Annotated in this window: 51 protein-coding genes and 2 tRNA genes (2 of these 53 cut by a window edge); 23 read left to right on the forward strand and 30 right to left on the reverse strand. The window is 69.7% G+C overall.

What is annotated here, in order from left to right; all coding sequences use genetic code 11:
- Window positions 1-956 carry the 3' portion of an SGNH/GDSL hydrolase family protein gene (locus tag HMF7854_RS04485; protein WP_126718003.1) on the forward strand. The gene continues 559 nt to the left of window position 1, outside the view, so the window shows 956 of its 1,515 coding nt (coding positions 560-1,515); its start codon lies beyond the left edge, outside the window; the stop codon is at window positions 954-956.
- A gap of 32 nt (window positions 957-988) precedes the next feature.
- Here HMF7854_RS04485 and HMF7854_RS04490 read toward each other — a convergent pair whose 3' ends face one another.
- Genes HMF7854_RS04490 through HMF7854_RS04500 form a run of 3 tightly spaced genes read right to left on the reverse strand, consistent with a single transcriptional unit; the run spans window position 989 to window position 2,985 of the window.
- Window positions 989-1,783 (reverse strand): FkbM family methyltransferase, encoded by a 795-nt coding sequence (locus HMF7854_RS04490; RefSeq protein WP_126718004.1) that lies wholly within the window; start codon window positions 1,781-1,783, stop codon window positions 989-991.
- Window positions 1,780-2,787: an acyltransferase family protein gene (locus HMF7854_RS04495; protein ID WP_126718005.1), complete on the reverse strand. Its 1,008-nt coding sequence runs from the start codon at window positions 2,785-2,787 to the stop codon at window positions 1,780-1,782. Before HMF7854_RS04495 ends, HMF7854_RS04490 begins: the two co-directional genes overlap by 4 nt.
- A gap of 9 nt (window positions 2,788-2,796) precedes the next feature.
- Window positions 2,797-2,985: a hypothetical protein gene (locus tag HMF7854_RS04500; protein WP_126718006.1), complete on the reverse strand. Its 189-nt coding sequence runs from the start codon at window positions 2,983-2,985 to the stop codon at window positions 2,797-2,799.
- A gap of 112 nt (window positions 2,986-3,097) precedes the next feature.
- Here HMF7854_RS04500 and HMF7854_RS04505 point away from each other — a divergent pair, with 112 nt between their 5' ends.
- From HMF7854_RS04505 to HMF7854_RS04530, 7 genes are all read left to right on the forward strand, one after another.
- Entirely contained in the window at window positions 3,098-3,433 is a 336-nt protein-coding gene (locus HMF7854_RS04505; RefSeq protein WP_126718007.1) for a hypothetical protein, read from the forward strand.
- Window positions 3,430-3,654 (forward strand): hypothetical protein, encoded by a 225-nt coding sequence (locus HMF7854_RS04510; RefSeq protein ID WP_126718008.1) that lies wholly within the window; start codon window positions 3,430-3,432, stop codon window positions 3,652-3,654. Before HMF7854_RS04505 ends, HMF7854_RS04510 begins: the two co-directional genes overlap by 4 nt.
- A 33-nt stretch (window positions 3,655-3,687) precedes the next feature.
- Window positions 3,688-3,948, forward strand: a complete 261-nt coding sequence (locus tag HMF7854_RS04515) for a DUF7940 domain-containing protein (protein ID WP_126718009.1) — start codon at window positions 3,688-3,690, stop codon at window positions 3,946-3,948.
- Between the two features lie 74 nt (window positions 3,949-4,022).
- Complete coding sequence (locus tag HMF7854_RS16250; RefSeq protein ID WP_420822359.1) at window positions 4,023-4,511, forward strand: glycoside hydrolase family protein; 489 nt, start codon at window positions 4,023-4,025, stop codon at window positions 4,509-4,511.
- Window positions 4,508-4,930: a hypothetical protein gene (locus HMF7854_RS15680; RefSeq protein ID WP_185829153.1), complete on the forward strand. Its 423-nt coding sequence runs from the start codon at window positions 4,508-4,510 to the stop codon at window positions 4,928-4,930. Before HMF7854_RS16250 ends, HMF7854_RS15680 begins: the two co-directional genes overlap by 4 nt.
- A gap of 301 nt (window positions 4,931-5,231) precedes the next feature.
- On the forward strand, window positions 5,232-6,044 hold the full coding sequence (locus HMF7854_RS04525; RefSeq protein ID WP_126720062.1) for a DNA adenine methylase: 813 nt from the start codon (window positions 5,232-5,234) through the stop codon (window positions 6,042-6,044).
- Between the two features lie 251 nt (window positions 6,045-6,295).
- Window positions 6,296-7,555 (forward strand): tyrosine-type recombinase/integrase, encoded by a 1,260-nt coding sequence (locus HMF7854_RS04530; protein WP_126718011.1) that lies wholly within the window; start codon window positions 6,296-6,298, stop codon window positions 7,553-7,555.
- Window positions 7,556-7,660: 105 nt separating this feature from the next.
- On the opposite strand, the gene HMF7854_RS04535 is transcribed toward HMF7854_RS04530, so the two are convergent.
- Window positions 7,661-8,275 carry a replication protein A gene (locus HMF7854_RS04535; RefSeq protein WP_126718012.1) on the reverse strand — a complete coding sequence of 205 codons (615 nt, stop codon included), beginning with the start codon at window positions 8,273-8,275 and terminating at the stop codon, window positions 7,661-7,663.
- 336 nt (window positions 8,276-8,611) lie between these two features.
- Window positions 8,612-9,820 (reverse strand): glycosyltransferase, encoded by a 1,209-nt coding sequence (locus tag HMF7854_RS04540; protein ID WP_126718013.1) that lies wholly within the window; start codon window positions 9,818-9,820, stop codon window positions 8,612-8,614.
- A 134-nt stretch (window positions 9,821-9,954) separates the two neighbouring features.
- Between HMF7854_RS04540 and HMF7854_RS04545 the strand changes: the two genes are divergently transcribed.
- From HMF7854_RS04545 to HMF7854_RS04565, 5 genes are all read left to right on the forward strand, one after another.
- Complete coding sequence (locus HMF7854_RS04545; RefSeq protein WP_126718014.1) at window positions 9,955-11,085, forward strand: glycosyltransferase family 4 protein; 1,131 nt, start codon at window positions 9,955-9,957, stop codon at window positions 11,083-11,085.
- A 48-nt stretch (window positions 11,086-11,133) separates the two neighbouring features.
- Window positions 11,134-12,132, forward strand: a complete 999-nt coding sequence (locus tag HMF7854_RS04550) for a cation diffusion facilitator family transporter (protein WP_126718015.1) — start codon at window positions 11,134-11,136, stop codon at window positions 12,130-12,132.
- Window positions 12,133-12,142: 10 nt separating this feature from the next.
- Window positions 12,143-12,667, forward strand: coding sequence for a gamma carbonic anhydrase family protein (locus HMF7854_RS04555; RefSeq protein ID WP_126718016.1), 525 nt, complete (start codon window positions 12,143-12,145; stop codon window positions 12,665-12,667).
- Between the two features lie 37 nt (window positions 12,668-12,704).
- A complete protein-coding gene (locus tag HMF7854_RS04560) occupies window positions 12,705-13,397 on the forward strand; it encodes a pirin family protein (RefSeq protein WP_126718017.1) in 693 nt (230 codons plus the stop codon).
- 116 nt (window positions 13,398-13,513) lie between these two features.
- Window positions 13,514-14,803, forward strand: coding sequence for a hypothetical protein (locus HMF7854_RS04565; RefSeq protein WP_126718018.1), 1,290 nt, complete (start codon window positions 13,514-13,516; stop codon window positions 14,801-14,803).
- Here the strand turns inward: HMF7854_RS04565 and HMF7854_RS04570 are convergent.
- Together HMF7854_RS04570 and rlmB are read right to left on the reverse strand one after the other, a co-directional pair.
- Complete coding sequence (locus tag HMF7854_RS04570) at window positions 14,800-15,417, reverse strand: DNA-3-methyladenine glycosylase family protein (protein ID WP_126718019.1); 618 nt, start codon at window positions 15,415-15,417, stop codon at window positions 14,800-14,802. The genes HMF7854_RS04565 and HMF7854_RS04570 overlap by 4 nt on opposite strands.
- On the reverse strand, window positions 15,417-16,163 hold the full coding sequence (rlmB, locus tag HMF7854_RS04575) for a 23S rRNA (guanosine(2251)-2'-O)-methyltransferase RlmB (RefSeq protein WP_126718020.1): 747 nt from the start codon (window positions 16,161-16,163) through the stop codon (window positions 15,417-15,419). The genes HMF7854_RS04570 and rlmB overlap by 1 nt, the downstream gene beginning before the upstream one ends.
- A 138-nt stretch (window positions 16,164-16,301) precedes the next feature.
- Here rlmB and HMF7854_RS04580 point away from each other — a divergent pair, with 138 nt between their 5' ends.
- Complete coding sequence (locus tag HMF7854_RS04580; protein WP_126718021.1) at window positions 16,302-16,805, forward strand: cupin domain-containing protein; 504 nt, start codon at window positions 16,302-16,304, stop codon at window positions 16,803-16,805.
- Here HMF7854_RS04580 and phoB read toward each other — a convergent pair.
- The 14 genes from phoB to HMF7854_RS04650 form a co-directional block, all read right to left on the reverse strand.
- Window positions 16,802-17,485, reverse strand: a complete 684-nt coding sequence (phoB, locus tag HMF7854_RS04585) for a phosphate regulon transcriptional regulator PhoB (protein WP_126718022.1) — start codon at window positions 17,483-17,485, stop codon at window positions 16,802-16,804. The genes HMF7854_RS04580 and phoB overlap by 4 nt on opposite strands.
- 3 nt (window positions 17,486-17,488) lie before the next feature.
- Complete coding sequence (gene phoU / locus HMF7854_RS04590) at window positions 17,489-18,187, reverse strand: phosphate signaling complex protein PhoU (protein ID WP_126718023.1); 699 nt, start codon at window positions 18,185-18,187, stop codon at window positions 17,489-17,491.
- A 13-nt stretch (window positions 18,188-18,200) separates the two neighbouring features.
- Window positions 18,201-18,983, reverse strand: a complete 783-nt coding sequence (gene pstB, locus HMF7854_RS04595; protein WP_126720063.1) for a phosphate ABC transporter ATP-binding protein PstB — start codon at window positions 18,981-18,983, stop codon at window positions 18,201-18,203.
- A gap of 163 nt (window positions 18,984-19,146) precedes the next feature.
- Window positions 19,147-20,040, reverse strand: a complete 894-nt coding sequence (pstA, locus tag HMF7854_RS04600) for a phosphate ABC transporter permease PstA (RefSeq protein ID WP_476712808.1) — start codon at window positions 20,038-20,040, stop codon at window positions 19,147-19,149.
- Complete coding sequence (gene pstC, locus HMF7854_RS04605; RefSeq protein ID WP_126718025.1) at window positions 20,033-21,415, reverse strand: phosphate ABC transporter permease subunit PstC; 1,383 nt, start codon at window positions 21,413-21,415, stop codon at window positions 20,033-20,035. The genes pstA and pstC overlap by 8 nt, the downstream gene beginning before the upstream one ends.
- Window positions 21,416-21,434: 19 nt before the next feature.
- Entirely contained in the window at window positions 21,435-22,472 is a 1,038-nt protein-coding gene (locus tag HMF7854_RS04610; RefSeq protein ID WP_126718026.1) for a substrate-binding domain-containing protein, read from the reverse strand.
- Between the two features lie 69 nt (window positions 22,473-22,541).
- Entirely contained in the window at window positions 22,542-23,561 is a 1,020-nt protein-coding gene (locus tag HMF7854_RS04615) for a sensor histidine kinase (protein WP_126718027.1), read from the reverse strand.
- A 34-nt stretch (window positions 23,562-23,595) separates the two neighbouring features.
- Window positions 23,596-24,018, reverse strand: a complete 423-nt coding sequence (locus tag HMF7854_RS04620) for a hypothetical protein (protein ID WP_126718028.1) — start codon at window positions 24,016-24,018, stop codon at window positions 23,596-23,598.
- 52 nt (window positions 24,019-24,070) lie between these two features.
- Entirely contained in the window at window positions 24,071-24,415 is a 345-nt protein-coding gene (locus tag HMF7854_RS04625) for a hypothetical protein (protein WP_126718029.1), read from the reverse strand.
- Window positions 24,416-24,472: 57 nt separating this feature from the next.
- Window positions 24,473-25,039 (reverse strand): helix-turn-helix domain-containing protein, encoded by a 567-nt coding sequence (locus HMF7854_RS04630; RefSeq protein WP_185829155.1) that lies wholly within the window; start codon window positions 25,037-25,039, stop codon window positions 24,473-24,475.
- 163 nt (window positions 25,040-25,202) lie between these two features.
- Window positions 25,203-25,288, reverse strand: a tRNA-Tyr gene (locus HMF7854_RS04635).
- A gap of 115 nt (window positions 25,289-25,403) precedes the next feature.
- A tRNA-Gly gene (locus HMF7854_RS04640) sits at window positions 25,404-25,477 on the reverse strand.
- Window positions 25,478-25,624: 147 nt separating this feature from the next.
- The gene (locus HMF7854_RS04645) at window positions 25,625-26,101 is read right to left on the reverse strand and encodes a group I truncated hemoglobin (RefSeq protein ID WP_239016838.1); all 477 of its coding nucleotides are present in this window, start codon (window positions 26,099-26,101) and stop codon (window positions 25,625-25,627) included.
- Window positions 26,102-26,114: 13 nt separating this feature from the next.
- The gene (locus HMF7854_RS04650) at window positions 26,115-26,993 is read right to left on the reverse strand and encodes a DUF3034 family protein (RefSeq protein WP_126718032.1); all 879 of its coding nucleotides are present in this window, start codon (window positions 26,991-26,993) and stop codon (window positions 26,115-26,117) included.
- Window positions 26,994-27,104: 111 nt separating this feature from the next.
- On the opposite strand from HMF7854_RS04650, the gene HMF7854_RS04655 reads away from it, so the two are divergent.
- Complete coding sequence (locus HMF7854_RS04655; RefSeq protein ID WP_126718033.1) at window positions 27,105-27,695, forward strand: cupredoxin domain-containing protein; 591 nt, start codon at window positions 27,105-27,107, stop codon at window positions 27,693-27,695.
- A gap of 10 nt (window positions 27,696-27,705) precedes the next feature.
- Window positions 27,706-30,033, forward strand: a complete 2,328-nt coding sequence (locus HMF7854_RS04660; RefSeq protein ID WP_126718034.1) for a putative bifunctional diguanylate cyclase/phosphodiesterase — start codon at window positions 27,706-27,708, stop codon at window positions 30,031-30,033.
- Window positions 30,034-30,060: 27 nt separating this feature from the next.
- On the opposite strand, the gene HMF7854_RS04665 is transcribed toward HMF7854_RS04660, so the two are convergent.
- From HMF7854_RS04665 to HMF7854_RS04690, 6 genes are read right to left on the reverse strand one after another with little or no spacing between them, the layout of a single operon-like run.
- Entirely contained in the window at window positions 30,061-31,734 is a 1,674-nt protein-coding gene (locus tag HMF7854_RS04665; protein WP_126718035.1) for a glycoside hydrolase family 43 protein, read from the reverse strand.
- A gap of 1 nt (window position 31,735) precedes the next feature.
- Window positions 31,736-32,734 (reverse strand): cupin-like domain-containing protein, encoded by a 999-nt coding sequence (locus HMF7854_RS04670; protein WP_126718036.1) that lies wholly within the window; start codon window positions 32,732-32,734, stop codon window positions 31,736-31,738.
- Window positions 32,731-34,197, reverse strand: a complete 1,467-nt coding sequence (locus HMF7854_RS04675) for a tryptophan halogenase family protein (protein WP_420822373.1) — start codon at window positions 34,195-34,197, stop codon at window positions 32,731-32,733. Before HMF7854_RS04675 ends, HMF7854_RS04670 begins: the two co-directional genes overlap by 4 nt.
- A gap of 53 nt (window positions 34,198-34,250) precedes the next feature.
- Entirely contained in the window at window positions 34,251-35,801 is a 1,551-nt protein-coding gene (locus HMF7854_RS04680) for a tryptophan halogenase family protein (RefSeq protein ID WP_126718038.1), read from the reverse strand.
- Window positions 35,798-37,213, reverse strand: a complete 1,416-nt coding sequence (locus HMF7854_RS04685) for a tryptophan 7-halogenase (RefSeq protein ID WP_126718039.1) — start codon at window positions 37,211-37,213, stop codon at window positions 35,798-35,800. The genes HMF7854_RS04680 and HMF7854_RS04685 overlap by 4 nt, the downstream gene beginning before the upstream one ends.
- Window positions 37,210-38,706: a tryptophan halogenase family protein gene (locus HMF7854_RS04690; protein ID WP_275402002.1), complete on the reverse strand. Its 1,497-nt coding sequence runs from the start codon at window positions 38,704-38,706 to the stop codon at window positions 37,210-37,212. The genes HMF7854_RS04685 and HMF7854_RS04690 overlap by 4 nt, the downstream gene beginning before the upstream one ends.
- Before the next feature lie 275 nt (window positions 38,707-38,981).
- Here HMF7854_RS04690 and HMF7854_RS04695 point away from each other — a divergent pair, with 275 nt between their 5' ends.
- The gene (locus HMF7854_RS04695) at window positions 38,982-42,446 is read left to right on the forward strand and encodes a TonB-dependent receptor (RefSeq protein WP_239016839.1); all 3,465 of its coding nucleotides are present in this window, start codon (window positions 38,982-38,984) and stop codon (window positions 42,444-42,446) included.
- Window positions 42,447-42,513: 67 nt separating this feature from the next.
- On the opposite strand, the gene HMF7854_RS04700 is transcribed toward HMF7854_RS04695, so the two are convergent.
- The gene (locus HMF7854_RS04700) at window positions 42,514-44,643 is read right to left on the reverse strand and encodes an alpha-glucuronidase family glycosyl hydrolase (protein WP_126718040.1); all 2,130 of its coding nucleotides are present in this window, start codon (window positions 44,641-44,643) and stop codon (window positions 42,514-42,516) included.
- A 53-nt stretch (window positions 44,644-44,696) separates the two neighbouring features.
- Here HMF7854_RS04700 and HMF7854_RS04705 point away from each other — a divergent pair, with 53 nt between their 5' ends.
- From HMF7854_RS04705 to HMF7854_RS04720, 4 genes are read left to right on the forward strand one after another with little or no spacing between them, the layout of a single operon-like run.
- Window positions 44,697-45,842: an endo-1,4-beta-xylanase gene (locus HMF7854_RS04705; RefSeq protein WP_126718041.1), complete on the forward strand. Its 1,146-nt coding sequence runs from the start codon at window positions 44,697-44,699 to the stop codon at window positions 45,840-45,842.
- 12 nt (window positions 45,843-45,854) lie between these two features.
- The gene (locus tag HMF7854_RS04710; RefSeq protein WP_126718042.1) at window positions 45,855-46,241 is read left to right on the forward strand and encodes a hypothetical protein; all 387 of its coding nucleotides are present in this window, start codon (window positions 45,855-45,857) and stop codon (window positions 46,239-46,241) included.
- Window positions 46,241-48,775, forward strand: a complete 2,535-nt coding sequence (locus HMF7854_RS04715) for a cellulase N-terminal Ig-like domain-containing protein (protein ID WP_126718043.1) — start codon at window positions 46,241-46,243, stop codon at window positions 48,773-48,775. The genes HMF7854_RS04710 and HMF7854_RS04715 overlap by 1 nt, the downstream gene beginning before the upstream one ends.
- Complete coding sequence (locus HMF7854_RS04720) at window positions 48,772-50,736, forward strand: galactose-1-epimerase (RefSeq protein ID WP_185829156.1); 1,965 nt, start codon at window positions 48,772-48,774, stop codon at window positions 50,734-50,736. The genes HMF7854_RS04715 and HMF7854_RS04720 overlap by 4 nt, the downstream gene beginning before the upstream one ends.
- Here the strand turns inward: HMF7854_RS04720 and HMF7854_RS04725 are convergent.
- Window positions 50,733-53,144 (reverse strand): glycoside hydrolase family 3 N-terminal domain-containing protein, encoded by a 2,412-nt coding sequence (locus HMF7854_RS04725; protein WP_126718045.1) that lies wholly within the window; start codon window positions 53,142-53,144, stop codon window positions 50,733-50,735. The genes HMF7854_RS04720 and HMF7854_RS04725 overlap by 4 nt on opposite strands.
- 163 nt (window positions 53,145-53,307) lie before the next feature.
- On the opposite strand from HMF7854_RS04725, the gene HMF7854_RS04730 reads away from it, so the two are divergent.
- Both HMF7854_RS04730 and HMF7854_RS04735 read left to right on the forward strand, forming a co-directional pair.
- On the forward strand, window positions 53,308-54,360 hold the full coding sequence (locus tag HMF7854_RS04730; protein WP_239016840.1) for a LacI family DNA-binding transcriptional regulator: 1,053 nt from the start codon (window positions 53,308-53,310) through the stop codon (window positions 54,358-54,360).
- 80 nt (window positions 54,361-54,440) lie between these two features.
- Window positions 54,441-55,844 (forward strand): sugar porter family MFS transporter, encoded by a 1,404-nt coding sequence (locus HMF7854_RS04735; protein ID WP_126718047.1) that lies wholly within the window; start codon window positions 54,441-54,443, stop codon window positions 55,842-55,844.
- A 51-nt stretch (window positions 55,845-55,895) separates the two neighbouring features.
- Here the strand turns inward: HMF7854_RS04735 and HMF7854_RS04740 are convergent, their stop codons facing one another.
- Window positions 55,896-56,240: the final stretch of a sialate O-acetylesterase gene (locus tag HMF7854_RS04740; RefSeq protein ID WP_126718048.1), read on the reverse strand. The gene runs 1,572 nt beyond the window's last position; the window shows 345 of its 1,917 coding nt (coding positions 1,573-1,917); the start codon falls outside the window, past its right edge; the stop codon is at window positions 55,896-55,898.

Raw genomic sequence — 56,240 nt, forward strand, 5'->3', positions numbered from 1 at the left:
ATGTCGACACGACGCTGGCGAAAACCGACCTCGCAGTTGCGGGCAACACGATCGCCCAGCAGCGCGCGGCGCTGGACGCTTCTTCGGCCGCTGCTGGTGCCGTCTGGCTCGTGATCCAGGTCGGTCACAATGACCTAGATAGCACGCTGAAGTCCACCCTTCAGCTCATCACCGAATACCAGTCTTTGGTCGATGCGGCCCGGGCAAAGATGGCGCCGGGCGCGAAGATCCTCGCCGCGAAACTTACGCCTGCAAAGCTGCGCTACATGGCCGCTTATCCGGATGGCGCGGCCAGCCAGCAAATGGCGATGGATCTCAACGCCTCGATTGCCGGAACGCCGAACCCCGGCTTCCCCGCGATCACCGGTGTCGATGGCCGTATCACCTCGCACTATGACTCGCTGAACGACGGCTCGGGCAACCTTGCGGCTGCCTATGACTCCGGTGACCACATTCACGAGAACGGCGACGGGCGGGCGATCATCGGCGCGGCCTGGACTGCGGCCCTGAACGCGCTTGGCGTGCTCGGCACTGCCCCGCACACCACGCCCTACGGCCCGGAATTGGTCACCAATGGAGACGTCTCGAACGGTACGACCGGGTATACCGCAGGCGGCGGAACCACGATCGCCGCGGTGTCCGGCCAGCTGAAGGTGGTTTCCGGCGGCGACTCCAATGCCGCTACCCAGGACATCTTCACCCTGATGCAGGGCAAGGTCTACAACTTCCGCGCGACCATGACGCCGAGCTCGCTGGATCGCGCCCGAATCGAGCTGCTCGGCGCCACTACGGCCACGTTCTATTACGCGAACACCGCCAATGGCGTCGTGGATGCGCAGTTCACTGCTTCTGGAACCAGCTTGCGCATTGGGTTAGAAGCCGCGTCAGCGACCGCCTGGGCTGCCAACGGCGAGTTCGCGCTGTTCGACAATATCAGCGTGCGGGAGGTCTACTGACGAGCAGGATGAAGTCTCATGCGGGCTCGTTTTTAGTCCTTCGACGCGTAAAGCATGTGCCGGGTCCAGCGGCGTTCGTGGGTCCGCCCTTCGACCTTGAAGCCCTGCGCCTCGAGAGCCGCCCGGACCGCGGCTTTTGTCCTGAAGCCATCGTCTCCGGTAGCATCGGCCACGAAGTCGTGGCAGGAAATCGCTAGGCGCCTGATCGGCACATTCCCGAAGCCCTGCACTGCCAAGCGCTCGGCGCCTTCGATGTTCATCTTGAGGAAGTCCAAGCGCTCGACGCGATGCTCTGCACATAGCGACGCAAGTGAGCGGGTCGGCACCCGGTCACCGGCCTTGCCAATGCTGTTGGCGAGATGGTTCTCGCCGCTCGCGATCGAGGTTTCGCCATCGCGATCGGTGAGAGCGCAGAACAGGGGTGTGACGTTCGGCAGCTTGGACAGCGCGATCGTCTTGGTGAGGCAGCGAAAGGTGCCGGGATGCGCCTCGACCGCGTAGACGCGTCCAACCATGGGGGAGAGGGTCACCACCTCGTCGCCCATGCCGGCCCCCACATCGAATACGACGTCGCCGTATTTCGGGGTGTAGCGCCACAAGAACTCGTCCCGCGTGGCGGCGTCGACCATGCTTAGCCGCTTGGCGTGAACATCGGGGCTGGCGAAGGTGGTGCGGCCCTGCTCGTGGATCCAGTCACCGTCGGCGTCGATGTGGAAGCGCCGCCCACGCCCGATCGCATTGGCAGCGACGACTGCCAAACGACCCTGACCGGCACGCCTGAGCCGCTCGATACTGCCGAACGCCAGTGCCGAGAGGTTCAGCGTCATGCTCTGTCCTGCGCTACCGCCACGATCGCCGGCGGCCTTGATCGGCCATTTGAAGGGGTCAGTCGCAACAACCGGCGGGACGCCTGGGTGAGTGGTCGCTCGACCCACCAGTGGAAAGGAAAGCTGGCCGCCACGCAGACGAGCGGCATCAGGGCGAGCTTCAGATAAGGGTTGGCGGGAGCGAGCAGCAAGATAGTTGGGTGGACCAGGTATAGGGAATAGCTGGCGTCGCCGCCCTCCACGATCCAGTCCCACAAACGGCCTCGAAACGCCCCCTCCCACTGGAGCGCGCCCCACACGATCAGGGCGGCGAACGGACCCCAAAGGAATGCTCGGGAGGTGAAGCCCAGCATGTGGTCAGGCCAGCCAAACTCGGGCCGACCCAGCAACGGGATCGCGATGATGCCCGCAAGCGCTGCGAGCAAGCCGATCGCGCGGAAGCGGGTCAACGGAAGACAGGCGATCAGAACCCCGGCGAGGAACTCAAGCACCATAGGATTGCCGAGGTAGGCGAATAGCGGGTGCGCGCCGGCATAGCCGAAACCAAGGAACAGCAGGTAAGCAAGCCCGAGCAAGGGTATTGTCCGGCGGCTCCATAGGACGAGCCCGGCACCGAGATAGAAGAGCATTTCGAAGCTGAGCGTCCACCCAACGACGAGGAACGGTAGCTTCAGCTCGCCGAACCATGGCCAGAGCGTCAGCGAGGTGAGCAGGCGCTGTAAGCTCCCATCCCACCCCATGACGAGCAGCGGAACCGACGCGAGCCAATAGATCGGGTAGATCCGGGTCAGGCGATCTGCCGCAAACTCCAGGGCTGACCGATCGCTGAGCAGCCGGGTAATGATGAAGCCGGAAATAACGAAGAACAGGTCGACGCCGGCGGTCCCGGGTAGGAAATAGCCGCTTGCGCAATGCGCTAGGACGACCAGCCCGGCAGCGGCGAAGCGAAGAGCCTGGACAGTCTCAAAGCGCCGGGGGGGCAGGGAAGGCTCGTTACGCGTCACCTCGGCTTACTACCAGACGATCATATTTTCGCAGTCCTCGCACCGGCCGAATTCGCCCTGGATCGGCCGTTCGTGGCAGCTGCAACACATCCCGGGCGGCGCCTCAGTGGTGAGGGTGCGCCACAACTTGCGAAGATCGCCCACCATCCAATCGAGCACCTTGCCCGGCAGGAAAAAGACGGTGCGCCACAACAACATGCTGCTGGCCTAACACCGACTCACAAGAAAGATCAATGAACATGGTCAGCGTCGCAACAGGGCGTGAGATGTCTCAGCCCTATGACCGGTCAGCACCGATGGAAGCGGTCGGATGAACAGGTCGGAGGCATTCCTGCTGTGGACGCTCTGCTACTTCGCGGCGCTCACGGCCTTCGCTGCGCGGATCGCGCACCAGCTCTTCAGCCTCGGTAGCGAGCCGCCCGAAGATCCCGTTGAGCTTGCTCATTGGCGGCGGCGCCGGCGTTGGCTCATGACCTCCGAGTTTTCGGCACTGCCGATGTTCGCCACCCTATCGGTCCTCGCGGCTGAGCAAGGCTGGGTCAGCCCAGTGACCGCGGTGATTGCTGCCCTGTGTGCAGGCGCGCTGGGCTTCGCCTTCTTTCTTCATGCCCTGGAGGCTGTCGTAATGCGGAGGATCAACTCATGACCTTCGACCCGCTCGCCGTAGTGGAGATCGCCTCGATGGTGAGCAGCGGACTGTCAGCCGGAGGACTGATGAAGGCCGCGCGCGCGGCCCAACTCCTGCGCAAGCCCGAGCTCGAGCGGCTCGGCGATGCCGTCGCCGCAGCAGTGCCGCTCCCGGACGACGACGCCTTTGCCGAACTGCTCGGCCGCTTGGACGAGGTCACGTCCCCGGCTCGCCACTGATCCCTCCCTCGGAGACCGACAATGCTGCGATTTATGCAAACGCGCCTCGCCGGCGCGGTCGACCATCTGCGCGTCCGCCTGGTGGACGATGTCCACTGCTCATGGCGTTGGGCTACGACCTGGCTCAATCTGGCGGGGACTGCGGTCCTGACCTATGCGCTCGAGCATGAGGCGGTGGTCAACACGCTGCTGCCCTTCCTCCCGGCGTCGCTGAAGCCCTACTCACCAATTCTCGGCCTGCTTTGGGGCGTCTTGGTCCAGGCTGCCCGCAGCATGAAGCAGCAGCGCTCGTGATGAGCTATCGATCTTCCGAGCCCCCGCCCGGCCGTCCGCCGCGGCTCGCGGCCGCGATCGCCGCGGCATGTGCCATGTGCACGCCGCTGACGGTCGCCAGCGAGGGCACGGCCCTCAGGCCTTATTGGGATCCGGCTCACATCCGCACGGTTTGCAATGGCGAAACCGAAGGGGTCGAGGAGCGCGCCTACAGCCGGGGGGAGTGCGGTACCATGCTGCGGCGGCGGCTAGCGCGCGACTACGCGCCGAGGCTCCTGCAGTGCCTGCCCAACCTAGCCGACGATCGTCGGACGCCAGTCTTCGCCGCCCTGCTCGACGCAAGCTACAATGCTGGCTGGCCTGCGGTCTGCAGCTCGCCCATGGCGGCCCGAATTCGGGCCGCGGACTGGCGCGGCGGCTGCCTTGCTTTGACCGCGCGCTACCGCCTACCTGGGCTCGGCAGACCTTCAAACGGTTGGTTCACCACGGCTCGCGATCGCCGGACCGGCGCCAGGACCGAACTCCGAGGGCTAATTGCGCGGCGCCAGAAGGAACAGGCCCTCTGCCTAAAGGGTGCGGCATGAACCCGTGGCTGGCAGGCTCCGCGGCGATCGCTGTGTTGGCAGCCGCGGTGGGCGGGTACCTGGAGGGCAAGTCGGCAGGCGTCCACCAGGAGGAGGCCGCGGAACTGAAGCGCGAGCGAGAGCAGCAACTCTCAGCTGAGCGGATGCAACGATCTATCGACGAATATGAGCGGGCCAGCGCGCAGCGCGAAGCAGGCCGGCAAGCGGAGGTGCGCTATGTCTATCGTGAGGTGCCGCGGGTGGTCGCGGGTTCTCCTGTGTATCGGAACGGCTGCCTCGACGCTGCTGGTATCGAGCTGCTCGACCGTGCGGCCGCCAGCGCCAACAGCGAAGGTGGCGCAGCGACTCCTGGCAGATCCGCCGAAGCTGCCGGCAGTGCAGCGAACGATGGATCCGGTAACCGGCAGAGTGACCGCTAACGGCGGGCAGCTGCTCGCGAGCTTAGCCGAGATCTACGATGTTGCGGGGGCCATCCGATCTCAGCTGGTCAGCCTCATCGCCGAAGTAAAGCTGCGCGATCAGGGCGCCGCATCTAACCCAAAGAAATAGAACACGTCCGCTGCCGCGGCGAACGGGTATTAAACCCTTTTTGCGGCCGAGCGGGGGTGCCCTGGTGGAACAGGGCAACCGACCGGGAAGGCCCCGGTCACGACGCAGCAGGCCGTCGCTGGCCGCCCCGCACCCGTGCACCGGGCGGGGTCATGTGGATCCCTAATCATCATGGAAAGCTCAACAATCGAAGTTAAGCCGGTGGTACCCGTAGCACCTTACATCGGCGGTAAGCGCAACCTCGCGCGCCGCCTTTGCTCAATTATCGATGGAATGCCCCATACTGCCTACGCGGAGCCGTTCGTCGGGATGGGTGGCGTCTTTCTCCGCCGCAGCCGGCGACCGCGCTGCGAAGTCATCAACGACATCAGCGAGGACGTCGCAACCTTCTTCCGAATTCTGCAGCGGCACTACGTTGCCTTCATGGACATGCTACGCTTTCAGCTCACCACCAGGGCTGGCTTCGAGCGCCTGATCAGAACCGACCCCGCAACGCTCACCGACCTCGAGCGAGCGGCCCGCTTCCTCTATCTCCAGCGCGCGGCGTTCGGGGGGAAGGTCGTCGGACGAAACTTCGGCGTCACGCTCGACTCCGGCGCCCGCTTCGACGTCACCAAGCTCGGGCCTATGCTCGAGGACCTGCACGAGAGGCTAGCCGGGGTTGTGGTCGAGCGGCTACCGTTCGGGGACTTCATCAGCCGGTACGACAGACCCGGAACCCTGTTCTACCTCGACCCACCGTACTGGGGCTGCGAGGAAGATTATGGTTCCGCGTTCGAGCGGGCGGACTTCGAACGCTTAGCCGAGCAGCTGGCCCGCATCAGCGGGCACTTCATTCTTTCGATCAACGACACGCCCGGCGCTCGTGAGGTGTTCGGCCGCTTTTCAATCGACGAGGTGGAGACAAGCTACACGATCGGCACCCGGTCCGCAGGCGCTAAGAAGGTCGGCGAGCTGATCGTCCGAGGTGGAAACCGCTGCTGAAGGTCGGGGTACGGGTGGGGGTATTAGCCTCCGCCCATCCCGTCGAGAAATGGCGGATTTCACCCATGTCTTACCCTGAGCGCGGCGGAGGACGTGTCCGCCGCGCTTGGGTGCCGCGCCCTGGTCAACCGCTCGCCACCCACCCCGCTTATTTCGGACCAACCTCGGTTAGTCACGAACCTACGGGCCTAAGCCTCGTCCGTTGCGAGCGCGGCGGAGCAACTCCTAGCACATAACATCACGGGATCTCCATGCTCACCAACGCGACCGTCCAGGCCGCGCGGCCGCGGCCGCGCGCCTACAAGCTGCACGACAGCGGCGGGCTTCACCTTCTTATCCGGCCAACCGGGTCCAAGTCCTTCCGCATGAAGTTCCGGCGTGGAGGGAAGGAGCAGCTGCTTACCTTCGGGCGATGGCCTGAGCTGACCCTCGCAGCGGCGCGCGGTCGACGCGACCAGGTGCGCGAGCAGCTCGACCGCGGCGTTGACATAAACGTCAACGACGCGGCCGGTGGTCAGTCCTTCGAGCAGCTCGGCCGCCGCTGGCATGCCGAGCAGGCCGAGCATTGGTCCGCCGCACACGCGAGTGATGTTCTCGCGAGCCTCGAGCGCGACGTCTTCCCGGCGATCGGCAGCCGGGTGCCGGCGGAGATCCGCGCTCGCGACGTTCGCGATCTCCTCCGGATCGTCGAGGCACGCGGGTGCAAGGAGAGCGCCCGTCGGATCCGCGAGCGCATTTCCAGCATCTTTCGGCTCGGCATTCACGACGAGCTTTGCGAGCAGGATCCTGCCGCGATCGTCGCCGATCGTCTTGGCCCGCGGCCGCTCCAGCGCCCCCAGCCTGCGTTGACCAACCTCCCCGACGTGCAGCGGCTGGCATCCCTCGTCGACCGAACCCCGTGGCCAACTGTACCGCGCCTGGCGTCGGCCTTCCTCGCGCTCACCGCGGTCCGCCTCGGCGCACTCCGCGGCGCCCGCTGGTCAGAGATTGAGGACCTGGACGGCGCCAGCCCAGTCTGGCGCATCCCGGCGGCGCGAATGAAGCTGCGCAAGGCCAAGAAAGCCGATCCATCGGCCGAGCACCTGGTGCCGCTGTCGGCACAGGCCGTGGCGGTGCTCTCGAGCCTCAAGCCGCTGACCGGCGGCGGCGAGCTCATCTTCCCCGGCCGCCGACGCGGTGCGCCGATCGGCGAAGGCGCGCTGCGCGACCTCTACGCCGCCGCGGGGTATTCCGGGCGGCATGTGCCCCACGGCTGGCGGGCGAGCTTCTCGACCATCCTCAACGACCGCTTTCCCGAGGAGCAATCCCTTATCGACCAGGCGCTCGCCCATGCGGGCCACAAGGGCAAGGTCGAGGCGGCTTACAATCGGGCCCAGCACTCTGCGCGGCTGCGCGATCTGTTCCAACGCTGGGCGGACCTTCTGTCGCCCGCCGACCGCGCGACCGACACCCAGTGCGGTGGCACGCACCTTGCCGCTCTCCCCCTGGAGAGCCACCGCGACGGCGATTAGCCGGCGCGCGCAGCATCGCCGCCGAAACCGGCGGTTAGGTTTTCGTGCTGCAGGTTGAGCAGGTTCAGGCCGGAATCGAACTAGCGCCGCGCAAAGCGCGTCCTTTTATTCTCCATCACCCGGATTCTGGCCCTTTCGTGAACTCGCGCTTGTGTCGAGTGCGCGCCCCATCGCGGCAAGAGCGTCTCCGAGCGCGTCGTCGCCGGCGATGAACCGGGCCTGCTGCTCGGCAGAAACGCCGGCGAGCATCGCCTCCGTCTCGGCAAGGTGCGCCTCGCGCCTTGCCGCCTCGCAGTCCGGAGGAGGCGCGTTGCCCAAGACCTTTCGCATCCAGGCCGCCGCTGCTTTAGGCAGGCGGCTGATGTCGAAGCCGTAAGCATTGGTGATCTGCCGAACCTGCGGTCCGGCGGCGCCGGCATTATCGGTAGGCTCGGTACGCCTGACCCAATCCAAGAAACCGTGAGCCTTCAGCCGCGCCAGCGCGCGCACCACGGCAGCCCGGGACCGCCTGAGCTTGTCGCAGATCGTGTCGATCGCCGGATCGAGGCGTCCCGTCTTCCAATCGGCGAAACGGTTCAGCAGGACCTTGAGGACCTCGATCCCGATGGCCCCGATCGGGCCGTTCCACCGCCCAGCCTGCTTGTGCTTCCGGTCGTAGAACTCGGCCGCCTGCAGCAAGGCAGCGCAAAAGCGCCGCGCCTCGCGCCTGGTCGCGCCCAAAGGCCGCCAGATCCTCTCCTCGCGCTCACCCCGGTGCCGGCTGTCTCGCCGAACTGGTTGGAACGTCCGCCTGGCCTTCGATGGCTGGGCGCCAGCGAGGACCTCTCCCAGAGCCCGCGCGGTCAAGACCGCGCCTCCACGCTACGCCCATTGTGGCCGCTGGGAGACGCGCACGTTGCTCCCCCCTTCATTGGCGACATCGCCCATCCCCAAGTCAGCGGCCACGGCTGTCAGACTGTGGCGCGCTTCAGGCGATGTATGTCGGCGTTCGAGTCCCCTCCTGGGCACCAATCTCCGGCGGCCATGTCGCCGGCGGTTGCAGCGATGCTCTTTGTCCTACTTCCTCAGCAGGTCGCGGAAAAGCTCTTCCCATTGCGGCACGATGGCGTCGCGGCTGAAGTCGTGCACCCGCTGGAGGCCACGCGCGGCCAGTGTCTCGCGGCGGCCAGCGTCGGCGAGCAGCTGGCCCAACGTATCGACCCAGGCGTCGAGGGTGGGCTGGCGGTCCTTCGCGGGGATCGGCATGAGGATGCCGTGATCGGACCATTCGGCGGCGCGGATCGGCTGCGTGGGTTCCGCGTTGGTGGGAGCGAGGATCTCGCGGGGACCGGTGGGACAGTCGGACGAGACGACCGCCGTGCCGCAGGCCATCGCCTCGCATAGCGCCAAGGGGAAGCCTTCCCAAGCGGAGGGAAAGGCGAAAAGGTCGCTGGCGGCAATGAGCTTGAACGGGTTCTCGACGAAGCCGAGGCAATGAACGTCGGCAGCCGGATCCAGCCCGGTCCACGGCGAGCTCAGGCTTAGCCCCGATGCGGCTACCTGATCCAGGAAGGCGCCGCGGCGCGGACCATCCCCAAGTATGAGCAGACGGCAGGGCTGGCGCTGCCTGAGGTCGGCTAGGATCGCGAGCAGCGGCGCCTGGTTTTTCTGCTCGGCCATCCGGCCAGACGTGACGATCACCGGAACCGAGCCGAAGATCCCGGCCTCAACCTCGGCAAGCGGCTCCGCGGCCAGCGCGCGGATCCGCTCGAGATCGAAGAAGTTGTTGATGACGCGCGGGTGGCGGACACCCATCGTGCGGAGCTCGCGCGCGATGTCGCGGCTGACGGCGACGACCGCGTCAGCCGAGCGGAGTGCGAGCGGAAGGAGCAGGTGCCGGCGGATCGTTCCAAGCGCTCCGCTGATGTCCTCGTTTCCGAGGATGGAGCCATGCACGACGGCGACCCGCTTCGCCCTGCCTCTGCTCAGCAGGTCGACATATTGGGCGCCTTCGAGATGGCTGACGCTGATGTCGCACCGCCACTCTCTCTTGAACGCGCGATAGCGGGTGGCGCGCTCGAAGAAGCCGGCGACCCTCCGCCGGGGCGAACCGCCGCCGGTCACGTCGAGGCTGGTCACCTGGCCGCCCGCATAGTCGACCCCGTCCGCCCGGTTGAACACGACTTCCCGGACCTCGGCGAAATGGGCGAACGCCTCGGCATGATCGCGCACGACCCGCGCCGCGCCGCCCATCGAGAGTTCGGTGACGAGAAGCGAAATGCGCAAGTCCGGTGCCCGCCTGTAGTGCGTTCCGCGGGCGAGACCCGGGAGAGAGGAAGGCCGTGCTTGTCGCACGGACCGGGATCCCGCAAGAGGCGAGCCGGGCCGGCCCGGCTCGCAGGGGAGTGACGACAGGCAGCATGGATCGCCCGGCCGACCCGAACCAGCCTTCGCACCCGCCTACGGCGCGGCGGCGGGTCGCCATCGTCGACGGCAGCATCGATCGCACCGGCGCGCTGCTCGCGATCGTGCGAGAGGCGAGGCTGGTGCCCGCGCTGGAGTTCGTCCTCATCGTCCCCGAGGCGAACCGGGTGCCAGACCGCGACCTAGCCGATTTCGCGAGGGTGATTCGCTTTCCTGTGCCAACGCTGCGCCGCCAGTGGATGAGCGCGGCGAGCTATCCCTGGCGCCTTATCCGCGACGGGCTTCGTCTCAAGCGCATGCTGGAGCGGGAGGAAATTGCGGCGGTCCAGGTCAACGATTTTTATCTCGCCTCCGCGCACATGGCCAAGGCGCTCGGCTATAGCGGGCGGATCGTTACCTGGCTGCGGATCGATCCCGCCAAGTTCGGTGCGCCCGGCCGCTTGTGGCTGGCGATTGCCCGTCGGTTCAGCGATCAGTTGGTTGCGGTATCCAGGACGGTCGCGGCGCAGGCTCCCGGCTGGCCGGCGCAACTGCTCTACGATCCGACCCCGACGCTCGCGCCGGCGTTCGAACGCGGATCACGCAAGTTCGTCTATCTCGGCAACTATATCAACGGAAAAGGGCAGGGGGTGGCGGTGGCGGCTTTTGAGAGGGTTGCCGTCGCGGACCCACGCTGCGAGCTGCATTTCTTCGGGAGCACGATGGGGCTGCCCAAAAACGAGGCTTACAAGGCGCAGCTCGAGCAGATCGCCCGGCGCTCCCCGGGAGCGTCGCGGATCCATTTCCACGCCGCGGTGGACGGTGCCGAGAAGGCCTTCGCCGGGGCCTATGCGGCGCTGAACTTCTCCGAGAGCGAATCCTTCTCGCTGACCTGCCAGGAAGCCAGCGCCGCCGCGCTGCCCGTCATCGCCACCCGCTGCGGGGGGCCGGAGGAGATCATCAGCGACGGCGAGACCGGCTTCCTGATCCCGGTCGGCGATGCGGCGGCGGCGGCCGACCGCATGCTGGCGCTGCTGAACGACCCGGCGCGGGCCGAGGCGCTCGGCCGGGCGGGGCGCGAGCGGGTCCACCGCTGCTTCTCGGCCGAGGAGTTCCGCGCCCGCCTGCTCGAGCTGTTCAACGGCTGACCCCCGCCGCCGCAGGCAACCAAGGCCGGGATCGGCGGTTCACCGCCAATGGCGGAAAGCAGCAGCCGGACGGCGATCATCGCGGCGCTGGTCGGCAATCTCGCGATCGCCGCCATCAAGGCCGTCGCCGCCGCCATCTCGGGCAGTTCGGCCATGCTGTCGGAGGCGGTGCACAGCTTCGTCGACACCGGCAACGAGGTGCTGCTGCTCTACGGCCAGCATCGGGCCGCCCGGCCGCCCGACCAGACCCACCCCTTCGGCTACGGGCGCGAGATCTACTTCTGGAGCTTCGTCGTCGCGCTGCTGATCTTCGCGCTGGGCGCCGGGGTCTCGATCTACGAGGGCATCGTCCACATCCGCCACCCCGAGCCGATCGCCCGGCCGACGCTGAACTATATCGTTTACGCGCTGTCGATGGTCTTCGAGGGGATCAGCTGGGTGTTCGGCTGGCGCGCCTTCGACCGCGCGCGGCAGGGCCGCGGAATCGTCGAGACGGTGCGCAAGAGCAAGGATCCGACCAGCTTCATGGTCCTGCTCGAGGACAGCGCCGCACTGGTCGGGATCGTCATCGCCGCCGCCGCCACCTTCCTCAGCACGCAATTCGAGCAGCCGTGGATCGACGGCAGCGGGTCGATCCTGATCGGGCTGGTGCTCGGCGCGGTCGCGGTGCTCCTCGCCCGCGAGAGCAAGGAATTGCTGATCGGCGAGCGGGCCGCGCCCGAGCTCAGCCACAGCATCCGCGAGGTCGTCGAGCAGGAGGACTGCGTGGTGGCGGTCGACAGCATCATCACCAGCCAGCTGTCGCCCGAGCAGGTGATCGGCGTGCTCGGGGTCAAGTTCGACGACGGGCTGACCCTTCCGCAGGTCGAGGCGCTGATCGAGCGGATGGAGAAAAGCTTGCGCCGCAAGCATCCGGAGCTGTTCCGGGTGTTCGTCCGCCCGGTTGCCACCACCAGCGGCGACGGACCGACCGATGCGGCGGCGCCGCCGGCGCTCGCCAAGGCGGTCGCGGCCGGCGGGACTGGTCAGGCCGGACCGACGCGCTAGGGTCGCCGCCATGCCGCTCTATGCCCTCGACCACCACCATCCGCTGCTCGCCGCCGACGCCTGGGTGGCGCCGTCCGCCGACCTCATCGGCGAGGTCCGGCTGGGCGAGCGCGCCTCCGTCTGGTTCGGCGCGGTGCTGCGCGGCGACAATACGCCGCTGGTCGTGGGAGCCGACAGCAACGTCCAGGACGGGGCGGTCGGCCACAGCGATCCCGGCTTCCCGCTGACGATCGGCCGCGGGGTCACCGTCGGTCACCAGGCAATTCTCCACGGCTGCACCATCGGCGACGGCGCGCTGGTCGGAATGGGGGCGCGGATCCTCAACGGGGCGGTGATCGGCGCGGGCTGCCTGGTCGGGGCCGGCGCGCTGGTCACCGAGGGCAAGTCGTTCGAGGAAGGCTGGCTGATCGTCGGGGCGCCGGCGCGGGCGGTCCGCCGCCTCAGCGACGAGGAGCGGGATCGGCTCGGCGGATCGGCGCGGCTCTATGTCGCCAAGGCAAAGCGCTTCGCGGCGGAGCTGCGGTTACACCCCTGACACTTGAAGCCGCCGCCGCTCCTGCCACCTTGGCGGCATGATCGACATCCGTCCCTTCGCCTCGCTCGGCCATGCCGACCACGGCTGGCTCGACGCCCGCCATCACTTCAGCTTCGCCAGCTACCATGATCCCGCGCGGATGGGCTGGGGCCGCATCCGCGTCTGGAACGACGACCGGATCGCGGCACGCTCGGGCTTTCCGCCGCACCCGCACCGCGACATGGAAATCGTGACCTACGTCCGCACCGGCGCGATCACCCACCAGGACTCGATGGGGAACAAGGGCCGGACCGCGGCGGGCGACGTGCAGGTGATGAGCGCCGGGACCGGCGTCCAGCACGCCGAATATAATCTGGAGGACGAGGCGACGACCCTGTTCCAGATCTGGATCCAGACCGACCGGCCCGGCGCGCGGCCGAGCTGGGGGGCGATGCCCTTTCCCAAGGACGACCGGCAGGGCCACTTCCAGCTGCTCGCGAGCGGCGACCCCGACGACGGGAGCCTGACCATCAACGCCGATGCGCAGGTGCTCGGCGCGACCCTGCCCGCGGGCGGTCGGATCGAGCTTGCCGCCGACCCCGAGCGGCACCTCTACCTGGTGCCGAGCGGGCGGGTGACGGTGAACGGGGTCGAGGCGTCCGCCCGCGACGGTATCGCGGTCACCGGCGAGACGCGGCTCGAGATCGTCGCTCGGGACGACGCGGAACTGGTGCTGGTGGACGCCGGCTGACCGCCAAGCGGTTGATAAGCGGGCGCGTGAGGGAGTATGGGCGCCGTTCATCGCCGGTTCCGCGAGCGCGGGGCAAGACGCGGTCCTTCGGAGACGATTTCTTGCGTTCACCTCGATTGATCCTGGGTCTTGGGCTCGGTCTCGCGGCCGCTCCCGCGCTGGCGCAGAGCACGACCGTGCTTACCCCGGCCCCGCCCGCGCGCGAGGACACGGTCGGGCCCGAGCAGCTGCGCAACTTCTCGCTGGGCGGGACGAGCGGGCAGAACTCGAGCCAGCCGGCCACCGTGGCGCCGGTACCCGCCGCCCGGGCGCCGGCGCGGACCGGCCCCGACACCTCGGCGGCCACGACACCCCCGCGCGAACAGCGCGAGCGGGTCGCCGCCGCGCCGCCGGCCGCCGAGGCGCAGCCCGAGCGGGTCCGCGCCGCTCCCGCCGAGCCGGCGGTGCGCGAGCGGTCCGCCGAACCGCCCGCCGCCACGGCGAGCGCGCCCAGGCAGGCGGTGCCGACCCTGACCTCGCCGGCGCTGGCGCCCAGCCCGCCCGTCGCGCTTCCGGCGCCCGCGCCGGTCGCCCCCGCCGACCTCGACGAGGGCAGCGGTTCCTCGACCCTCGTCTGGATCCTGCTGTTGATCGCCGCGGCCGGAGCCGGCGGCGCCTGGTGGCTGCTTCGCCAGCGCGGCAGCGGCGGCAGCGGCGGCGCCCGTCCGGCGCTGGCCGGCGGCGGCTTCGATCTCGGTGCCCCCGAGCAGCCGCAGCCGATCCCGCCGCTCAAGCGCGCGCCCGCCACCACGCAGCCGCTGCAGCGCGCGGCGGCGCCCGGGCTCGTTCGTCGTCCGGCCGGCGAGACCGTCCCGCCGGCCGCGCCCGCGCCGCGGCCGGCCGGCGGCGGCATCGTCTCGTCGCGGCTGCGGCCGTGGGTCGAGCTCGACCTGAGGGCCGAGCGGATCGTCGTCGACGAGGGCGGCGTAACCCTCTTCTTCGATCTCAACGTCCTCAACAGCGGCAACGCGCCCGCGCGCGAGGTCAAGATCGAGGCGATCATGATCAACGCCGGCGCGGACCAGGAGACCAATCTCGCCACCTTCCACGAGCGGCCCGCGCCGGGCGCCGGGGGCATCGAGGTGATCGCCCCGCTCGGCCAGCTGGCACTGCAGAGCCAGGTCCGGCTCCAGCGCGACGCGGTCCGCGAATATGAGGTCGAAGGGCGCAAGCTGTTCGTGCCGGTCGTCGCGCTGCAGGCGAGTTATCGCTTCAGCTCGGGCGAGGGGCGGACCTCGGTCAACTACCTCGTCGGCCGCTCCGGCGGCGAGGACGGGGGCAAGATGGGGCCGATCCGCATGGACCTCGGCTCGCGCATCTTCCGCGGGCTCGACCAGCGGCTCAACCCGACCGGAGTGCGGCGCTAGATCACGTCGCTGTTGTAGCTGTGCCAGGCGAGCACCGCGGCGGCGCCGCGGTGGGGCCGCCACTTCTCGGCCAGCTCGCGCACCTGCTTCTCGCTCGGCTTGCCGTCCAGCCCGAGCAGGCGGCCGATCTCGATCTGCACCGCGAGATCGCCGGCGGGAAGCACGTCGGCGCGGCCTTCCGCGAACAGCAGATAGATTTCCGCCGACCAGCGGCCGATCCCCTTGATCCGGGTCAAGAGCTCGATCGCCTCCTCGTCGTCTTCAGGCAGCCGGTCGAGGTCGAGCTCGCCCGACAGGACCAGCCCGGCGAGGCTGCGCGCGTAGCCGGCCTTCTGGCGCGACATGCCGGCGGCGCGCAGATCCTCGTCGCTCGCCGCGAGGATCGCCGCCAGGTCGGGCGGGGAGCCGAACGCGGCTTCCAGCTTGGCCCACAGCGCGCGGGCGGAAGCGACGCTGACCTGCTGGCCGACGATCGTCCGCAGCAGGGTCGCGACGCCGGTCTCGCTGATCCGCGGCTCGGGCCGGCCGAGGCGATCCATGACTCCGGCGAAGGCGGTTTCGCTGGCGGCGAGATGGTCGAGCCCGGCGTCGAGCGACTGGCGGGTGCGGACCATCAGGCGACGGTCGCCGCGTAGAGCGCCACCGCGGCGGCGTTGGAGACGTTGAGGCTCTCGACCGCATCGCTGATCGGCAGTCTGGCGAGCGCGTCGCAATGCTCGCGGCTGTTCTGGCGGAGGCCGGGGCCTTCGGCGCCGAGCACCAGCGCCACCTTGTCGGGGCCGAGCGCCTCCTGAAGGGTCGACCCGGCGTCGCCGGCGAGCCCGATCCGCCAGAAGCCGGCCTCGGCGATTTCCTCCAGCGCGCGCGCGAGGTTGACCACGCGCGCCCAGGGCAGGCGCTCCAGCGCCCCCGACGCGGCCTTGGCGAGCGCCCCGCTCTCGGGCGGCGAGTGACGGTCCTGGGTGACGATCCCGACCGCGCCGAACGCCGCCGCCGAGCGGATGATCGCCCCGACATTGTGCGGGTCGGTGACCTGGTCGAGGACGAGCAGGACGGACTTGTCGCCGGCTTCGTGCAGAAGGTCGGCGAGCCACATGTCCTCGAGCGGCTCGACCTCGATCACCACGCCCTGGTGCGGGGCGTCGCCGGGGACCAGCCGGCCAAGGTCGGCGGCGTCGGCGAGGGTGACCGGCACCTCGGCGGGGAACTGCATGAACCCGGCCGCCTCGCGCGTCGCCCAGGCCTTGAGCACCCGCCGCTCCGGATTGTCGAGCGCGGCGGCGACCGCATGCTTGCCCCAGAAGCGGGGGCGGTTGGCGGTGCCGTGGTGCGACTGGTGCGATTTCTTGCGGCGGGACATGGCGTGGCCGCTTAGCCCAGCAGTACCCGATTGGCGAGCGTCGAGCCCGGCGGCGCGCCGATGGCCTAGGCGCTCGGGCCAGATGGTCCGCCCGCGCCGCCTTGGATAGGCCTGCCGCCCTTAACCCGGAGAACGCCGATGTCGCTCACCCCCATGAAGACGAAGATGCCGCTCCTCGCCGCCGCCGCGATGGCCATCGCCGGGCTCGGCGCGAGCCGCTCGTCGGCCACGCCGCCGGTGAACTGGGGCGGCGAGACGCTGGTCAAGACCAACCTGGACGAGATCGCGAAGGTCAACGACGAGCGGATCAAGTTCCAGACCAAGGACCCCATCGATACCCAGACGGTGCGGCTCGAATGGTCGGCCAATGGCTCGTCAGTCTGGCATCACCATCCGGGGATGGTGCTAGTGCAGGTCGCGTCGGGAACGATCGTGGTCACGCGGGAAGAAAATGGCCGCTGCACCACCCAGAGCTACGGGCCGGGCGAGTCCTTCGTCGAGGGCGACAGTCCGCATGTCGGGACCAGCGTCGACGGGGCGGTCGCCTATGCGGTCGCGCTCGTCGCCGACGGGCAGCCCGGCCGCGTCAACGACGACGCGCCCGCTTGCGCGTCGGGACCCGGGGTGCGCACGCCGGGCTAGGCGAGGTCCTCGTCGTCGAGCGCGTAGCCGGCCGAGCGGACGGTGCGGATGAGATCCGGCTCGCCGATCGCCTGGCGGAGGCGGCGGATGTGGACATCGACGGTGCGCAGCTCGATGTCATCGCTGTGCGGCCAGACCCGCTCGAGCAGCTGCTGGCGCGAGTAGACCCGGCCGGGGTTCTCGAGGAAGTGGCGGAGCAGCCGCCACTCGGTCGGGCCGAGCGCGAGCGACTTGCCGTCGCGCCGCACCTTGTGGGCGACGATGTCCATCTCGAGCCCGGCATAGTCGAGCCGCTCGGCGGCGCGTTCCGGCCGCGCCCGGCGCAGCACCGCGCCGGCCCGGGCGACCAGCTCCTTCGGGCTGAACGGCTTGGTGATATAGTCGTCGGCGCCGGTCTCGAGCCCGCGCACGCGGTCCTCCTCCTCGCCGCGGGCGGTGAGCATGAGGATCGGCAGGCTGGCCGAGCGGCGCCGCAGCCGCCGGCAGACCTCGATCCCGCTGATCCCCTCGATCATCCAGTCGAGCAGGACGAGGTCGGGCTTGACCTCCTCGGCGAGGATCAGCGCCTCCTCCCCGTCGCCGGTGCGGGTCACCGCATAGCCGGCGCGCTCGAAATGGAAGGTGATCAGCTCGGCGAGGGGGCGGTCGTCCTCGACCAGGAGCAGCTGCCGCTCGGCCATGGCTCAGCCCGCCAGCGGGTCGGCGCCGCGGGCGCGCTCGCCCATGCTGCGGCCGGTCGCGGCGTAGTAGACCATCTCGGCGATGTTGGTGGCATGGTCGCCCACCCGCTCGAGGTTCTTGGCGACGAACAGGAGGTGGGTCGACTGGCCGATGTTGTGCGGGTTCTCCATCATGTAGGTGAGGAGCGAGCGGAAGATGCTGTCGTAGAAATCGTCGACCGCCTTGTCGCGCTCGCACACCCTCAGCGCTTCCTCGGGATCGCGGCTGACGAAGGCGTCGACGACGTCGTGGACCATGCCGACGGTGATCCGCGCCATCTCGGGCAGGAGCGAGATCGGCTCGATCTTGCCCGCGTCCTCGAGCAGCGGGACCCGCTTGGCAATGTTCTTGGCATAGTCGCCGATCCGCTCGACCACGCCGGCGATCTTGAGCGCCGCGACGACGTCGCGGAGGTCTCCCGCCATGGGCGCCCGGAGCGCGATGATCTGCACCGCGCGCGCCTCGGTCTCGGCCTCGAGCGCGTCGAGCCGCTTGTCGGCGTCGACCACCGCTTGCGCGCCCTCGCCGTCGCGCTGGACGAGGCAGCGCATCGCCTCGCCGATCGCATGTTCGGCATGGCCCCCCATCTGGCTGATCAGCGCGCGGAGCGCGTCGAGATCGTCGTCGAAGGCCTTGATCGTATGTCCGCTGGTGGCGATCATTCGCGTCTCCAACTCAGCCGTAGCGGCCGGTGATGTAATCCTGGGTGCGCTGCTCGCGCGGATTGGTGAAGATCTCCCGCGTCTCGCCATATTCGACGAGTTCGCCGAGGTGGAAGAAGGCGGTCTGCTGGCTGACCCGGGCGGCCTGCTGCATGTTGTGGGTGACGATCGCGATCGCGTAGCGGCCGCGCAGCTCGTGGATCAGCTCCTCGATCCGCGCGGTGGCGATCGGGTCGAGCGCCGAGCAGGGTTCGTCCATCAGGATGACCTCGGGGTCGACCGCGATGGCGCGGGCGATGCAGAGGCGCTGCTGCTGGCCGCCGGACAGGGCGGTGCCACTGTCGGCGAGCCGGTCCTTGACCTCGTCCCACAGGCCGGCGCGCTTGAGCGAGCGCTCGACGATCTGGTCCATCTCCGCCTTGCCGCTCGCCAGCCCGTGGATGCGCGGCCCGTAGGCGACATTCTCGTAGATCGACTTGGGAAAGGGATTGGGCTTCTGGAACACCATGCCGACGCGGGCGCGGAGCTGGACCACGTCCATGTCGGGCGAGGTGATGTCCTGACCGTCGAGCGTGATCGTCCCCGTCACGCGCGCGCCCGGGATGGTGTCGTTCATCCGATTGAGGGTGCGCAGGAAGGTCGACTTGCCGCAGCCCGACGGACCGATGAAGGCGGTCACCCGGTCCTCGTGGATGTCGACCGACACGCCCTTCAGCGCTTCCTTGGCGCCGTAGAAGACGCGCACGTCGCGGGCGCTCATCTTGGCCTCGGCGTCGGCCGCGGGGGCGGGAGCCATGGTCTCGACCTGCGGCTCGGGCGCGGGGGCGAGCGCCTCCGGCTCGGGCATGCCGGCGAGGGTGGTCGAGGGACCCTCGCGGTTCGCCTCGGCCTCGGCCGCGACGCTCGGGAAGGGCACCGGGCTGTTGATGTTGATGGGGGTGGTCTCTTTCATGGGGATGCTACCAGCGGCGCTCGAAGCGGTTGCGGAGGAAGATGGCGAGGCCGTTCATCGCCAGCATGAAGACGAGGAGGACGATAATCGCCGCGCTGGTCCGCTCGACGAAGGCGCGGTCGACCTCGTCCGACCAGAGGAAGATCTGCACCGGCAGCACAGTCGCCGGGTCGAGCACGCCGCCGGGCGGGGTGACGATGAAGGCGCGCATGCCGATCATCAGCAGCGGCGCCGTCTCGCCCAGCGCGCGGGCCATGCCGATGATCGTGCCGGTGAGGATGCCCGGCAGCGCGAGCGGGAGGACGTGGTGGAACACGACCTGCATCTTGGACGCGCCGACGCCGAGCGCCGCCTCGCGGATCGAGGGCGGGACCGACTTGATCGCGTTGCGCCCGGCGATGACGATCACCGGGAAGGTCATCAGCGCCAGCGTCAGCCCGCCGACCAGCGGCGCCGAGCGCGGCAGCTGCATCGTGTCGAGGAAGACGGCGAGGCCGAGCAGGCCGAAGATGATCGACGGCACCGCGGCGAGATTGTTGATGCTGACCTCGACGAGGTCGGTCCAGCGGTTCCGCGGCGCGAACTCCTCCAGGTAGAGCGCGGCGAGGACGCCGATCGGGAAGGCGAGGGCAATGGTCACGAGGATGGTGTAGAAGCTGCCCTTGAGCGCGCCCCACACGCCCGCCTGCGCCGCGTCGGTCGCGTCGGTGCTGGTGAGGAAGGTGAAGCTGAGCCCGCCCACGCCCTTGGCGCCCATGTTGACCAGCAGGAAGGCGAGGAACAGCACGGACAGGGCGACCGCGCCGATCCCCAGCGCCTTGAAGCGGCGCTCGGCGGCGTAGCGGCGGCGGACGCGCGCTTGCATGCGCGAGTCGTTCCAGCGGGAGGCGGGGCTATTCATAGGCTTCCCGGTAGCGCCGCACGACCGCGAGCGCGATGAGGTTGAGGAGCAGGGTGATCAGGAACAGCGCCAGCCCGAGCGCGAAGGCGGCGAGGGTCTTGGGGCTGTCGAACTCCTGCTCGCCGGTCAGCAGCTGGACGATCTGGACGGTGACCGTGGTCACGCTGGCGAACGGGTTGGCGGTGAGGTTGGCGGAGAGGCCGGCGGCCATGACGACGATCATCGTCTCGCCGATCGCCCGGCTCACCGCGAGCAGCACCCCGCCGACGACCCCGGGGAGCGCGGCCGGGAGCAGCACCTTGCGGATCGTCTCGGACTTGGTGGCGCCGAGCGCGAGGCTGCCGTCGCGCATCGACTGGGGGACCGCGGCGAGGCTGTCGTCGGCCATCGAGCTGACGAACGGGATGATCATGATGCCCATCACCAGCCCGGCGGCAAGCGCGCTCTCGGCGGAGGCGGAGCTGATGCCGATGGCGAGCCCGGCGTCGCGGATCATCGGCGCCAGCGTGATCGCGGCGAAATAGCCGTAGACGACGGTCGGCACGCCGGCGAGCACCTCGAGGATCGGCTTCAGCCACTTGCGCAGCCGCGGGTCGGCATATTGGGTGAGATAGATGGCGCTCATCAGCCCGAGCGGGATGGCCACGAGCATGGCGATGATCGCGCCGATGAAGACGGTACCCCAGATCAGGGGGACCCAGCCGAACGCGCCCGAGGAGCCGGCCTGGTCGGCGCGCAGCGCGACCTGCGGGCTCCAGTGGGTGCCGAACAGGAATTGCAGCGGGCTGACCAGCTGGAAGAAGCGGATGCTCTCGAACAGCAGCGAGACGATGATCCCGACGGTGGTCAGGATGGCGATCAGCGAGGCGGCGACGAGGAGGCCGAGCAGCAACGCCTCGACCCGGGTGCGGGCGCGGAAGCCCGAGCGGACCCGGCTCAGCGCGACTCCGCCGGCGGCCAGCGCGACCAGCAGCGCGAGCCCGGCGCCGAGCAGCGACCAGCGCTGTTCCGCCGCCTTGATGACCGGCGCGACCGCGTTGGACTCGGGATTGAACCCCGCCGCGAGCGTGCCGTGCGCGACCTGCCGCGCCTCGGCGAGGATGGTGCTGCGCTGAAGATCGAAGGCGGGGAGCGCCTGTCCCGCGGGGCTGGCGAGCACGTCGTGTGTGACCAGCCGGTCCTGCAGCGGGATCCAGGCGGCGAGCAGGAGCAGCGCGGGGATGGCTGCGGCGAGCGCGACGAAGCTGCCGTGGTAGAAGGGCAGGCTGTGCAGCCGCGGCCCGGCGACGCGCAGTCGGCGCGCCCGGACGAGGCCGGACCAGCCCGCCACCGCGGCGAACAGGAGGACGGCGGCGAACGCCAGGGACAGGATCATGGCGTCCGCCGCCCTCGACCTACTTGAGACCCGCCGGGTCGAGCGGCTTCATCGCGGCCGCCTGCGCCGACGCGGCCGATGCGTCCGCGCCGCCGAACGGCACGAGGCCCTTCTTCTCGAGCGGGCCGCCCTTGCCCCACTGCGTCGCGTAGAAGGCGACGAACTGCTTGAGCGCCAGCTTGGCCTGCATGTGCTCGCCCTTGACGTAGAGGAAGAGCTTGCGCGCGCCCGGGTAGCTCAGGTTAGCGATCGTCGCCTCGGTCGGGACGACGCCGGCGATCTGCACCGGCTGGATCTTGTCGGCGTTCTGCTCGAGGTAGGAATAGCCCAGCACGCCCAGCGTGCCCGGCTCGCCCGCGACCTTCTGGACGAGAAGATTGTCGTTCTCGCCGGCCTCCACATAGGCGCCGTCCTCGCGGACCTTGGTGCACAGGTCCTTGTGCTTGGCCTCGTCCGACTTCTTGAGCGCGACCATCGCCGGGTCGCTCTCGCAGCCCTTGGTCAGGTAGAGGTCGGCCAGGCTGTCGCGGGTCCCCGAGGTCGGCGGCGGGCCGAGCACGCGGATCTTGATCGCGGGGAGCGCCGGATTGACGTCCTTCCAGGTCTGCGCCTTGTTCGGCCCCTTGCCGTAGGGATTGGCGGCGAGCGCGGCGTAGATGTCCTTCTGGGTGAGATTCTGGAGCTGGCCGCCCTTGCTCTCGATGATGGTCAGGCCGTCGATGCCGATCGGCACCTCAATGACGTTCTTGGCACCGTTCTTGGCGCACTCGTCATACTCGCTCTTCTTCATCGCCCGCGAGGCGTCCTCGATGTCGGGGAAGTTGGCGCCGACGCCCGCGCAGAACAGCTTCATGCCCGCGCCGGTACCGGTCGATTCGACCGTCACGCGCGCGCCGGCGTTGGCGCGCTGAAAGGCTTCCGCCGCGGCGGTGGTGAAGGGGTAGACGGTCGAGGAGCCGACGACCTTGATGTCGCCCCCGGCCTGCGTTCCGCCGCCGTTGCTGCCGCAGGCGGCGACCAGCGCCACGAGCGGAAGGGCCGCGAGCATCTTCTTCATGTATCCAGACTCCATCTGATGACGGGCCGGCATTAGCGTCAGTTCGGAGAGTCTATCGTGACGCTTGTGCTACGCTTTTGTGACAGCCGCCAGAGGCAGGCGGACGCTGAAGCGACTGCCCCGGCCGGGCGCGCTGGCGATCTCGAGCGTTCCGCGGTGGCGCTCGACGATATGCTTGACGATGGCGAGGCCGAGCCCGGTCCCGCCGGCGTCGCGGCTGCGGCTCTCGTCGACCCGGTAGAAGCGCTCGGTGAGCCTCGGCAGGTGCCGGGCGGCCATGCCCTCGCCCTGGTCGGCGACCTCGATCAGCAGCTGGTCGCCCTCGGCGCGAAGCGTCAGCGCGACCTCGCAGCCCGGCCCGGGGCAGCCGTAGCGGAGGGCGTTGGAGAGGAGATTGTCGAGCAGCTGGAGAAGCTGCGCGAAGTCGCCGGTGATCGCCGGGAGGGGCTCGGCCAGCGTCATGTGGACCGTGCAGCCGCGCTGCTCCTCGAGCGGGCGGACATGGTCGGCGGCGAGGCGGGCGAGCTCGGCGGGATCGACCTCCTCCTGGGGCGCGACGAAGCGGTCTGCCTCGATCCGCGACAGGCTCATCAGGTCTGACACGATCCGCAGCATCCGCCGCGCCTCGTCGTGGATCGCCTGGCCGAAGCGGCGGCGAAGCTCGGGCGGCAGTTCGCCATCCTCGGCGAGGGTCTCGGCATAGCCGGTGATGGTGGCGAGCGGGGTACGCAGCTCGTGGCTGGCGTTGGCGACGAAATCGACCCGCATCTGCTCGGCGGCGCGGACCGCCGTCTGGTCGGTCAGGCGGACGAAGGTGAGGGACGGCGACAGCGGGCGGACGGTAAGCCGGAAGCGGCGGCCGGGCGCGCCGATCCCGCCGACCTCGATCTCCTCCGGTCGGCCGCCGAGGATGGCCTGGAGCGCCTGCGGTTGCCGGATCGCCAGCCGCAGGTCGTGGCCGACGATCGCCCGCCCGAGCAGCGCGATCGCGGCGGCGTTGGCGGCCTGGACGCGGCTTCCGGCGACGAGCAGCACGGGCTCGTCGATTGCTTCGAACAGGGCAGCGAGGGCAGGCTCGGGGTCGCTCATCGGCGGGCTGATAGCCCAGGCCGGGGTGCCGGCGCTAGGAAGGCAGGCGGCCGCGGAGCCGGAGCTGGTGGCGGACGATGCCGATCAGGACGATCGCGAAGATGGGATAGACCCACAGCCGCTCGGCCGCCGCATAGGCCTGCGGCATGAGGGTGAAGTGGAGCGCCTTGAAGAGGTGCGCCAGGGTCGAGGTGAGCTGGAGCCCGGCGACCCACAAGGGCCAGAACCGCTGCGACACCAGCGCGATCAGGGTGAAGCCGGCGAGCGTCGCCTGGTCGATGATCAGCAGCCCGGTCTCGATCCGGCTGTAGCGCAGCGCGACGGGGGCGACGGCGAAGTGGGTGGCGACCGATGCCAGGACGCAGATTGCCGTGACCGCCCGCGCGTCGCGGCTGCCGCGCAGCATGGCGACGGCGGTGACCAGGAGCAGCAGCGGCCAGTAGAGATAGACGTTCATTGTCGAAGGAGGGCCGAGCCGTCGTCCTGCGAACGGCCCGGCCCGCTTCCGCTCAGGCGACGACGCGCAGCGGCGCGACCGCGGTCTTGGGCGGGCATTCCTCGCCATCGCCGAAGGCGACGGTGCGGAGCCCGGGAACGAGCTGCTGGGCGTCCTTCAGCGCGGCATGGGCATTGGCCATCCCGCCGCGCGCGGCAACCAGGCCCTGGAGCGCGGCGGCGACCTCGACCAGCGCGGCATGGCCGGTGGCGACCGCGACGCCGGCGGTCGCGCGCAGGCCGATCATCCGCGATTGCAGCTCGGCCAGCTGCCCGAGCGTCTCGTCGATGCAGTCCTCGACGGTGCGTACCTGCTCGGCGACTTCGAAGGCGGCGTTCTCGATCTTCTGTTTACGCATGACGGCTCCTGTTCCAAGGCCCGGCCCGCGGCGCGCCGCGGCGCGCTCAGACCAGCGTCACTGCCCCAGCAGGCGGCTGAGGCTCTCCAGGCCGGCGAGATACATGCCGGCGGAGAAGGCCGAGCCGATGGCGATCAGGACGATCCACATCAGCCGGGCGGCAACGCTCATCTCGTTGCGCGGGTTGGTCCTCGTGGCGATCGGCAGAACCAGGGAGGGTCGGGCATTCCCCGTCCCCTGCTCGGTATCGAGGCCGAAGCTCCCGTCCCTCCCTGCACCGTCAGCGTGCCGAATCTGAAAACCGACGGCCTCATCCGTTTCGGCGGGATCGGCGTCGGCGGGAATGTCCGGCGCTTGATATATCAAGCGCTGATATGCGCCCGTCTCGGCGAGCGCGACCAGGCGCGCCGCCTCGCTGCGGCGGGTGACCCCGAGGATCGGCAGGGCAAGGCGGATCCGCTGGTCCACCGTATGCGGCGAAATCCCGAGCCTGGCGGCGATTTCCTTGGACGACAGATGCTCGGCGACCAGCCGGAGGCAGGCGCGCTGGCCTTCGTTCAGGCGGTCGACCCGCGTTCTAGCCTGTGCCCGTTCCACGTCGCGAAGTATGGCCCGTTCCTGCAAGGCGCCGCCCTCTCTCGACGACCATGACAACTATCTTCAGGCTGTAAGGTTCGCTGATCGGTCAATCCACACCGTTAATATCCGGGGTGTGTCGCCGCGGTTACCGGCGCCGCGAAGCGGCCGGCGAAGCGCCGGCCGGCATGTCGGGACCGCTCGGGAGCGATGGTGGAGAGGGCTGGATTCGAACCAGCGTACGCTTGCGCGGGCAGATTTACAGTCTGCTGCCTTTAACCACTCGGCCACCTCTCCACGGGCAGCGCGCCGCCAATGGCGGGGCGGGGACGCGCTGTCAACCGAGCCCGGCGGGTAAGCCGCGCTTCGCGACGACGGAACCCACCGGCGCGCAGGGGCGGCCGGCTCCGGCTGGAGCGGGTGAAGGGAATCGAACCCTCGTCGTAAGCTTGGAAGGCTTCTGCTCTACCATTGAGCTACACCCGCGAAACAGCAGCCGGCCGCCGTTCCCGATCGCTTGCCGCCGGTCCGATCCGGAGCCGGCGTGCGATGCGGGTTGCCGATGCCACGAGTGCGGCGCACTGGTCAACCGCCGCCCTTCGCGCACGGCGGGCGATCGGGTGAGCAGCAAGGTCAGCGCACGACGACGGCGCGCTCCATCGTCGCCAGCTTGGAGAGGAAGGCGTTCTGCGCGGCGAAGGACACGCGCTCGGCGCGCATCGCCGCCTGGAGGTTCTCGACCAGCGCGTTGAAGTCGGCCTGCTGCAGCCCGAGATCCTTGTGCGCGTCCTTCATCGTCCGCCCGGTGTAGCTGCAGCCGCCGCCGAGGATGTAGCAGAACTGCTCCTTCAGCGTGCGGCGGACGCGGACCATGTCCTGGCCCTTGAAGATGTCGCCGATGCGGGGATCGCGAAGGTTGCGATCGACCAGCGTGTCGACGATGCGGTCGACCCCGGCCTGGCCGTGGAAGGCCGCCCACAGCCGCTGACCGCCGAACGGCGTCGCGCCGGCGTTGCGGTCGTCCTGGACATAGGCGGTGGTCGGCAGCTCGCCGGGGTGGACCGCCGGCGTATCGGTGACCGCCAGAACGGCGATGAGCGGAAGAAGCACGGGCGGTCTCCTCTTAGAAGCTGGCCTGGAGTGACAGGAACGCGCCGGTCTGGCGGCGGAAGGTCGCGATGTCGCCGAGGTCGACATAAGCGGTGGTGACGGTGAGATGGTGCGCCGGCGCCCAGGCCAGGAACAGGTCGTAGCTGTCCTGCTCGCGCGCGAAGCCGAGATTGTCGGGCTTGGTCCTCGCCTCGGCGCCGACCGCGAGGTTGCGGCTGAGGAGAAGCGCGGCGGAGCCTTCCGCCTGCGGGCGGTAGCCGTGGTCGCGATCGCCGCCGAAGCCGAGCAGGCCGAACTGGTTGGCTCGGGTCAGCCGCACCGTCCCGTTCAGCAGCAGGCTGTGGCGGAGCAGCAGCTTGGTCGCCGCGACATAGACGTCGACCCCGCTGGCATGCCGGCCGCCGACCGCGTGGATGATCGCGTCCTTGTCCGCCCGCTTATATTCGAGGCCGACCGCGACCTGCGGCAGCAGCCGGTCCTGATCGTAGACCGCGTGGCCGAACAGGCGGACCTTCACGCCGATATCGTCCTGGTTGAAGCGGAAGCCGCGCCCGAGCCCGAGCGCCGCACCGGCAGCGCGGGTGTCGAAGCTGTTGTGCGCGACGCTGATCTCGATCCGGTCGCGATAGCCGATCGCCGCGCCGACGCCGGTCAGCGCGAAATCACGGAGCGGCACGTAGGTGGCATGGACGGAGCCGCCGATGCCGTCGCTGGTCTCCTCGCCCGCGATCACCGCCCAGGTCGCGAGACCGCCGCCGGCGGGCCCGTCGACGGTGCTGACCCCGTTGGTCAGGAGGAGCTTGCCGCCCGCCCGCCACTCGCTCCGCGCAAGGACTGGCGACGAGCAGCAGACCGCCGCCGCCGCGGCGCAAAGGGTCAACCGGCTGAACATGGGATACTCCTACTCGGCGCGAGGCCAAGGGTAGCTAATGAGGACTTATCCTTGCCGTCCGGTAAATGGCGTCTTCAGCCAATCTCAACACTTCGGGTTCAGGTCGGCAGCATGTACCGCGTCATCCTGCTCCCGCTGTGCCTGGCGTCCGCCGCCGCGCACGCGACCACCGCCACCTTCGTGGCCCGCGATCCCGCGGGGCGCCCCTTGAGCGACGCGGTGGTCACCGTGCGGACCGCGACCCGTCCGGCGGGTCCGATCCGCTTCCCGTGGCCGATGGTGATGGGGCAGCAGGACCTCAGCTACACTCCGCACGTGCTGATCGTGCCGGTCGGCGCCACCGTCTCCTTCCCCAATCGCGACCGGGTCCGGCACCATGTCTACTCCGTGTCCAAGCCGAAGAAGTTCGCGATCAGGCTGTACGGCCACGAGGAACAGCGGACCGAGACGTTCGACCGGCCGGGCGCCGTCGCGCTGGGCTGCAACATCCACGACCAGATGAGCGGCTTCATCTACGTCGTCGACACGCCCTTCGCGGCGACCACCAACGCGCAGGGGATGGTCCGCTTCGCCAACCTGCCGGAGGGCGCGGCCACGGTCACCGTCTGGTCGCCGTCGCTGCGGATGCCCGGCAACAGCTGGTCGGGGCCGCTGCGGATCGCCGGCCCCAACCTGATGACAAGCCTCGTCGCGCGCCGCTGAGCGGTTGGCGATGTTCGCCTTCCATCATCTGCGGACCCGCCTGGTGGTGCTCTATGCCGGGCTGTTCGGCATCACCATGCTGGCGGTGGCATCGGTCGCGCAGCTGGTCATCCGCCATCATGCACGCGACACGGTCCAGGCCGAGCTGACCGCGAGCGGAATCGTCTACGACCGGATCTGGTCGCTCAAGGCCGAGGCGCTGACCGAGTCCGCCAACGTCCTCGCCCGCGACTTCGGGTTCCGAATGGCGATCGCCAGCGGCGACAAGCCGACGATCGATTCCGCGCTGGTCAACCTTCGCCACCGGATCGGGATCGACCACGCCTTCGTCGTCGACCAGGCGCGGGAGGTGGTCGGCGACGGGCCGGGCGACCTCGTCAAGGCGGTCGCGGAGCTGCCGGACCGGCTGGAGCCGGGGCGGAACAACGCCGTCGTCGGCATCGGCAGCGGCACCTATCGGCTGGTCGCCTCGCCGGTGCTCGCGCCGACCCAGATCGGCTGGGTGGTGTTCGCGGTCCCGCTCGACCGCTCGGAACTCCATGCGCTCGACCGCCTCTCCGCCATCCCGGTCGAAGCCAGCATCCTGCGCCGCTCGGCCGACGGGCACTGGGTCGATCCGTCGGGCAAGCTCGCCCCCGCCGCGACCCTCGACGCCCTGGTCGAACGCGACGGCAGCGAGGGGGAGAGGCTCGAGATCCTGAGCGGCGCGCAGGGGCCGTCGTTCATGATGGCGAAGCGGCTCGCCGGACCGGATGGCCGGCCGAGCGCGGCGCTTCTGCTCAGCTACCCGGTCGCGGCCGCCTTCGCTCCCTACCGCAGCCTCCAGTTCGGGCTGGCCATCGCCGGCCTGCTCGGGCTCGGGCTCGTGCTGCTCGGGAGCCGTCGGCTCGCCGGCACGATCGCCCGGCCGATCGTCGAACTGGACGCCGCCGCCAAGGCGCTCGAGGAGGGCTCCCGGACCGAGGTCGCGGTGCGCGGGTCGGACGAGATCGGGCGGCTCGCCGAGAGCTTCAACAAGATGTCCGCCGGGATCGTCGAGCGCGAGCACCGGATCGGCCACATGGCCTTCCACGACGCGCTGACCAACCTGCCCAACCGTGCCTTCTTCCGCGAGCAGCTGGAGGGCGCGCTGGCCCGCGCCGGCGGGCGCGACGTCGCGGTGCTCTACCTCGACCTCGACGGGTTCAAGAGCGTCAACGACACGCTCGGCCACCCGGTCGGCGACGAGCTGCTGAAGCTGGTCGGCGACGTGCTGACCGAGGTCGCGACCGACGCCGCGGTGTCGCGGCTCGGCGGCGACGAGTTCGCCATCATCCTGACCGGCCCCAAGGGCAGCGACCGGCCCCGCACGCTGGCGCAGCAGATCGTCGATCGGATGCGCGAGCCGATGATGGCGGGAGGACACCTGATCGCCACCGGCACCAGCATCGGCATCGCAATCGGGCCGGAGGACGGCACCGACGCCAACACCTTGCTCAAGAACGCCGACCTCGCGCTCTACCGCGCCAAGCAGGACGGGCGGGGCGTGTTCAGCTTCTTCGAGCCGTCGCTCGATCGCGCGGCGCGCGCGCGGCGCCAGCTCGAGCTCGACCTGCGCGGGGCGCTTCGGACCGGGCAGTTCCGGCTCGAGTTCCAGCCGATCTTCGACCTCAAGGCCGAGCGGATCGGCGGGCTCGAGGCGCTGCTGCGGTGGGACCATCCGACCCGCGGCCTGATCACGCCGGGCGAGTTCATCCCGGTCGCGGAGGAGACCGGCCTGATCGTCGCGATGGGCGAGTGGGTGCTGCACGAGGCGTGCCGCCAAGCGCTCGCCTGGCCCGAGGACGTCCGCATCGCGGTCAACGTCTCGCCGCTGCAGTTCCGCAATTCGGGCTTCACCAACGTTGTCTTCCAGGCGCTGACGCGGAGCGGTCTCGCCCCGCAGCGGCTGGAGATCGAGATCACCGAATCGGTGTTCCTCGACGGCGCCGACGCGGTCGTCGCGCTGCTCCACCGCCTCCGCGCGCTCGGCGTCCGGATCGCGCTCGACGATTTCGGCACCGGCTATTCGTCGCTGAGCTACCTGCGCAGCTTCCCGTTCGACAAGCTCAAGATCGACCGCAGCTTCGTCGCCAACGTCGCTTCCGACGAGAGCGCCGGGGCGATCGTCGATGCCATCGTCCACCTCGCCGGGGCGCTCAACATGGACACGACAGCAGAAGGGGTGGAGGACCCGCAGCAGCTCGAGAGCCTGCGGCTGCACGGATGCGGCAGCATCCAGGGCTTCCTGTTCAGCCAGCCGATCCGCGGCGCCGCCGTCGCCTCGCTGCTGGAGCAGCGCGCCAGCCAGGCGGCCTGACGCGCGGGGCGGCGCCGGCGCTCGCGATCAGGGACGGCGCTGCGCGAAGGGGCCGAGGATGGTGCCGACAAAGCCGCCCGCCCGGGCGGTGCTGAGCAGCGTCGCGTCGGCGCCCGCCAGCAGCGGACGCCAGCGCCCTCCCGCGGAGGCCCAGGCGAAGTCGGCCCGGTCGCTGTCGAGCGTGATCCTCAGCCGCACGGCGCCCGGAGGCGCGGCAACGGAGGCAAGCAGCACGCCGTCGACCGGGCTTGCCTTGCCGTTGCGGCGCCGCAGCTCAATCTGGCGCTGCCCGGCAGCACGGCCGATCGCGAGCGCGTACCAGAACTCGTCGTTCTGGAACGCGGCGAGCCCCGCCATCTCGCCGTCGGCACTCGGCTCGAAGCGGAGTTCGGTGACGAGGTCGGCGCGGCGGTTCTGAAGCCGCCGGCCGAGGAAGCTCGGGTTGGCAAAGGAGCCCAGGCCCGCCGTCCGTGGACGAAGGGTCAGGCCGGCGTTCCCGAGGCTGTACCAGCGCTCGCGCGGCGTTCGCAGCATCAGCCATTCCGGCCCAAGCCGGCGCTCGCCGAAGCGGGTCGCCCAGCGGATCGGCCCGCTCTGCGGCGGCGCCGCGCTCCGCTGGCGCGGCAGCGGGGCCGGCGCCACCAGCGGGACCGGCTGGCCGGGACCGGTGATGACCGGCCAGCCGTCCTTCCAGCGCACCGGCATCAGGAAGGTCTCGCGCCCGGTATCGTAGAAGTCGCCGCGGTACGGCCTGGTGCCGAGGAAGACCGCGAACCAGCGCCCGTCCGCCAGCGCCACCAGGTCGGCGTGGCCGGTCGAGGTGACGGGCAGCGGCCGCGCGGGCGGCAGGTCGCGCTGGGTGAGGATCGGATTGTTGGGCCCGGGCGTGTAGGGACCGGCGATCGAGCGGCTGCGGAACACCACCTCGCTGTGGCCTTCCGCCGTGCCGCCCTCGGCCGCGACCAGGTACCACCAGCCGTCCTTGGCGAAGAGGTGCGGCCCCTCGATCCACTGCGGCTTGCGGCGGGGGTTGGTGCCGGCGTTGACCAGAAGGGTTGCCATGCCGGTCCTTCCCGTTTCCGGATCGACCGGGCGGAGCCAGATGGCGCGGTGGCCGGGGTAGGTCGAGCCGCCGGGCGGCGGGCCGTTGTAGACGACATAGGCCTGGCCGCGCTCGTCCCAGGCCAGGGAGGGATCGATCGCGTCGCTGAGCGCGGGCAGGAACACCGGCTGCGACCAAGGGCCGGCCGGGCTGCTCGCCGAGACGATGTAGTTGCCGCCGCACTCGACGCAGGTGTTGACGATCCGGAAGCGGCCGTCGTGATGGCTGATCGACGGCGCGAACAGGCCGAAGCTGGTCGGCACCTGCTTGAAGTCGAGCTGGCCGGGACGGTCGATGGCATTGCCGATCTGCCGCCAGTGGACGAGGTCGCGGCTGTGGAAGATCGGCAGGCCGGGGAAGAAGGCGAAGCTGGAGTTGACTAGGTAGAAGTCGGCACCCACGCGGACGATGCTGGGGTCGGGGTAGAAGCCGGCAAGCACCGGGTTGCGATACTCGCGCGCGCCCGGCGCCGGCGCCCCCGGGTCGCTGCCGCGATACTCGAGCGAGCGGAAGCGGGCGAGCGGCGCGGGTCCGGGTCCGGGTCCGGGTCCCGCCACCGGTCCGGCGAGCGCAGCGGCAAGGAGCAGCAGGCTGCGCATCTCAGTCTCCGAACACGAGTGAGCGGATGTGGCGGATCATCGCCGGGGTCGGCGGCCCGTAGATCCCGCGCACGGCCGCCGGCAGGTGCTCGGCGGGATCGGCGTCGAACACGAAGTGGGCGAACACCGCGCGCCACGCCTCACGCTGGTCGGGCGGCAGCTGGCGGAGCGAGCCGATCGCCAACATCAGCACGTCGCCCGGGCTGGCCGCGAGCCCCACCGCATCGCCCCACCAGTAGTTCACGAACAGGTTGACCGGCGCCAGCGAATCCACCGCGTGCCACCAGTGATAGGGAATGTAGATCGCGTCGCCGGGGCCGAGCTCCGCCGTCGCGGCATGGCGCCACGCCTCCGCGAAGCGGGGATGAAGCTCGAGGTCGGGGGCCGCGGGATCGACCATGCTGACGGGGGTTCCGGCCGGGGTGAGTTCGAGCGGGCCGGGGTAGAGATTGCCGATCTGGTCGGGCGGGAAGAGGGTGAAGCGCCGCCGCCCGGCGACGACGATCCCGATATTCTCCTTGAGGTCGTAATGGGTGGCGACGCGGATCCGGTTCCCGAGCCAGGCGCGCGGCGGCACCCCCGGGAGCAGCGCCTCCAGCCCGTTCTCGCGCTCGAACCCGGGGAGCAGCCCGGCGACGTCCTCCCCCTGCACCGCCATCGCCAGCGGCCGCGGCGCCTCGCGGTCGCGCAGCAGCCGGTCGAGGAAGGGGTCGAGCGGCGAGGTGCCGCGCTCGAAGTTCAGCGCGGTGAGCGCCTCGGTGTAGAAGAAGCGGCCGTCGATCTCGGGCTGGCCGACCAGCGCCACCACCGGCCGAGGGGTCGAAAAGCGCTTGAGATAGGCGATGAAGTCGGCGTCGGAGCGCTGTGCCGCGGTCACCGCCGGCCAGGTCGACGCGAGGCCGCGGATGACGAACGGCTGGGTCGCGCGGCGGCGCTCGGCCAGTTCGTCGCGGTCGAGCCCGGCGACTTCCGGCAGCGGCGCGGCGGGAGACGCCATCATGCCGCGGTCGGGATGCCGGCGCCGAGCTGCCTGATCCACTGCTGCTGGGTCGGCAGCAGGCTGGCCGTATGCTCGACGACGCCGCGGATATGGCCGAGCCGCGCCAGCGTCTCGTCGTCCGCCAGCAGGTCCGCAGCGGGATGGTAGCCGCCCGCCGCGATGCCCTGGCCGACCATCACCGACAGCCAGCTCGTCTCGGTGAACAGCTCGTGCTGCTCGCGGAACACGCGGCCGTTGCTGCGGAACATGGCGAGCTTCTCGGCCAGCGCCGGCGGCGGCTCGAGCGTGCGGCAGTAGTTCCAGAACTCGGAATCGTCGCGCTCGGTCGCTTTGTAGTGGAGGACGAGGAAGTCGCGGATGTCGACATATTCCTGCACCGTCAGCGCATTGTAGCGGGCGATCTCGGCGGGATCGAAGGCGAGCGTCGGGAACAGGGTCAGCAGCCGAGCGATGCCGGTCTGGACGAGGTGGATGCTGGTCGACTCGAGCGGCTCCAGGAACCCCCCGGCCAGGCCCAGCGCCACGACGTTGCGGTTCCACGCCTCGCGCCGGTGGCCCGCCCGGAAGCGCAGCGCGCGCGGATCGCCCAAGGCGGCGCCGTCGAGACTGCCGAGCAGGGTCGCGGCCGCCGCGTCGTCGCTGACGTGCGCGCTCGAATAGACATAGCCGTTGCCGGTGCGGTGCTGGAGCGGGATGCGCCACTGCCACCCTGCCGGCCGCGCGGTCGAGCGAGTCAGCGGCCGCCGGTCCTCGCCGCTCTCGCAGGCGACCGCCAGCGCGCGGTCGCACGGCAGCCAGCGCGACCAGTCCTCGAAGCCGACGCCGAGCGTCTGGCCGATCAGCAGCGCGCGGAAGCCCGAGCAGTCGATGAACAGGTCGCCCTCGACCCGGCGATCGTCGGCCAGGTGGAGCGCGCGGACGAACCCGCTCTCCCCGTCCTGCTCGGCGTCGACGACCCGTCCTTCCGTCCGCCGGACGCCCCCCGCCTCGGCGCGTGAACGAAGGAAGCGGGCGTAAAGCGCGGCGTCGAACTGGAAGGCGTAGGCGATCCTGGCGAGCGGCGACTTGGGCTGGTCCGGCCGCGGGTGCGAGAAGCGCCCCTGCCGAGCGGCGACCGCGGCCAGCGAATAGTCGTCGAGTTCGCTGTCGTCGCCGAGCGACCGGCCCTTGAGCCAGTGATGGTGGAACTCGATCCCGCCCATGTCGACGCCGTAGAAGCCGAACGGGTGGATGTAGCGGTGGCCGAGCCGGGTCCAGTCGCGGAACTCGATCCCCAGCTTGTAGGTCGCCTGGGTGCGGCTGACGAACTCCGCCTCGTCGATCTCGAGCAGCTGGTTGAACAGGTTGATCTGCGGGATGGTGGCCTCGCCCACCCCGACGGTGCCGATCTCGTCGGATTCCACCAGTTCGATCGTCAGGCCGGGCAGGGCGCCGATTACCTTGGCCAAGGCGGCGGCCGCCATCCAGCCGGCGGTGCCGCCGCCGACGATGACGATCCGCCGGACAGGGTCGCCGATCAAAAGGCGAATTCCGGCAGCGCGGAGGGCTGGCTCGGTGCCTGCAGGGTCGAACGGCACTGGGCGATGAACTCGCCGTGCGAGGGCAGCCGCTCGACGGTCTGGTCGATCGCCCGCCGCATCTGCTCCATCGCGTTGGCGACCAGATTCTCGTCGAGCGCGTCGACCACCGGCTCATATTCGTCGGGAACGATGTGCTGCCCGAGCATGACCGCGACCCAGCTCGAGGTCGAGAACAGTTCGGCGCCCTCGGCGAAGATGCGGCCCTTGGCGCGGAACAGCTCGATCCGCTCGGCGAGGCTGTCGGGAATGGCGGTCGCCGCGCACTGCCGCCAGAAGTCGGAATCGCTCCGCTCGGTCGCCTTGTAGTGGAGCAGGACGAAGTCGCGGACGCGCTCGGCGAGCGACTGCATCTGCCGGTTGTACTCGTCGCGCTCGACCGCGAGGAAGCGCTTGTCGGGGAACAGCGCGATCAGCCGGGCGATGCCCGACTGGACGAGATGGATGCTGGTCGATTCGAGCGGCTCGACGAAGCCGCCGGCGAGCCCCAGTGCGACGACGTTGCGGTTCCAGGCGAGCGACCGCCGGCCGGTGGTGAAGCGGAGCAGCCGCGGGTCGCCCCCTGGCTCGCCCTCGAGATGGTCGCGGAGCGTTCGCTCCGCCTCGTCGTCGGAGCAGAAGCCGCTCGAGTAGACGTGGCCGTTGCCGACGCGGTGCTGAAGCGGGATCCGCCATTGCCAGCCCGAGCGCCGCGCCGTCGCGCGGGTGAACGCCTCGGGCTCGGCACCGGCGAGCGCGCAGGGCATGGCGATGGCGCGGTCGCACGGCAGCCAACGGCTCCAGTCCTCGTAGCCGGTGTTCAGCGCCTCCTCGATCAGCAGCCCGCGGAACCCCGAGCAGTCGATGAACAGGTCGCCGTCGATCGATCGCCCGTCGGCAAGCCGAACGCTCTCGACGAAGCCGTCGGCCGGGCGCAGCGCCACATGCTCGATCCGCCCCTCGGTCCGCCGCACCCCATGCCGCTCGGCATAGCGGCGGAGGAAGGCGGCGTAGAGCGCCGCATCGAAGTGGAAGGCGTAGCGGAGCGAGGCGAGCGGCGCCTGCGCGGCCCGCCCCGGGCGGGCGAACCGGCCACGCTGCGCCGCGACCGCGCTGATCGCCCAGTCGCCGATGTCGGGCACCGGGCCGGCCATCTTCTCGCGCAGGTAGAGCTGGTGGAAGTGGATCCCCTGCAGGTCCTGGCCATAGCTGCCGAAGGGGTGGAAGTAGCGGTCCCCGAGGCGGCCCCAGTCGACGAACTCGATCCCCAGCTTGAAGGTCGCCTGGGTCTCGGCGACGAACTCGTTCTCGTTGATCCCGAGCATGGCGTTGAACGAGATCAGCGGCGGGATGGTGGCCTCGCCGACCCCGATGGTGCCGATCTCCTCGCTCTCGATCAGCGTAACCTTGGTGTAGCCGTTGTTGAGGAAGCGGGAGAGGGCGGCGGCGGCCATCCAGCCGGCGGTCCCGCCGCCGACGATGACGACATTCTTTATTCGGTGATCGGTCACTGGGCAGGGCTCATGGCAGAAAGGGGAAGGCGGGCGAGGCGCGCCTGGTGCTGGCGGCGGAGCGCGGCGAGCGCCCGCTCGCGCGGGACGGCGGTGGCGAGCGGATCGATCCGCCGCGGACGCTCGCCGCAGCCGATCAGGATGGCCAGCCAGCTGTCGCGGGCGAAGGTCTCCTCCTCGTAGAAGGGCAGGCGACCGCGGCTGCGGAACTGGTCGAGGCTGTGCTGGAGTGAGGCCGGCAGGGGTCGCTCGCGCGTCTCGCGCCAGAACGGCTCGGGCCGGCGCGACACCGCATAGTGGAGGCCAAGGAAGTCGCGCACCCGTGCCGCCTCCATCGCGCTCTGGCGATTGAACTCGGCGACCTCGACGGGCGCGCAGGCGCTTCCGGGCAGCATCGTGATCAGCCGGTCGATGAGGCTCAGCGCCAGGTGGAGGTTGGTCCATTCGAGCGGCTCGACCGCGACGGCGGCATCGCCGATCGCGAGCAGGTTGCCGGTCCACGGCGAGCGGCGGCGGCCCTGCCGGAGCGGGACCACGGCGGCATCGGGCGCGCCGAGCCACGCCAGCGCCTCGCGGTCGCTCGCATGTCGGGACGACCAGGCGACCCCCCGCGACTGCTCGAACGGCGAGCGCGACGACCAGCCCCAGCCCCACGGCAATCCCTCGACACGGTCGAGCGGCAGCGGGTCGGACGCGGGCGCGCTGGCGATGGCGACGCGGTCGCAGGGGAGCCAGGCGGACCAGTCCTCCCAATCGGCGGCCGACGCGGTGCCGGGAAGGCCTGCGGGACCAGCGGCGTCGATGAACAGGTCGGCCTCGAGGCGGTCGCCCGTCGTCGTGCGGACCGCCTCGAGGCGGCCCTCCGCATCGGTCTCGGTCGCGGCGGCCGCTCCGCTCCGCTCGCGCGCGCCGAGGTGCAGCGCGAAGGCCCGGATCATGGCGCGATAGCGACCCGGGGTCAGGGTCAATCCATGCTCGGAGTCTTCGGGGATGCGGCCCGCCAGCGCGGCGCCGCCATTCTCGGAGAAGGAGTCGAAGGCGGCGGGGGCGGCGTCGGCCGAGCGCAGCCACTGCTGGTGGAAGTTGCTGCCGTCGACCGGCTCGCCGACCGGTCCATACGCATGGACGAACCGCTCGCCGATGCCGGACCAGTCGGTCATCAGATTGCCCGCGCGGCGGCTGCTCCCGGCCGCGCCGAGCGTGTCCCGCTCGCTCAGCCGCAGGTCCTCGTGAAAGCCGACCAGCGACGGCAGGGTCGCGGCGACCCGGTCCGCCAGCGCGTCCGGCGCGACCGGCTGAGCGAGGACATCGACGGCGATCACGGGCAGGTGGCGGCGGATCGCGGCGGCGGCGCACCAGGCGACGATCCCGTCGCCGACGACCAGGATGCGGCGGATGTCGCGGTCGATCATGCCGCCCTCCGCATCGGACAATAGTGATCGAGGAAGCGGCGGTGCTCGGTCGTCGCGGCGACCTCCGCCGCGATCTGCTGACGCAGCGCGGTCATCGCCGCCACCAGCGCCGCCTCGTCCGGCAGGTCGGCGCGCCGGTCGTGGCCCTCCGGCATGATCCCCTGGCCCAGGTAGACGGCGACCCAGCTGGCATCGAGGAAGACGCCCTCACGATACTTGACCACCCGTCCGCGCCGGCGGAACAGCTCGATCTTCTCCGCGAGGCTGTCGGGGATCGCCATCGTCCGGACGTAATCCCAGAAGCTCGAGTCCGAGCGGGTCGTCGCATGATAGTGGAGGATCAGGAAGTCGCGGATGCGGTCATATTCGAGATCGATCAGCCGGTTGAACTCGTCGCGGTCGGACGGGCTCGCGGCGCCGGCCGGGAACAGCTCGACGAGGAAAGTGATGGCCTGCTGGATGAGGTAGATGCTGGTCGATTCCAGCGGCTCCAGGAAGCCGCTCGCCAGGCCGACCCCGACGACATTGTGCGACCAGCTGCGCGCCCGGCGCCCGGCCCTGAAGCGAAGGACGCGCGGCTCGGCCATCGGCTCGCCCTCCACCACCGCAAGCAGGGCCGCGCGCGCGGAGTCGTCGTCGAGGTGCGCGCTCGAATAGACATAGCCGTTGCCGGTGCGGTGCTGGAGCGGGATCCGCCAGCGCCACCCCGCGCCCATCGCGGTCGCGCTGGTGAAGGGGCTCAGCGCCGTTTCCGTCCGGCACGGCACCGCGACCGCGCTGTCGCACGGCAGCCATTGCGACCAGTCCTCGAAGGATTCGCTCAGCGTGCGGCCGAGCAGCAGCGAGCCGAACCCGGAGCAGTCGACGAACAGCTCGCCGCCGACGTTGCGGCCGTTGTCGAGCTGGACGGCGGTGACGTCGCCGCTCTCCGGGCTGCGCTCGACCGCGACGATCCGGCCCTCGATCCTTTTCACTCCCGCCCGCTCGGCGATCCCCCGCAAATAGGGTGCGAACTGCATCGCGTCGAACTGGTAGGCGTAGCCGTAGGTCGAGCGGAGGCTCTCGCCGTCCTGGCTCGGGAAATCGAAGCGGTTGGCGCGGGCGAGGCGAACGCCGAGGCTGTACTCCTGCAGGTCGTCGACCGGCAGGCCGGCCTGCCGCAACCGAGTCCAGTAATGGTGGAAGTCGACCGCGCCGCGGGCGTTGCCGAAGGTGCCGAAGGGATGGACGTAGGAGTCGCCGATCCGGCCCCAGTCGTTGAACTCGATGCCGAGCTTGATGGTCGCGCGGGTGGCGGCCATGAACTCTGCCTCGGGAATGCCGAGCCGCTCGTTGAAGCCGCGGATGTGCGGCAACGTCGCCTCGCCGACGCCGACGATCCCGATCGCCTCCGACTCGACGAGCGTGATCTCGCACTGGTGCGGCAGCAGCCGGGAAAGCGCGGCCGCGGTCATCCATCCGGCCGTTCCCCCGCCGACGATGGTAACGCTCACTTTCTTCGCTGCTTCGTCCAGCTCGTCCTCGCTCGTCTGCCGCGGCCGACATCTTATGTCCCGCCGCGCGAATCCCCGTCAAACCCTAGCGGCAAATTGTTTTTGGCAAGAAGTTTAGCGCGTTAGCTCGCTGTGGCGATTGCATCACAGTTGTCCCGCAACCTCGTCGAAAGCCATGCGCAACGTCCTTGCCAAGCTCCGACTTGGCTGTTTAATCTCACCGTCACAAGAACAAAAACGGTCAGCGCTGTTAGCGCTACCACCTTGGGGAGAAGATGATGGGTTCGGTAGCGACGGGTGAGTACCGTCTGGCGGCGAACGGCCGCGGCGCGCGTCTTTGCGGCGGCGTGTCGGTGGTCGCGCTGTGCGTCATGGCGGCGGCGCAGCCCGCCGCGGCGCAGTCGACGACCACGACCAGCACGACGAATTCGAGCACGAACGGGCCGGGGACCATCAAGGGGTCCGCGGGCGAGACCCAGTCGAGCGCCCAGTCCGAGCAGCCAAACGCGAGCGTTTCGGCCAGCACCGCGCCGCCGACCGAGCCGGCGCCCGCCAATGTGATCACCGTCACCGGTATCCGCCAGTCGCTCGCGAACGCGCAGAGCCGCAAGCGGAATAGCGACACGGTCATCGACTCGATCACGGCGCAGGACATCGGCGCGCTCCCCGACCGCTCCGTCACCGAGGCGCTGCAGCGCGTCCCGGGCGTCGAGATCAGCCGCTTCGCCGGGTCGAACGATCCCGACCACTTCTCGGTCGAGGGCTCGGGCGTCACCGTCCGCGGCCTGACCTTCGTCCGTTCCGAGTTCAACGGCCGCGATACCTTCTCGGCCGGCGTCGGCGGGCAGGCGATCAACTTCGCCGACGTTCCCGCCGAGTTGCTCGGCGCGGTCGACGTGTACAAGAATGCGACGGCCGACCTGATCGAGGGCGGTCTCGCCGGCACCGTCAACCTCAACACCCGCGTGCCATTCGACAAGAACGGGTTGCAGGTCGGCTACGACCTCGAGCTCAACTACGGCGACCTGCGCAAGAAGACGACGCCGACGGGTTCGCTGCTGCTCAGCAACACCTGGAATACCGGCATTGGCCGCTTCGGCCTGCTCGGAAGCGTGTCCTACTCGCGGCTGAAGAGCCGGTCGGACGGTATCCAGGTCACCAACTTCCAGACCCGCGACGGGACGATCGTCCAGGGCGCCAATGGTGGCGGTTCCGTCTGCCGCCAGCCGCTGCCGTCGAACACCGACACGCAGGGCTTCCCGACCGGGTGCGGGGTCAACGGGCCCGCGGGCGCCAACGGGTTCGCCGATAACCTGCCGCTCGCCTATGCGCCGCTCGGCGGCCAGTTCCGTACCCAGGACTACGACCGCATCCGCCGCGGCTTCGCGGCCGCCGCGCAGTGGGAAAGCCTTGACCGCCGCGCGACCCTGACGCTGCAGTTCCTGCGCACCGACAGCAGCAACAAGTGGGGCGAGCACACCTTCGAGAGCGCGCCCGATCTCAGCGAGTACAACACCTACCCGCTGGGCTGCCAGTACAACACCAACGGCTCCAACGGGCAGCCGCGTGCCGAATGCCCCGACGGCAAGTTCACCAACTACAACTACGACAGCAACAACGTCTTCGAGAGCGGGTACATCACCTATCCGGGCGGCGGCTGGCGTGGGCAGCTTGGACCGACCTCGTTCATTCCGGCCGGCGGCATCCAGCAGTCGCTGTCACGGCGCCAGGTCGACGAGCGCAACGTCGTTCAGGACCATGGCATCAACCTCAAGTTCAACCCGACCGACCGCCTGTCGCTGAACTTCGACGGGGACTATACCAAGGCGCGTCACGACGACCTCGACTTCAGCGTCTTCGGCTCGAGCTTCGCCGACGAGGAACTGGATATCTCCGGCAAGCTCCCGGTGGTTGTCCCGCACAAGCCGAACACGCTGTCGTACAGCTGGTCGCAGCCGAATCCGGCCGTGGTCGGCGAGACCGATGCACAGTATTTTTCGGATCCGAACGTTCAGTTCTGGCGCGCGGCGATGGATCACATCGAGCACAGCACGGGCCATGAATATGCGTTCCGTGCCGATGCCAGCTACGACTTCAAGGACGACATCCCGTTCGTCAAGCGCGTGAAGTTTGGTGCGCGCTACGCCGATCGCGAGCAGACGGTCCGCTACAGCGCCTACAACTGGGGCGTGCTGAGCGAGGTTTGGGCGGGAACGCCGGTGAGCATCGCGCAGGGCGGTACCGGCAACACGGACTTCTTCACCTTCCCCAACTTCTTCCGCGGCGCGACCCCGGGTCCGGTCGGCGGCTACTACTATAACGGCGACCTGATCGGCGACTATGCGAACTCTGCGACCTACTTCAAGTCGCTGAACAACATCTGGCGGACGCAGAACGGCGGCGCCGCGCAGGGCTGGGTACCGGCCGCGGAGCGCATCGGCGTCGTTTCCGGCACCGACTATCTCCCGTCGGAGATCCAGCCAGTCTCCCAGAAGGATGGCAACGCGTACGCGATGCTCAGCTTCGGGCAGAATGAGCCGCTGTTCGGACGACTTCGAATTGATGGCAATATCGGCATTCGCTACGTCAACACGCGGGTGACCTCGACGGGCTCGATCGGCGCTCCGACCCAGCAGGCGCTCGGCATCGACCTACCCTTCACCAGCACGGATCCGGCTACCGGCCTTCCCAACGGGCGGTGCGATCCACGCGTTCCGGTTGGTGCTCCTCCGGGAACCCCGGCGCAGGCACCGGGCGGCATCTGCTTGCTCGGACCGGCGGCTTACGCGCAGCTGCAGCAGTTCGCGACCGGCGCGACGACCACCGATGTGGCCCGGAACCGCTATCATTACTGGTTGCCGAGCTTCAACGTGAAGGTCGGTATCTCGCGCGACGTGCTGCTGCGCTTCGCCGCCTCCAAGGTGCTCGCGCGACCGGACTCGTCGAACATCCGAAACTTCCTGACAATCGGATCGGACTCGAGCGCGGGCTTCCAGCTGACGGCGACGGCAGGCAACCCCTACCTGCTGCCGGCCACCGCCTGGCAGTTCGATCTCACCGGCGAATGGTATTTCGCCCGGGTCGGCTCACTGACGGTGGATCTGTTCGCGAAGAACGTGAAGAACTTCTTCTATTCAAGCGTGACCGATCGACCGATTACCAGCAACGGTATAACGCAGGACGTGTTCGTGCGCGGCCCCGCCAACTATGGCGGAACGGGCAAGATCCGCGGGCTCGAAGTCGCCTATCAGCAGACCTTCGACTTCCTGCCGGGTCTGCTCAATGGACTGGGTGCGGGTGTCTCCTACACCTACATCAAGAGCAAGGGCCTGCCGAACAGCTTCCTCAATGGCGGTGTCCCAAGCACCACCTCGCCCAACGGCGTTCCCGGCAACCTGCCGCTGGAACAGCTGTCGAAGCACAACTTCAACCTGACGGCCTTTTACGAAAAGGGTCCGATCTCGCTTCGGGCAGCGTACAACTGGCGTTCGCGCTTCCTGCTGACCTCGGCCGACGTGATCTTCCCGTACGACCCGATCTACAACGAGGCGACCGGCCAGCTCGACGCCTCGGCGTTCCTGACGGTCAACAAATATGTGAAGGTCGGCGTGCAGGGCGTGAACCTGCTCAACGAAGTGACCCGGACCTCGCAGCAGTTCACCCTCGACGGGCTGATCGGGCCACGGTCCTACTTCGTCAACGACCGCCGCTTCAGCTTCATCGTTCGCGGCAGCTTCTAGCCTCAGCGGGTCGCCCTCGACCCCCTCTCGAGCCCGCCCCGGTCAGCCGGGGCGGGCTCTTCTTTGTTCAGGGTCGCGGCTGGCCGGGGGCGTAGGGGAAGCGCAGCGCCTCGTACCAGGCGAGCGGATGCGCCGGCGGGCGGGTCCCGGCGGGAAGCGGCTGGCCGGACACGCTCTGGAAATAGGCGAGGCACGCGTCGCGCCACCAGCGCGCCTCCTGCTCCTGGATCGCGAGGAAGGCGGCGGCCTCGGCGTGGCGGTGCGGATCGACGCGGCCGCGCAGCCCGTCCCAGGTCGCGCGCATCCGGACGACGGTGGCGACGCCGCGGTCGTAGCGGTGCACCAGCTCGGCCCATAGCGTCCGGCCGGTGTCGAGCCGCCAGGTCCACGGGACATGGTGGAACCACAGCAGGGCATCGTCGCCGACCGCGGCGCGGTCCGCGAGGCGCCGCGCCACCTCCGGCGCATATTGCGCGACCGCGTTGCTGCCGGTCGCCGTGCGGTCGAACCCGATCCCGTCGCGGCCGGCCCGGTGATAGTAGACGGGGTTCCAGTCCGGCCGGGCGAGGTCCGCCACCCACGGCGCCGGGCCATAGTGATGGCTGGTGCCCATCAGGTGGGCGAGCCCGAGCGGGGTCATGTAGTCGACCACCGCCTGGCGCGAGCCCATCATCATCGGCACGATCGCGTCGACCAGCCGGGGATCGTTGCCCCACGTCATCCGCACCCATTCCTCGGCGATGGAGCGGGCGGACCCGTCGGGGTTCCACGCCAGCCGCCCGAAGGCGTACCAGTTGGCCTGATCGAACTGCGAGCCCGACCAGTTGCGGTCGGTCCCGGCGTTGGCGACGCCGGCCATGGCGGCGAGCGTGTCGGCGACCCGGGCGCCCGCGACGGGCCGGTCGGTGCGGCTGCGCAGCACCTCCTCCCACATCGTCCCGAGATAGGCGAGGTGGGTGGCGAAACCGAGATATTCCTTGGTGACCTGCACCTCGAGCGCGACCCGGCTGCGCGGCATGGCGCCGAACAGCGGCGAGAAGGGCTCGCGCGGCTGGAAGTCGATCGGCCCGTTCTTGACCTGCACGATGACGTTGCGTGCGAAGCGGCCGTCGAGCGGCTGGAACTCGGCGAAGGCCTGCTTGGCGCGGTCGCCGTTGTCCGGCGCGTAGACGAAGGCGCGCCAGATCACCGTCCCGCCGTGCGGCGCCAGCGCCTCGGCGAGCATGTTGGCGCCGTCCGCATGGGTTCGGTGATAGTCCTGCGGGCCGGGCTGCCCCTCGCTGTTCGCCTTGACGAGGAAGCCGCCGAAGTCGGGCACGGCGGCGTAGATCTCGTCCGCCTTCGCCTTCCACCAGGCGCGCACCCGCGGGTCGAGCGGGTCGGCCGTCGGCAGGCCGCCGATCTCCCTGGGCGCGGAGAAGCGCGCCGACAGGAACACCCGCATGCCCCACGGACGCAGCTGGCCGGCGATCGTCGCGACCTTGGCCAGCCAGGGCGCGGTCAGGATGTCGGCGTTGCCGTTGACGTTGTTGAGGACCGCCGCGTTGATCCCGACCGAGGCATTGGCGCGCGCATAATCGTCGATCCGCGGATCGCGCCACAGCGGCAGGCGCTGCCAGTCCCACAGCGACTGCCCGGCGTAGCCGCGCTCGACCGAGCGATCGAGATTGTCCCAGTGGTCGAGCATCCGCAGCGGCAGCCTGGGGGCGTCGACGATGTCGAGCTTTCCGAGCGGTTGGCGCATCTGCATCCGCCGGAGCAGCGCGAAGCTGCCGTAGAGCAGCCCGCGCCCGTCCCGCGCCGCGATCAGGGTCGCCGCATGGCCGTTGAGCCGGACGCTGCGGATCGCATAGCCCTCGGCGCCGAGGCGGGCGGCGTCGATCGACGTTCGCGCGAGCATCGGCGAGCCGAGCGCCGCGAGCAGGATCGCGCCATCGCGGTCGACCGTGGCGCGGTCGGCGGGCGCGCGCCCCAGCATCTGCCCGATCCCGCGCCGAAGCTCGTCATGCGCCGAGCGGGCGAGCGGCGAGGGGCTCGCCACGACGAGCGCCGCGGCTGTGCGACGATTCTCGGAGCGCACCGCGCCGCTGACCGGCTCGTAGCGGAGCCACAGCCGGTAGCCGTCCTCTGCCTGGGCCGGCGCGGCGGCGGACAGCGCCAGGAGGGCGGCACCAAGCGAGAGGAAAGCCTTTGTCATTGTCGGCGGCAGTCTAGACTGTTAGCGCTATCAGGGAAGAGGAGAGGCGCAGGGTGTTGATCAGTCGCCGGGAGTCGATCTTCCTGGGTGCGGGCCTGGCGCTGGCAAGCCCGCTCGCCGCCGCGCCGGCCGTCCCGTCGCTGGCGCAGCTCGCCCGGCGCAGCGGCCGCCGGTTCGGCTCGGCGGTGTCCTTCGCGCCGCCCGGCGCCGATCGCGGCAGCTTCAACAACCCGCGCTACGCCGCTCTGCTCGAACGCGAGGTCTCGCTGCTCGTCCCCGAGAACGAGCTCAAGTGGCAGTGGTCGCGCCCGACGCCGGACCGCTTCGACTTCCGCGGCGTGGACGCGATCGCCGGCTACGCTTCGGCGCACGGCATGGCGCTGCGCGGACACACGCTCTTCTGGCTGCCCGAGAAATGGTATCCCAAGTGGCTGGTCGGCTACGACTTCGGCGCTCGCCCCGCGGCCGCGGCGGAGCGGCTGCTGGTCGACCATGTGCAGACCGTCTGCCGCCGCTATCGCGACCGCATCTTCAGCTACGACGTCGTCAACGAGGCGATCCAGCCCGAGACCGGCGCCATCCGCGACACGGTAATGACCAAGGCGCTCGGCGGCGAGGCGCTGCTCGACCTCATGTACCACACCGCGCGGGCGGAGGCGCCGCAGGCCCAGCTGGTCTACAACGACTATATGAGCTGGGAGCGGGGGACCGAGGACGAGACCCACATCGCCGGCGTCATCAGGTTGCTGGAAGGCTTCCGCAAGCGCGGCACGCCGGTCGACGCGCTCGGCATCCAGTCGCACATCCGCCTGCTCCAGGACTGGCCGGTGGAGCGGATCGTGCGCGAGAGCACGGGGCCGTGGCGCCGCTTCCTCGATGCGGTGACCGGCATGGGCTACAAGCTGCTGATCACCGAGTTCGACGTGAACGACAGGAAGGCGCCGGCCGACATCCGGCTGCGCGACCGGATGGTGGCGGACTATGCCCGCGCCTACCTCGACGTGATGCTGAGCTACCCGCAGCTCGGCGACCTGCTCGCCTGGGGGCTGGACGACCGGTACAGCTGGCTCGACGGGTTCGACCCGCGCACCGACCACCTGCCCAAGCGCGGGACGCCCTACGATCGGGCGTTCCGGGCCAAGCCGCTGCGCGAGGCGATCGCGCAGTCGCTGCGCCAGGCTACGCACCATACCGCCTGAGGAGGAAAGAGCATGAAAGCCGTCGTCATCGTCGCTGCGCCGTTCCTGCTGATCGGGTGCAATGCGGCCCAGTCGCCGCCCGCCGCACCGGTCGCGCTCGCCGCCGGAGCGAAAAGCTGCATCGAGCTCAGCCAGGTGGTCGGACGCTATCCGCAGGCGCCGGACTCGATCATCTTCCGAATGTCGGGCGGCCAGACCTACCGCAACCGCCCGGTCGGCGGCTGCCCCAGCCTCGAGCGAGCGTCGTCGCTCGAGACGATCGAGGCGGAAGTCCATGGCGGCCAGCTCTGCGCCGACGACCGCGTCCGCATCTACAATGCGCAGGACGTGCGGGCCGTCGGCAACCGGGCCTTCCCGCAATGCCGGCTCGGCGCCTTCGAACCGGTCGCGCCGCGCTGATGCGAAGAGCGTTCCTCGCCGTCGCGCTGCTCGGCGCCACGATGCTGGCCGGCAGCGCCGCGGCCGACCAACTCCGGCTCAACGACCGCGGCTACTTCGCCGAGCCGGGTCTCAACGTGATGGTCTTCAACGACTATTACCCGGAAGGCCACCAGACCGGCGTCACCATCATCCAGCACGGGCAGCGGGTCGCGGCGAACGGCGACCTCAAGCTCGACCCGTCGCCGGGGCAATGGTCGCCGCTGCCCAAGACGGTGACCCGGACGGTCGATCCCAGGACGGGCACCATCAGCCAGACGCTGGTCTACCCCAATCCCGACAGCAATGGCCACGGTTTCAATCCGGTCTTCTACCCGCCGCTCCAGCTCGGCTACCGCGTCAGCGTCACGCCCGCGGGCGGGTCGGCGGTGCGGGTCCATGTGACCCTCGACCGGCCGCTGCCCGCCAAGTGGGCCGGGCGGGCCGGGTTCAACCTCGAGCTGTTCCCGGCGCTGCTGTTCGGCAAGGGCTGGCTGATGGACGGCGCGGCGGGGATCTTCCCGCGCGATCCCATCGGGCCGATGGTCCGAACGGCGTCGACCGGTCTTCCCGTGCCGCGCAACGTCCAGGCGAACGGCCCGATCGTCGATCCCAACGGCGAGCCGCTCGCCGCGCCGCTCGCCACCGGTACCCGCTTCGTCGTCGCGCCCGAGGACGACCGGCAGCGGCTGACGATCGAGAGCCGCAGCGGGCCGATCGAGCTGCGCGACGGCCGGTCCAACCACAACAACGGCTGGTTCATCGTCCGCGCCCCGCTCGCCGCCGGGCAGCGCGAGATCGAGTGGGTGGTCACCCCCAATGTCGTTCCGGGCTGGAAGGCGACGCCGGTGATCCAGGCCAACCAGCTCGGCTATGCGCCCGCCGCGCCCAAGCAGGCGGTGCTCGAGCTCGACCCGGCCGACCGGCCGCAGGTCATGCGCCTGCTCCGGCTCGACGGCACCGGACCGCGTGAGGTGATGACCGGCGCGCCGCAGCGCTGGGGCGACTGGTTGCGCTCCGCCTATTATCGCTTCGACTTCTCGCAGGTGCGCCAGCCCGGGCTCTACCAGCTGAGCTACGGCGACCAGCGCTCCGCGCCGTTCCGCATCGCCGACGACGTGCTGGCGCGCGGCGCGTGGCAGCCGACGCTCGAATATTTCCTGCCGGTCCAGATGTGCCACATGCTGGTGCGCGAGAAGTACCGCGTGTGGCACGGGCTCGACCATGTCGACGACGCGCTGATGGCGCGCACCTCGCTCAACCATTTCGACGGCTACGAGCAGGGCGCCTCGACCCTGACGAAGTACAAGCCGGGGCAGCATGTGCCCGGGCTCGACCGCGGCGGGTGGCACGACGCGGGCGATTATGACCTGCGCATCGAATCGCAGATCGGCACCGTGTGGCTGCTGGCGCGGATGGTCGAGGAGTTCGGCCTCGACGACGACAGCACCAGCATCGACGAGACCCGCCGCGAGGTCGAAATCCACGCGCCCGACGGCAAGAACGACGCGCTCCAGCAGCTCGAGCATGGGCTGCTCAGCGTCCTTGGCGGCTACCGCGCGATGGGCCGCGTCTACCGCGGCATCCAGGACGTCAGCCTGCGCCAGTATGCGATGCTCGGCGAGGCCGCGAACGCGACCGACAACATCGTCGGCAAGCCGGTGCGCGGCATGGGGCTCGACAACAACGGCAAGCCGATCACCGCCGACGACCGCTGGGTGTTCACCGAGGAGGACCCCAAGCGCGAGCTCTACGTGGTCGGCGGCCTCGCCGCGGCGGCGCGCTCGCTCAAGGCCAGCAACCCGGCGATGGCGGCGGAGTCGCTCGCCGCGGCGCGTCACCTGTTCGCCGGCGCGTTCGGCAAGACCGACGACGTGCCGATGCGCGTCTTCGCGCTCGCCGAGCTCATTCACTCGACCGGTGATCCGGCGCTCGTCGGCCAGCTGGTCGCGCTCGAGCCGCAGATCGTGGCGCATGTCGACAGCGCCTGGCCGATCGCCTCGATCCTGCCGCAGATCGGCGACACCGGGTTCAAGACCCGGCTCGCCGCGGCGGTCGCGCGCTACCAGGCGGAGCAGACCGCGGCGGCGCGCACCGACTCCCCCTATGGCGTGCCCTACAAGCCGAACATCTGGGGCGCCGGCTGGGACATCCAGGAGCGGGGCGTCCACCAGTGGTTCTTCCACCAGGGCTGGCCGGACGCGACCCCGACCGACAGCTTCGTCAACGCGCTCAATTTCGTGCTGGGCACGCACCCGGGCCAGAACAATGCCAGCTTCGTGTCGGGCGTCGGCGCGAAATCGGCGACGGTCGCCTACGGCTTCAATCGCGCCGACTGGAGCTATGTGCCGGGCGGGGTGACCTCGGGCACGGCGCTGATCCGCCCCGACCTGCCCGAATATGTCGACTGGCCCTATTTCTGGCAGCAGCGCGAATATGTGCTGGGCGGCGGGGAGACCAACTTCATGTTCCTCGCGCTCGCCACCGACCAGCTCTACCGCAAGGCCGGGAAGTGAGGGCGGTGCTGGCGTTCCTGCTGCTGGCGAGCGCCGCCGGCGCCCCCGCCGCGACTGTCGGCCGCGCCTTCTACGGCACGACCCTTGACGGGCAGCGGGTCGACCAGGTCACGCTGCGCAACGCGCGCGGGATGACGGTCCGGATCATCGATTATGGCGCGATCGTCACCGACGTCGTCGTGCCGGACTCGCGCGGGACCAAGGCCAACGTCGTGCTCGGGTTCGGCAATCTCGCCGACTATCAGAAGCACAACCCCGACTATCAGTTCGGGGCGGTGATCGGCCGCTTCGCCGGGCGGATTGCCGGCGGCCGGTTCAGCATCGACGGCCGGCCGGTGCAGCTCGCGCGGAACGACGGGCCGAACAGCCTCCACGGCGGGCCTGGCGGGATCGAAACCCGGGTCTGGGCGATGCGGACCTTCGCGGGCAAGGGCGGCGCGGGCGCGGAGCTGACGGTTCGCAGCCCGGCCGGCGACCAGGCCTTTCCCGGCGCGGTCGACGTGCGGGTCCGCTACACGCTGACTGACGACGACCAGCTGCGCATCGACTATCGCGCGGCGAGCGATGCGCCGACCGTCGTCAACCTCACCAATCACAGCTACTTCAACCTCGCCGGGGCGGGGAGCGGGAGCGTGCTCGGGCATCGGCTCCAGCTCGGCTCGCCGCAGCTGATCGAGACCGACGAGCATGGCATCCCGAGCGGCCGGCTTCTCGCCGTCGCCGGGACCCCGTTCGACTTCCGCGCGGCGCATTCGCTCGGCTCACGGATCGGCGTGGCGCATCCGCAGCTGGTCGGGCGCCACGGCTATAACCACGGCTGGTGGCTCGGCGCCGGCGGAACGCTGCGGCGGGCGGGCACGCTGACCGACCCGATCAGCGGCCGCGCGGTCGACGTGTCGACCAGCGAGCCGTCGATCACCATCTACACCGCCGGCTACATGGCGGGGAAGGACATCGGCGCGCAGGGCACGCCCTATCGCGCCTTCGACGGGGTCGCGCTGGAGACCCAGCACGTGTCCGATAGCCCCAACCAGCCGCGCTGGCCGTCAACCGCCCTCCGCCCGGGCAAGCCCTTCGAAACGACCACGGTCTATCGCTTCCACGCCGGACCGCCCGCTCCGGCGCGGCTGGCGATGACCATCGACGACCTGCCGCTGCATGGACCGATCCCGGCCAACGAGACGCCGCTCAGCGTCGGACGCCGCACCATCGCCGCGCTCCGGACCGCCGGGCTGACCAGCGTCATGGGCATGATCAACGGCCATTGGACGGCCGACCAGCCCGTGACCCTGCAGGTGCTCAAGGAATGGCGGGCGGCAGGGCTGCCGCTCGGCAATCATACCTGGTCGCACCTCAACCTGAACCAGCTCAGCCCCGAGCAGTTCGCCGCCGAGGTCGCGCGCAACGAGCCGCTGCTGGCGCGCCTCGAGCCCGCCGGCGACTGGCACTGGCTGCGCTATCCCTTCCTCTCCGAAGGGGACGACCCGGCGAAGCGGGCCTCGGCGCGTGCGGTGCTCAAGGCCCACGGCTACAAGATAGCGGCGGTGACGACCGGGTTCGACGACTGGGCCTACACCGCGCCCTACGCGCGCTGCGTCGCCAAGAACGACCAGGCCGGCATCGCCGAGCTGACGCGGCTCTATCTCCAGTCGGCCGAGGAGAGCATCCGCTTCGCCCGGACCCTGTCCTGGGCGGTCGAGGACCGCGAGATCCCGTTCGTCCTGCTGCAGCACAGCGGCGCGCTCGACAGCTATCTCCTGCCGCGGCTGGTCGCCATATACCGGCGCAACGGTGTCCGCTTCGTCAGCCTGCCCGAGGCCGAGCGCGATCCCTTCTACGCGCGCGACGTCGATCCCGGCCTGCCCGGTCCGGCGAACCTGGAGAGCCGCGCGGCCGCGCGCGGCATCCCGCTGCCCTATCGCGCCAGCGTCATGGACCGGCTCGCCGCGATCTGCGCCTAGCTCGCGACGGTCAGCGTCGCCGACTTGAGGTCGACCGAGTTGGGCCCGGCCGAGATGGTGAAGGTGCCCGGCTCGACCACCCGCTTCATCTCGGTATTCCACAGCGCGAGATCGTCGGGGGCGAGCTGGAAGCGCACCCGCCGGGTCTCGCCGGGGCGGAGCGTCACCCGCTGGAAGCGCTTCAGCTCCTTGACCGGGCGGGTCACCGACGCCGTGTCGTCGCGCACGTACAGCTGCACCACCTCGTCGCCGGTGCGCGCGCCGGTGTTGGTCACCTCCACCTCGACGTCGGCATTGTCGCTAGCGCGGATGGTCGGGCGGGCGAGCTGCGGCGCGCCGATGCGGAAGCTGGTGTAGCTCAGCCCGTAGCCGAACGGGTAGAGCGGGGCGGTGGTGTCGAACAGATAGCCGCGGCGCGCCGACGGCTTGTAGTTGTAGAAGATCGGCAGCTGGCCGACGCTCCGCGCGATCGACACCGGCAGCTTGCCGCCCGGATTGGTGCGGCCGAACAGCACGTCGGTCAGCGCATGGCCGGTCTCCTGCCCGAGGTACCAGCCCTCGAGCAGCGCCGGCGCCTTCTCAGCCAGCTCGTTGACCGCCAGCGGCCGGCCGTTGAGCAGGATCACCACGGTCGGCTTGCCGAGCGCGAAGACCGCGCGGGCGAGATCATTCTGCTGGCCGATGAGGTCGAGCCGGTCGCGGTCGCCGAGATGGCCGTCGGCCCAGGCCTCGCGGCTGGTCGCCTCGTTGTCGCCGAGCACCATGACGACGATGTCGGCCTTGCGCGCGGTCTCGACCGCGGCGGCGATCAGCTGGCGGTTGACGCTCTCGGGGGTGAGCTTGACCTCGTCGCACGACCAGCAATGGCCCTCGGTGATCCGGACTCCTTCCGAATAGTCGACCGCGAACTTGCCGCGGCCTTCCTCCTGCATCGCCTCGAGCAGCGAGACGACGTGGCGCGGCTCGTCCGAATAACCGCCGATCGGCGTGTCGCGCGCGTGGGTGCCGAGCACCGCCATCCGGCGGATCCGCGACGCATCGAGCGGGAGCAGGCCGTTGTCGTTCTTGAGCAGCACGACGGATTCCCGCGCCGCCTGGCGGGCGAGGGCGATCGCGTCGGGCGTTGCGGTCTTCCGTTCCGCCGCCGCGGCATCGACATAGGGATGCTCGAACAGCCCTGCCTCGAACTTCATCTTGAGGATCCGGCGGACCGCGGTGTCGACCTCAGCCTGCGGCACCCGCCCGGAGCGGACCAGCTGCGGCAGCAGCGCATAGGCCTCGCCGTCGGGCGTCTCGGCATCCACCCCGGCGTCGAGCGCGCGGGTCGCGGCGTCGCCCAGATTGTCGAACATCTTGTGCCGGGTCATCAGCTCGCGGATCGCGAAATAGTCGCTGACGATCGCGCCCCGGTAACCCCATTCCTGCCGCAGGACCTTGTCGAGCAGCCACTTGTTGGCGTGGCTCGGGATGCCGTCGATCTCGTTGTAGCTGGCCATCACCGAACGGATCGGCAGCGTCTTCACCGCCTTCTCGAACGGCGGGAAGAAATCCTCGCGCAGGGTGCGCTCGCCGTAGGGTGCCGGGCCGACGTTGGTGCCGTTCTCGGGCTGCCCATGGCCGGTCAAATGCTTCAAGGTGACGAACACCTTGTCGGGCGCGAGCGGAAGCGTGCTGCCCTGGAAGCCGCGGATCGCCGCGACGCCCAGCTCGCCGACCAGATAAGGGTCCTCGCCGTAGGTCTCCTCGATCCGGCCCCAGCGCGGATCGCGCGCGACGTCGACCACCGGCGCCAGCGCGAGGTTGGCGCCGCGTGCCCGCATCTCGCGCGCGGCGACGCTGAACACCCGGGTGAGCAGCGCCGGGTCCCAGCTGCTGGCGAGCGCGATCGACTGCGGGAAGCTGGTCGCGTCGCGCGCCACATAACCGTGGAGCGATTCCTCGTGCAGGATCAGCGGGATGCCGAGGCGGGTCCGCTCGACCGCCCAGTGCTGCGCGGCATTGATGTAATCGGCGGTCTCGCGCGCGGTGCGGCCGTGGCTGCCCGCCGCTGCACCGGCGGCGCCGGCGTTGGCCTGCGAGACTCCGCGGCGATCGGACGGGCGGGCGAGCTGGCCGATCCCGTTCGGGAAGTTGGCGCTCGCCTGCGCCGCGGAAAAGTTGCCGGCGCTGTCCTGGATCCGGTCCTTATGCTCCCACAGGCTCTCCATCTGGGCGACCTTCTCGTCGAGGGTCATCCGCCCGAGCAGGTCCTCGACTCGCGCGTCGATCGGCGCCTGCGGGTTCTTGTAGAGCGGGCGGGCAGGAGCGGTCTGCGCACTGCTGGCGAGCGGCAGCGCGGGCCCGGACAGGGCGACGCCGGCCAGCATCAGCGCGGCGCCGAGCCGGCGACGGTTGAACCGCAAGGTCATTCTTCTCTCCCCGACGCGCCAGCGCTGGCGTCTTCTGCTTGTATGATAGCGCTACCATAAGCCGCGCCCGCGCACGGTCAATCCGATTGCCTTCCGCTCGCTCGAACAATAGTGAGGAGCGGTGGGGCCAACCAGTCGACCAAGCCGCCGGAGCCGGGGCGCCGTGACCATCGATGACGTGGCGCGGGCCGCCGGAGTGTCGGCGATGACCGTCAGCCGCGTGATCAACGGCGGCCGCAACGTCCGCGACAGCACGCGCGCGGCGGTCCAGGAAGCGGTCCAGCAGCTGAACTATGCCCCCAACAGCGCGGCGCGCAGCCTCGCCGCCGGGGAGTCGGCGCAGGTCGGGCTGCTCTACGCCAACCCCAGCGCCGCCTATCTCAGCCAGTTCCTGATCGGCGCGCTCGGCGCGGCCAAGCGGCTCGGCGCGCACCTCCAGCTCGAAAGCTGCGTCAGCGACGATCCCGACGAGCAGGCGGAGGTCACCCGGCGCCTTGCCACCAGCGACGTCGACGGCTTCGTGCTGCCGCCGCCGCTGTCGGAATCCAAGCCGATCCTCGCCGAGCTGGAAGCGATCGACCTGCCGGTCGTCACCCTGTCGTTCGCGCCGCCGCAGGACAGCGGGCTCAACGTCCGCATCGACGATTGCGAGGCGGCGCTGGAGATGACCCGCTACCTCATCGGACTCGGTCACCGGCGGATCGGCTTCATCAAGGGCCACCCCAACGACATCGCCAGCGCCGACCGCCACCAGGGCTTCCTGAAGGCGCTCGAGGAAGCCGGGCTGGATGCGGCCGACCAACCGATCGAGCAGGGCTATTTCACCTATCGCTCCGGGCTGGCCGCGACCGAGCGGATCCTCTCCGGCGCGCAGCTGCCGACCGCCATCTTCGCCAGCAACGACGACATGGCCGCCGCGGCGGTCAGCGTCGCGCACCGGCGCGGGCTGCAGGTGCCGCGCGACATCAGCGTGGTCGGCTTCGACGACACCGCGGTCGCGACTACCATCTGGCCGGAGCTGACCACCGTCCGCCAGCCGATCGCCGACATGGCCGACGCCGCGCTCGAACTGCTGATGAGCGACCTCAAGCGGCGCCGCGCCGGCAGCAAGCGCCGCGGCGCGGAGCGGGTCCTCGCCCACGAACTGGTCGTCCGCGAGTCCTCCGGGCCGCCGCCGGCACCGCGCAAGCCCGCCCGTCGCAGCCGCAGCGCCTAAGCTCTTCCCGACATTGCTTGTTTACAGGCCGCAGCCGGCGCTGTTAACGCTAACAGCATAAAAGAACGAAAGGGAGAGAGATGACGGAGGCAAGTCCCGAGCGGGCCAACATGGGCTTCATCGGTGCGATCGTGGCGGTGGCGACGATCGGCGGGTTCCTGTTCGGCTACGACAGCGGCGCGGTGAACGGCACCCAGAACGGGCTGAAGGCCGCGTTCGAGCTGAGCCCGGGCGGGCTTGGATTCACCGTCGGCTCGCTGCTCATCGGCTGCTTCATCGGCGCCTTCTTCGCCGGCACGCTGGCGGAGAGCATGGGGCGCCGCAACGTGATGCGGATCGCCTCGGTCCTCTTTCTCGGCGGCGCGCTGGTGCAGGGCTTCGCCTCCAGCCAGACCATCTTCGTCATCTCGCGAATGATCGGCGGCATGGCCGTCGGCGCCGCCAGCGTGCTCTCGCCCGCCTACATCTCCGAAGTCGCGCCCGCCAGCATCCGCGGCCGGATGACGACGGTCCAGCAGATCATGATCATCGCCGGCCTGACCGCCGCGGCGATCGTCAACTATTTCTTCCAGCAGGCCGCGGGCAACGACTCCACCCATGTGCTCGCCTTCGGGCTGTCGGCATGGCGCTGGATGTTCCTCGCGCAGGCGATCCCGGCGGCGGTGTTTCTGGTCGCGCTCTTCTTCGTCCCGGAGAGCCCGCGCTATCTGGTCGCCCGCGGCCGGCTCGACGAGGCGTCCGGCGTGCTCGCGCGGCTGTTCGGCAACTCGGTGGCATCGGCCAAGCTCGACGAGATCCGCGCCAGCTTCTCGACCGACCACCGGCCGCGCCTGTCGGACGTGCTCGCGCCCGGAACCATCTTCCGCCCGATCGTCTGGGCCGGCCTGATCATCGCCGTGTTCCAGCAGCTCGTCGGCATCAACGTCATCTTCTACTATGGCGCGACGCTGTGGCAGGCGGCCGGCTTCTCCGAATCCCAGGCGCTGCTGACGACCGTCATCAACAACAGCATCTCGCTCGCGGCCTGCTTCATCACCGTCGGGCTGGTCGACAAGGTCGGGCGCAAGCCGCTGCTGCTGATCGGCTCGGCCGGCATGGCGATCATGCTCTTCATCATGGTCTTCGCCTTCTCGACCGGCACGCTCGTCGGGACCACGCTGACCCTGCCGGGCCACATGGGCATGGTCGCGGTCACCGCGGCGCTGACCTACGCCGCGCTGTTCAACATCAGCTGGGGTCCGGTCATGTGGGTCATGCTCGGCGAGATGTTCCCCAACCAGATCCGCGGCTCCGCGCTGGCCGTCGCCGGCTTCGCGCAATGGTTCGCCAACTACCTCATCGCGCAGAGCTTCCCGGTGATGGCGCAGTGGAGCCTCGCCGGCAGCTACACCTTCTACGCCGTCTCGGCGGTGATCAGCTTCTTCCTCGTGCAGAAGTTCATCCACGAGACCAAGGGCAAGGAACTGGAAGAGATGCACGGCTAGTGCCGTGCTCCGGGGGGCGGCGGCGTATCGGGCGCCCCCCGGTCGTTCCTTCTAGCGGACCGGCAGCTCGAAGCTGCTGACCGGCAGCGTGCTGTCGTCGTGGAGATTGACCACCGGCGCATCGGCCCAGGCGAAGCGGACCCGCGTCGCCGGCTGGCCGTCGCCCAGCACCCGGACGGTGGCGCCCTCGACTCGCGCCGCGGCGAAGCGGCAGCTCGCCTGGCTGTCGCCGCACAGCTCGAACCCGACCGGCGGTCCGCTCCAGCCGTGCAGCGCGCCGCTGACCCCGGTGAAGCTCACCACCACATCATTGCCCGAGCGCTGCGCCGCGCCGGCCTGCGGCCCCGAGGCGGGCGCGGTCGCGCCATAGGCGAGCGTCCGCGCGGCGCGGGCGAG

The organism is Sphingomonas ginkgonis (assembly GCF_003970925.1).
Classification (GTDB): domain Bacteria; phylum Pseudomonadota; class Alphaproteobacteria; order Sphingomonadales; family Sphingomonadaceae; genus Sphingomicrobium; species Sphingomicrobium ginkgonis.

Bases quoted from the DNA above. Each gene is read 5' to 3' on its own strand.
- HMF7854_RS04700 (WP_126718040.1), bottom strand. From the start codon at position 44,643: ATGACAAAGGCTTTCCTCTCGCTTGGTGCCGCCCTCCTGGCGCTGTCC.
- pstC (WP_126718025.1), bottom strand. From the start codon at position 21,415: ATGATCCTGTCCCTGGCGTTCGCCGCCGTCCTCCTGTTCGCCGCGGTG.
- phoB (WP_126718022.1), bottom strand. From the start codon at position 17,485: ATGGCCGAGCGGCAGCTGCTCCTGGTCGAGGACGACCGCCCCCTCGCC.
- HMF7854_RS04615 (WP_126718027.1), bottom strand. From the start codon at position 23,561: ATGAGCGACCCCGAGCCTGCCCTCGCTGCCCTGTTCGAAGCAATCGAC.
- HMF7854_RS04735 (WP_126718047.1), top strand. From the start codon at position 54,441: ATGACGGAGGCAAGTCCCGAGCGGGCCAACATGGGCTTCATCGGTGCG.
- HMF7854_RS04665 (WP_126718035.1), bottom strand. From the start codon at position 31,734: ATGCGCAGCCTGCTGCTCCTTGCCGCTGCGCTCGCCGGACCGGTGGCG.
- HMF7854_RS04710 (WP_126718042.1), top strand. From the start codon at position 45,855: ATGAAAGCCGTCGTCATCGTCGCTGCGCCGTTCCTGCTGATCGGGTGC.
- HMF7854_RS04610 (WP_126718026.1), bottom strand. From the start codon at position 22,472: ATGAAGAAGATGCTCGCGGCCCTTCCGCTCGTGGCGCTGGTCGCCGCC.
- HMF7854_RS04670 (WP_126718036.1), bottom strand. From the start codon at position 32,734: ATGATGGCGTCTCCCGCCGCGCCGCTGCCGGAAGTCGCCGGGCTCGAC.
- HMF7854_RS04620 (WP_126718028.1), bottom strand. From the start codon at position 24,018: ATGAACGTCTATCTCTACTGGCCGCTGCTGCTCCTGGTCACCGCCGTC.
- HMF7854_RS04510 (WP_126718008.1), top strand. From the start codon at position 3,430: ATGACCTTCGACCCGCTCGCCGTAGTGGAGATCGCCTCGATGGTGAGC.
- HMF7854_RS04725 (WP_126718045.1), bottom strand. From the start codon at position 53,144: ATGACCTTGCGGTTCAACCGTCGCCGGCTCGGCGCCGCGCTGATGCTG.
- HMF7854_RS04550 (WP_126718015.1), top strand. From the start codon at position 11,134: ATGGCGGAAAGCAGCAGCCGGACGGCGATCATCGCGGCGCTGGTCGGC.
- HMF7854_RS04570 (WP_126718019.1), bottom strand. From the start codon at position 15,417: ATGGTCCGCACCCGCCAGTCGCTCGACGCCGGGCTCGACCATCTCGCC.
- HMF7854_RS04555 (WP_126718016.1), top strand. From the start codon at position 12,143: ATGCCGCTCTATGCCCTCGACCACCACCATCCGCTGCTCGCCGCCGAC.
- HMF7854_RS04560 (WP_126718017.1), top strand. From the start codon at position 12,705: ATGATCGACATCCGTCCCTTCGCCTCGCTCGGCCATGCCGACCACGGC.
- HMF7854_RS04530 (WP_126718011.1), top strand. From the start codon at position 6,296: ATGCTCACCAACGCGACCGTCCAGGCCGCGCGGCCGCGGCCGCGCGCC.
- HMF7854_RS04685 (WP_126718039.1), bottom strand. From the start codon at position 37,213: ATGATCGACCGCGACATCCGCCGCATCCTGGTCGTCGGCGACGGGATC.
- HMF7854_RS04675 (WP_420822373.1), bottom strand. From the start codon at position 34,197: ATGGCGGCCGCCGCCTTGGCCAAGGTAATCGGCGCCCTGCCCGGCCTG.
- HMF7854_RS04695 (WP_239016839.1), top strand. From the start codon at position 38,982: ATGATGGGTTCGGTAGCGACGGGTGAGTACCGTCTGGCGGCGAACGGC.
- phoU (WP_126718023.1), bottom strand. From the start codon at position 18,187: ATGATCGCCACCAGCGGACATACGATCAAGGCCTTCGACGACGATCTC.
- HMF7854_RS04715 (WP_126718043.1), top strand. From the start codon at position 46,241: ATGCGAAGAGCGTTCCTCGCCGTCGCGCTGCTCGGCGCCACGATGCTG.
- HMF7854_RS04655 (WP_126718033.1), top strand. From the start codon at position 27,105: ATGTACCGCGTCATCCTGCTCCCGCTGTGCCTGGCGTCCGCCGCCGCG.
- HMF7854_RS04490 (WP_126718004.1), bottom strand. From the start codon at position 1,783: ATGACGCTGAACCTCTCGGCACTGGCGTTCGGCAGTATCGAGCGGCTC.
- HMF7854_RS04625 (WP_126718029.1), bottom strand. From the start codon at position 24,415: ATGCGTAAACAGAAGATCGAGAACGCCGCCTTCGAAGTCGCCGAGCAG.
- rlmB (WP_126718020.1), bottom strand. From the start codon at position 16,163: ATGTCCCGCCGCAAGAAATCGCACCAGTCGCACCACGGCACCGCCAAC.
- HMF7854_RS04505 (WP_126718007.1), top strand. From the start codon at position 3,098: ATGAACAGGTCGGAGGCATTCCTGCTGTGGACGCTCTGCTACTTCGCG.
- HMF7854_RS04525 (WP_126720062.1), top strand. From the start codon at position 5,232: ATGGAAAGCTCAACAATCGAAGTTAAGCCGGTGGTACCCGTAGCACCT.
- pstA (WP_476712808.1), bottom strand. From the start codon at position 20,040: ATGAATAGCCCCGCCTCCCGCTGGAACGACTCGCGCATGCAAGCGCGC.
- HMF7854_RS04515 (WP_126718009.1), top strand. From the start codon at position 3,688: ATGCAAACGCGCCTCGCCGGCGCGGTCGACCATCTGCGCGTCCGCCTG.
- HMF7854_RS04500 (WP_126718006.1), bottom strand. From the start codon at position 2,985: ATGTTGTTGTGGCGCACCGTCTTTTTCCTGCCGGGCAAGGTGCTCGAT.
- pstB (WP_126720063.1), bottom strand. From the start codon at position 18,983: ATGGCTCCCGCCCCCGCGGCCGACGCCGAGGCCAAGATGAGCGCCCGC.
- HMF7854_RS16250 (WP_420822359.1), top strand. From the start codon at position 4,023: ATGTGCACGCCGCTGACGGTCGCCAGCGAGGGCACGGCCCTCAGGCCT.
- HMF7854_RS04580 (WP_126718021.1), top strand. From the start codon at position 16,302: ATGTCGCTCACCCCCATGAAGACGAAGATGCCGCTCCTCGCCGCCGCC.
- HMF7854_RS04660 (WP_126718034.1), top strand. From the start codon at position 27,706: ATGTTCGCCTTCCATCATCTGCGGACCCGCCTGGTGGTGCTCTATGCC.
- HMF7854_RS04545 (WP_126718014.1), top strand. From the start codon at position 9,955: ATGGATCGCCCGGCCGACCCGAACCAGCCTTCGCACCCGCCTACGGCG.
- HMF7854_RS04650 (WP_126718032.1), bottom strand. From the start codon at position 26,993: ATGTTCAGCCGGTTGACCCTTTGCGCCGCGGCGGCGGCGGTCTGCTGC.
- HMF7854_RS15680 (WP_185829153.1), top strand. From the start codon at position 4,508: ATGAACCCGTGGCTGGCAGGCTCCGCGGCGATCGCTGTGTTGGCAGCC.